Source organism: Knoellia sp. 3-2P3, assembly GCF_029223115.1.
Taxonomy (GTDB): domain Bacteria; phylum Actinomycetota; class Actinomycetes; order Actinomycetales; family Dermatophilaceae; genus Pedococcus_A.
Genome location: NZ_JARGZE010000003.1, coordinates 279947 through 336266 on the forward strand (window position 1 = coordinate 279947; position 56320 = coordinate 336266).

Sequence of the window (56320 nt, forward strand, 5' to 3'; positions counted from 1 at the left end):
GTACTCATAGGGCCGCAACGATAACCGGATCCGGCGGGCGACATGCCGGGGCCCCGCCATCACCGGCGGGGCCCCGAAGGTGTGCTATCCCAGAAGAATTCGAGCGGCGACTGGCTGGCCGCGATCGGCCTGAAGCAGGCCCGGATTCGGTAGAGAGTCCGCCAGCGCGGGACCTACTCCTCGCCGTCCTGCGGGGCCCGCAGGCCCTCGTAGATCTCCTTGCAGACCGGGCAGACGGGGAACTTCTGCGGGTCCCGGCCCGGCACCCAGACCTTGCCGCACAGGGCCGTCACGGGCTCTCCGGACAGCGCGCTCTCGAGGATCTTCTCCTTGCGCACGTAGTGGGAGAAGCGCTCGTGGTCGCCGGGCTCCTGCAGCTGCTCCTCGACCTGCTCGCGCTCGATGACGGCCGTCGAGGTCGACGGCTGGGCCGAGGGTGCGTGCGGGTCGTCGAGAGGGATCTGCGGCTCGCTCATGCGCCCGAGTCTAGGCGCTGCCCGAGCCCTCCTAGTTCATCTCCGGGTCCGGGGGGAACGTCGAGACCAGGGCCAGGTGGTCGCGCTGGCGGCGCAGCACTCGCTTCCACAGGTCGAGCGGGTGGTCGGCGAAGGCGTCACGCGCCTCGGCGTCCACGACGTACCAGCTGCCCGTCTCCACCTCCTCCTCGAGCTGCCCGGGTGACCACCCGGCATACCCGGCGAAGATCCGCAGGCCGGCGATCTCGGGGACGACGAGCACGGGAGGGGTGTCGAGGTCGACCAGGCCCACGCTGCCGAAGAGCCGCTTGACGCCCATGGGCTCCTCACCGTCGCCGGGCACCGTGACGAGCCCGAGCGCCGTGTCGAGCCCCACCGGCCCTCCCTCGAAGAGCACGCCGGGGGGCGTCACGTGCTCCTGCCACATCGGCAGCACCGCGTCGACCGGCGCCTCCATGGGGTGGTTCAGCACCACGCCCTGGGCGCCGTCGGCGTCGTGGTGGAGCAGCAGCACCACGCTGCGGTGGAAGACGCCCTCCCCGATCTGGGGGGTGGCCACCAGCAGCCGCCCGGCCAGGTACTCGCTCTCCACGCGCCCATTCTTGCGGACAGCCGAACGGCCCTTCGTCGGGTCACCCGACAAAGGGCCGTTCGGCCTGCTGCACGCAGGGTATGCCGTGGGTCAGCTCCGCGCGCCGCGGAACCCGCCGCTGCGCTCCCCGCGGTGGGCGGGGCGACCGCCCTGCCCGCGGTAGCCGCCGCGGTGCCCGCCTCGGGCGCCGTCGCGAGGTCCACCCGGACGGCGGCCGCGCTTCTCGCCCTCGAGGACCCGGCGGACCTGGTCCTCGGGGACGGGGATGCCGCTGGGGCTCACGGCGCCGGTCGCCGCCAGGCGCTCGTCACCGGGGACGGCCTTGGTCGGCATCGCGTCGATGCCCGCCTCGCGGGCCATCCGCTCCATGCCCTTGCGCTGGTGCGGCAGGGCCAGGGTCACGACGGTGCCCTTGTCGCCGGCGCGCGCCGTGCGGCCCGAGCGGTGCAGGTAGTCCTTGTGGTCGGCCGGCGGGTCGACCTGGAGGACGACCGAGACGTCGTCGACGTGGATGCCGCGGGCCGCGACGTCGGTGGCCACGAGCACCGGCAGGGTGCCGTCGCGGAACGCGCCGAGCACCCGGTTGCGAGCGCCCTGGTTCAGGCCACCGTGCAGCGCGGCTGCGAAGACGCCCTGCTCGCGCAGCTGGAGGGCGACGCGGTCGGCACCGAGCTTGGTGCGCACGAAGACCACGGTGCGGCCCTCGCGGTTGGCGACCTCGGCCGTGATCGTCTTCTTGTGCATCGGGTCGATGAGCAGCACGTGGTGCTCCATCGTCGTGACCGAGGCCTTGGCGTCGTCGGTGGAGTGCGTGACCGGGTCGGTGAGGTAGCGGTCGACGAGCTGGTCGATCCCGTTGTCCAGGGTGGCCGAGAAGAGCAGCCGCTGGCCGCCTGCAGGCATCTGGTCGAGGATCGCGGTGACCTCGGGCATGAAGCCCATGTCAGCCATGTGGTCGGCCTCGTCGAGGATGCAGACCTCGATGTCGCCGAGCTCGACCGCGCCGCGCTCGAGGAGGTCCTTGAGGCGGCCCGGGGTGGCGATGAGCAGGTCGAGCCCGCGGTTCAGCGCGTTGATCTGCGTCGTGTAGGACAGGCCACCGGCGACGAGCTTGTGGCGCAGGCCGAGCACGTGCACGAGCGGCTCGAGCGCGTCGGAGACCTGCATGGCCAGCTCGCGGGTCGGCACCATGACGAGGGCGCGGGGACGGCGCGGGGCCGCCTTGTTGCCGTCGGCGAGGCGGGCCAGCGTCGGCAGGCCGAACGCGAGCGTCTTTCCGGAGCCGGTCTGGCCGCGACCGAGCACGTCCTTGCCGGCCAGGGCGTCCGGGATCGTCGCGGTCTGGATCGGGAACGGCGTGGTGATGCCGTCACGGGCCAGGCGCGTGACGAGGGCCTCGGGCAGGCCCATCGCGGCGAACCCGTTGTCCTCGGTCACCGACACGGGGCCGTCGACCTCCTTGCGGGTGGCCTTGACCCAGGTGTCGGCCTCCATGCGCTCGGACTCGGGGTCGACGAACTCCTCGCGGGGTGCGCGCTCGAAGCGGTCGGTGCGCTCGAAGCGACGGGGGCCGCGGTTGTCGAAGTCGCGACGCGGGCCGCGGTCGCCGAAGTCGCGACGGGGGCCGCGGTTGTCGAAGTCGCGACGCTGCGGACGCTCGTCACGCGAGAACTCACGACGCGGGGCGCGGTCGTCGCGCTCGAAGCGCTGCGGGCGCTCGTCACGCGAGAACTCGCGACGCGGGGCGCGGTCGTCACGGTCGAACCGACGCGGACGGTCGTCGCGCTCGAAGCGCTGCGGGCGCTCGTCACGCGAGAACTCACGACGCGGGGCGCGGTCGTCACGGTCGAACCGACGCGGGCGGTCGTCGCGCTCGAAGCGCTGCGGGCGCTCGTCACGCGAGAACTCACGACGCGGGCCACGGTCGTCCCGGTTCCACGACCGGGCCGGACGGCTCTCGCGGCCGTCACGGTCGACCCGGCGGGGCCGGTCGTCGCGCTCGAAGCGCTGCGGACGCTCGTCACGGGAGAACTCGCGACGGGGGGCGCGGTCGCCACGGTCGTCGCGGTCGGACCAGCGAGGCGAGCGCTCGGCGCGCGGCGCCTTGCCGGCATACCCCGTCCTGGCGGAGGTGGCGGACTGGCCGCGGTGCGGCTTCTTGGGGCCGCGCTTGGCCTCGGCCTTCTGGGACGGGGTCCAGCGGGCCTTCTTGGGCGCGCCGGAGGAGGTGTTCTTGGGCACAGGTGTTCAACTCACTTCAGGTGACTCGAGGTAGACACGTCTCGAGCCACCTGGCGAGGGCGACCGGTGTAGACGAGCCTCAGGCGCTTCGCGCCCGGCGGACCGGATCGACAGTTGTCATCCGGCGGGCCCATTCGGCATCGGGGGCAGTCATGTCCGACGACTGCGGTGGCGACCTTGCCACATGGCGCTGCCAGCGCCGCCGATCTGGGCCCGACCAGTCTACCAGCGCAGCCGGGTGCCCCCGACCATGGCGAGCGTGACCCCGACCACGACGCCGGTGAGGTCGGCGACGGCGTCGCCGAGGTCTCCGGAGCGGTTCGGCAGCACGAAGTGCTGCAACGCCTCCGAGAGCGGGGCGTGCAGGGCGAGGGGCACGAGCAGGTATGCCGGTCGGAGGCCGGCCAGCAGCCCGGCCGCCGCCGGGAGGGCGAAGAGCAGGACGTGGACGACCTTGTCGCTCCAGACGACCGGCCCCTCCACGCTCACCCGCGGCCAGTAGAGGGCCGCGAGGTGGGCGACCGCCACCAGGACGAACAGCAGGAGCCAGAGCTGCCGCGGGCCGTCCCGCCGCCGCGTCCGGCTCTCCCCCAGGTCCTGCACGCTCATGGCCCCCGACCCTACGTGGTGGCTGCGCCCGGTCGGAACGGCCGACGGAATCCCGACACGGTGCGCGCTGTTGTCACCGGGCGTGAGCGCTCCCGCCCTGCCCCTGTCCCTGCTGGACTTCGTCGACATCCCTGCCGGTGTGCCGGCGCCCTCGGCGGTCGAGCGCACGGTGCGCACCGCGCAGGCCGCCGACCGGCTCGGCTACTCGCGTTTCTGGATCTCCGAGCACCACAGCTTCACCGGCCTCGGCAGCAGCTCGCCCGAGATCCTCATCGCGCACATCGCCGGCGCCACGAACGGCATCCGCGTCGGCGCCGCGGGCATCATGCTGCCCAACCACTCCCCCCTGAAGGTCGCCGAGTGGTTCAAGACCCTGGAGATGCTGCACCCCGGACGGATCGACCTCGGCCTCGGGCGCGCGCCCGGCACCGACCAGCTCACCGCCTTCGCGCTGCGTCGCTCGCGCGAGGCCCTCACCGCCGACGACTTCCCACAGCAGGCCGCCGAGCTCATCGCCTTCCTGACCGACCGGTGGCCCGACGGGCACCCCTTTGCCGCGGTGCGCGCCACGCCCGTGGTCGACACCCAGCCCGAGCTGCTCATGCTCGGCTCGAGCGGCTGGGGCTCGAGCTTCGCCGCCGCCAACGGCATGACGACGGTGTTCGCCCACCACATGAGCCCCGAGCTGGCCGTGGCGGCGCTGCGCTCCTACCGCGAGAGCTTCGTGCCGTCCGAGCTGGGCAGCGAGCCGCGCGTGATCGTCTCGGCGCTGGCCCTCGCGACCGACGACCCGGAGGTGGCCGTGGAGTTCAAGGCGGGCTGGGCCCTGGGCATGCGCCGCATCCGCAGCGGCGACACCACCCGGCCGACCGTCGAGGAGGTGCGCGAGTTCCGCCGCAGCGACGACTGGGCCCGCGTGGCACCCTCCCTCGCGGGACGCGTCTTCGCCGGCAGCCCCGCCGAGGTCAGGGAGGGCCTCACCGCACTGGCGAAGCAGGCCGGAGCGGACGAGCTCACCGTCGTCTGCCCCACGCCCGACCACGCCGCCAAGCTGCGCAGCCTGGAGCTGCTCGCCGGCGAGTTCGGGCTCACCCCGCGATGACCGGGGCGGCCCCCTCCCTGACGGCAGCCTCCACCGCGGCGGCGACGACCTTCGTCACGTCGGGGTGGAAGACGCTGGGGATGATGTAGGCCGGGTTGAGCTCGTCGGGGTGCACCACCGCGGCGAGCGCGTCGGCGGCCGCCAGCAGGACGTCGTCGGTGATGGACGTCGAGTGGGCGTCCAGCAGGCCGCGGAAGACGCCGGGAAAGACCAGGACGTTGTTGATCTGGTTGGCGAAGTCCGAGCGGCCGGTGGCGACGACGGTGGCGTGCTGCGCCGCCGCGATGGGGTCGACCTCGGGCTCCGGGTTGGCCATCGCGAAGACGATCGCGTCGTCGTTCATCGTGGCGATGTCGTCGCCGGTGAGGATGTGCGGTGCCGAGACACCCACGAAGACGTCGGCGCCGACGAGGGCGTCCTTGAGGCTGCCCTGCATGCCCTCGGCGTTGGTGTGCGTCGCCGACCACATCAGCGCGGGGTGCTCTCCGGAGGCGATGTCCTCGCGCTCGGGGTGCAGGATGCCGTGGTAGTCGGCGACGATCACGTTGGACGCCCCGGCCTTGAGGAAGAGCTTGAGGATCGCCGTTCCCGCGGCACCGGCGCCGCTCATGACGATGCGCACCGTCTTGAGGTCCTTCTTGACCACCCGCAGCGCGTTCTCGAGGGCGGCCAGCGCCACGATGGCGGTGCCGTGCTGGTCGTCGTGGAACACCGGGATGTCGAGCTCCTCCCGGAGCCTGGCCTCGATCTCGAAGCAGCGCGGCGCCGAGATGTCCTCGAGGTTGATGCCGGCGAAGACCGGGGAGATCGCCTTGACCGTGCGGATGATCTCCTCGGTGTCCTGGGTGTCGAGGCAGATCGGGAACGCGTCGATGTCGCCGAACCGCTTGAACAGCGCGGCCTTGCCCTCCATCACCGGAAGGGCCGCCAGCGGTCCGATGTTGCCGAGCCCGAGGACCGCCGAGCCGTCGGTGACGACGGCGACGGTGTTGCGCTTGATGGTGAGCCGCCGCGCGTCGGCGGGGTTCTCCGCGATGGCCGTGCAGATCCGGGCCACGCCCGGGGTGTAGATCAGCGAGAGGTCGTCGCGGTTGCGGATCGGCACCTTCGACTCGATCTTGAGCTTGCCGCCGAGGTGGGCCAGGAACGTGCGGTCCGAGACCTTCCCGATCTCCACGCCGTGCACGGTGCGCATCGCATCGACGATCTCGTCGGCGTGGGCCGTGTCACGGGCCGCGGCCGTGACGTCGACGCGCAGCCGGTCCGGCCCGGACGCGGTCACGTCGAGACCGGTGACCAGGCCGCCGCTCTTCTCGATGACACCCGTCAGCTCGCTGACGGCGGTGGCACGGGCGGGCAGGACGAGGCGGACGGTGATGGAGTTCGAGACGGAAGGGAGGGCGGCCATGGCGACCATTGTGGCGACTACCCCGCGGTAGCCCGAATCCCGCCCCGCCACGGGCCACGTCGGCGGCGTTCCCGGGCCGACCGTCGAGCGGTGGCCACCACCAGTGCGAGCGCACCGAGGACGAGCGCCCAGTGCGGGGCGCCGACCAGCATGACGCGGTCGGCTCGCGGCGCGGCCCCGCTCGGCCTGTCCCCCCGCGACGCGACGACGTCCTCCCACCAGAAGCCCCACCGGTTCGCCTCGGTGCGGGGCGTGGGGGGCCGGGCGGGCTGCAGCACGAGGGCCCCGAGGTCAACTCCCCCAGTCGCGTTCGCGTCGCCGCTGCGGTGCTCGTCAATCCAGCCGACCCGGACCGTGCCGTCACCCGGCCAGCGCACCCTCCACATCCGGGTGTCCACGCGGCCCTCGCCGACGGTGTCGACGTCGAGCCCGACGGAGGAGTAGAGGTAGGTGAGCGGCCACAGCGCAAGCAGCAGCAGGAGCACGACGACGGGCAGGCGCCGCCTCAGGGCGCCGCCCGCCCGACCGTGCTTCCAGCCCGTCCCCCGACCGCCCGCCTGCCCCATGCCGACCAGTGTGGACCCGGGGCGCTCGCTCAGGGGCGAGGTTGGCCACTCCCGCGTGCGCCTCGGTGGCGGGTCACGCCCACCGCGACGATGACGGCGGCGAGGCCCAGGCTCAGGGCCAGCTCGAGGCGGTGGCCCTCCTGCACGAGCATCAGCAGGAGCACGCCGCCGATGAAGCCGATGGTGAGGTAGGTCAGCCACGGGTAGAGCCACATGCGCACCTGCGGCGCGTGGCCCTCGCGGTCGAGCTGGCGCCGCATGCGGAGCTGAGACATGGCGATGACGAGGTACACGAACAGCGCGATGGCGCCGGAGCTGGCCAGCAGGTAGCCGAAGATCGTCTCCGGCAGCAGGTAGTTGCCGAGCACGCCGAGGAAGCCCACCACGGAGCTGGCGATGATCGCGCTCGCGGGGACGCCGCGGGGGGTCGTGCGCGACCACGACGCCGGGGCGTCACCGCGGGTGGACAGCGAGAAGGCCATGCGCGAGGCCGTGTAGAGCGCCGAGTTCAGGCAGGACGCGACGGCCGTGAGGATGACGAACTCCAGCACGGTCGTGAGCCGGCCGAGGCCCATCTGCTCGAGCGTGAACTGGTAGGAGCCGGAGTCGCCGGCGGCGAGGCCCTTGGCGTTCCAGGCCACGAGGGAGACGACCACGAAGATCGAGCCGAGGTAGAAGAGGCTGATGCGCCAGATCACCGAGTTCACGGCCTTGCGGATGCCGCTCTCGGGGTGGGGTGACTCGGCAGCCGCGATGGTCACGATCTCGGTGCCCATGAAGGTGAACATCGTGATGAGCATGGCGGCGAACACCGAGCCCAGCCCGTTGGGCATGAACCCGCCGTCCTGCCAGAGGTGGCCGACGCCGCTCGTGTGCGATCCGGGCAGCAGGCCGAGGATGGCGGCCACGCCCAGCGCGATGAAGGCCACGATGGCCACGACCTTCACCAGGGCGAACCAGAACTCGAACTCGCCGTAGTTGCCGACGCTGAGCAGGTTCGTCCCCACGAGCACCGCGGTGACCACCAGGGCGAAGGCCCACTGCGGCACCGCGGGGAACCAGTCACCCAGGATCAGCGCCCCCGCGGTGGCCTCGACCGGGATGACGATGACCCAGAACCACCAGTAGAGCCAGCCGATCGAGAACCCGGCCCAGCGGCCCAGCGACCGGTCGGCGTAGGTCGAGAAGGAACCGGTGTCCGGCTGGGCGGTCGCCATCTCCCCGAGCATGCGCATCACGAGGACGACCAGGGCGCCGGCCAGCGCGTAGGACACCAGCACCGCCGGCCCGGCCGTGGCGATGGCCTTGGCCGACCCGACGAACAACCCCGCTCCGATGACCCCGGCGATCGAGATCATCGTGATGTGACGAGGCTTCAGGCCGGCGTCGAGGCCACCAGCCTGGGGCTGGGAGGAGGCACCGGTGGCGGTTCCTGCCGTCGACCCGTGGACGGCTTTCCCGGTCGCGGACGCGTGGACGTCGGTGTGCTGGTCTGTATGGCTCACGCCAGCAGGGTCCCGAAACCACCCCAACGGCGCAAACCGGGCAGGTCAGCCCTCGGACGGCACCCGGGCTGCCAGCAGGTAGCGCTCGTCGTCGATGTCGCGGCCCCACAGCACCGGGTCGGTGAGCTGGACGACGTGCACGTCCTGCGCCACCTGCTCGACCGCGGCCCGCAGGTCGGCGGACCGCACGCCCCCGGCCCACGGCATCCGGTCGGGGTCGTCGAAGCTGTCGTCGCCCACCGAGCTCCAGCGTCCCTCGACCAGGACGAGCCGCCCCCCGGGCCGGAGAGCCGCCGCCCAGGCGGCAAGGGCCGCGTGCGGGTCGGGCAGGGTCCACAGGATGTGCCGGGCGAGCACCGCGTCCGCGCTGCGCGGCTCGAGCGGCGGGGCGCTGACGTCGGACTGGTGGACCTCGACGGCGGACCCGAAGTGGGCCGTCTTCGCCCGGGCCCGGCGCACCATCTCGCCGGACAGGTCGTAGGCCCGCACGCGGTGCCCCAGCTCGGCGGCGAGGGCGGTCAGCGTCCCCGTGCCGCAGGCGAGGTCGACGACGTCGCTCGGGTGCGGCGGCAGCCACATCCGCAGCAGGTCCTTCCAGGCGGCCCGCGTGTCCGAGTCCAGCAGACCGTGGTCGGGCTCCTGGTCGTACTCGGCCGCGTACTCGTCCCAGTACCGCGCGATCTGCTCGGGGTTCATGCAACTCCTCGTCGGGGCCTTCGACGCAGCGGTGCCGCGCCGTTGCAGCGCCCCATCCCATCACGCGCCCGGCCGGCGTGGCGAGGCGCGCCCCTCGGCCCCGCCCTAGTCTGTGCCGTGTGGCCACTGTGAGCGGCAGCAACGACACCGGCGCCGGCGCCCCGCCTGACGTCTGCGTCGAGGTGACCGGCTCCGGCGTCGCGAGCGCCGTGCCCGACGTCGTGCGCCTCGACGTCGGCGTCCGCTGTGACGCCCCCGACGTGGGGACCGCCCTTTCCGACGCGGGGGCCCGCGCCGCCGCGGTCGCGCAGGCGGCGCGCGACCACGGCGTGGAGGCGCACGACGTGCAGACCACCGGGGCCGGCGTCCGGCCCCGGCACGACCGCGACGGGGTCGAGGTGATCGGCTACACGGCCCACCAGAGCCTGCGGCTCGCCGTCCGCGACCCCGAGCGCCTGGGCGCGCTCGTGGACGCCTTCGCAGGCGTGGCGGGCAACGCGCTCACCATCGACCGGATCTCCCTCGAGGTGTCGGACCCCGAGCCCCTGCGGCGGGGCGCGCGCCGTGCCGCCTTCGAGGACGCCCAGGCCAAGGCCGGGGAGTATGCCGCCCTCGCCGGGCGCACGCTCGGGAAGGTGACAGCCCTGACCGATGTTGTGCAGGGTGGTGCCCAGCCCCGCTATGAGCTCATGGCGGCCCGGGCGGGCTCATCCGGCGCCCTGCCGGTGGAGCTGGGAGAGAACACGGTGACCGCGACCGTCGTGGTCCGATGGGATTGGACGTAGCACATGGCCAGCACGACCCTGACCGCAGAGAACTTCGAGAAGACCGTCCTGGACGAGGAGATCGTCCTCGTGGACTTCTGGGCGGAGTGGTGCGGCCCGTGCCGCCAGTTCGCGCCCGTCTTCGAGGCCGCGTCGGAGCAGCACGACGACATCGTGTTCGGCAAGGTGGACACCGAGGCCGAGCAGGCCCTCGCGCAGGCCGCCAACATCACGTCGATCCCCACCCTGATGGCCTTCCGCGACGGCATCCTCGTCTTCGCGCAGCCGGGCGCCCTGCCCGCCTCCGCCCTGCAGCAGGTCATCGAGGGTGTGCGCGGGCTCGACATGGAGGCCATCCGGGCCGAGATCGCCGCCGAGCAGAACGGCGACAGCATCTCCCCGCAGCAGTGACGGCGCGATGAGCTGGGAGCAGGCCCTCGGCTGGGCCGGCTCGGCGCTGCTGGTCTTCTCGATCCTGCAGGCGCGCGTCCTGCGCTTCCGGGTGCTGAACCTGCTGGCGTGCCTGATCCTCGTCGTCTTCAACGCCATCCTGCAGATCTGGCCCATGGTCGCGATGAACGTCGTGCTCTCGGCCATCAACGTCTGGTTCATCCGCCGGCTGCTGTCCGACCGCACCGACGAACGGGCCTACGAGGTGCTCGAGGTGGCGGCCGATGACACCTACCTCCGGCACTTCCTGCGGGTGCACGCCACCGACATCGCCCGCTTCTTCCCCTGCTTCGGCGAGGCGGCACCGGGCGGTGACCGCACGGCATACCTCGTGCAGAAGGGGAACGAGACCGTGGGCGTGGTCGTGGTGCGCGACGCCGGCGACGGCGTGGCGCAGGTCGACCTCGACTACGTCACCCCGCGGTTCCGCGACTTCTCCCCCGGCGAGTTCGTCTACCGCAGCAGCGGGCTGTTCACCCGCCGCGGCTTCCGCCGGATCGTCACCCCTCCCGGGATGGTCAACCCCTACTACGAGCGGTTGGGGTTCACACGGGCGGGCGACTCCTGGACGGCCGAGCTGGCCTGAGCCCCGGCCGCCTCCTCACCGCGGGCCCGCCGCACCGTGAGGAAGAGCCGGTGGGCGGTCACCACCACGATCAGCCAGGCCAGCCCCAGGGTCCAGCCGACCATCACGTCGGTGAGCCAGTGGTGGCCCAGGAAGACCCGGCTCAGCCCCATGGCTCCGACGAAGGCGCCACCGGCGACGAGCACCGCCGCACGGACGCGCGCGCTGTCGAGCCGTCGCAGCAGCAGGTAGACGAGCAGGCCGATGAGGACGGTGGAGTTCAGGGTGTGGCCGCTGGGGAACGACGGCGACTCCTCGTAGGGCGGCACGGCGAGGTGCAGCGGCGGGCGGGCCCGGCCGATCAGCTCCTTGCCCGAGACGGTCATGGCCAGCGACCCGGCCGCCGCCACCAGGGTGAGGACCAGCGGCGTCCAGGAGCGCCACAGCAGCACCATGGCGACCACGGCCACGGTCACGAGGACCGGCATTCCCACCGCGCCCCCGATGTCGGTGAAGGCCGTGACCGCCTCGTTGAGGCCGGGACTGCGCCAGCGCACCGCCTGCTCGAGCACGGGCTGGTCGAGCCCGGCCACGCCGTCGTTCTCGGTCACCGCCTCGTAGACCTCGGCCGAGACGGACGTGAGCAGCACGACGAGCACGCCGCCGATCGCCGCCGTGACGACGAGGACCCAGCGCGCGGCCGTCCAGCGGGCGAGCGAGAACGCCACGCGCACCAGCCAGCGCCCGGGCTCCGAGCGCCACTGGGCGAGGTCGCGCTGGCCGATCCGCTCCTCGGAAGGGGTGTCGCCGCGAAGTCGCATGTCCCATTGTCACCGACCTCCGCAGACACGGCGCGGCACGCCCGTCCCGAACGACCGGCCCATCGGACGGAAACGTCTTGGGCCCCACCGGAAACCGGTGGGGCCCAAGACGCGAGCTCAGCGTGATGTGGTCACTGTGGTGGAGGTGGCGGGAATCGAACCCGCGTCCATTGACGGGAAACCAGGGCTTCTCCGGGTGCAGTGCGCTGAGGACTTTCTCGGCCCCAGAGCTCGCGCGCACACGTCCTCTGACAGGCCCAGTCGAGTGGGAGTCCCGCGCAGTCCCCCGACATGACTGCGCAGCAAGCTACCTAGCTGACGCCAGGATCTCGGTCAGTAGCGAACCGAGGCTGACGGACTTCGAGGCTCGCTCAGGCGGCGAGGGCGAAGTCGGTGCGCTTGGAATTGGCACCTATTGGTTTGCAGGGGGCGTTGACGAGATGACCCTGCATCCTCGACCCGCTTCCCCTGGAATGCCGACCAATGTCGAAACCGATCACCCCCATGCTCCCGCACGGGGTGTGTCCACATCACGCTGTTCACTTGTCAAGCTGCTCACACAGTATCCCTCTCAACACCTCACGGGCTCAAATCCATTCCCACTGAGGCCCATCCGTGTCCGGGACCGGTCCGAACCACGTGCGACACACACCGGGGTGCGGGACTGGCGGGACCGCAGCAGGGACCCGGCAGCACCGCTACACCCATAGGAGCAACACCATGACGCGTCACCGCATCCTTGCCGTGGTCGCCAGCGCGGCCCTCGCCTCCGTCGCCGGCCTTGCCACGGCCACGTCGGCCTCAGCGAACTCTGGCGAAGACCACGACAAGTCCCTGGGGACCAAGAGCCTGGCGAAGGTCCTCGCCGCCGACGGGTCCGGGTTCGACCGCAACCCGTGGGACTACGACATCGTCGACAACGCCGTCCACGCGGTGCTGAAGGCCAAGCCGAAGTCCCCGGTGAAGCTTCTCGCCGACGGCCGAGTGCCGTTGACGGCCTTCATTCCCAACGACCGGGCGTTCGAGCGGCTCGCCACCGACATCACCGGCAAGCACTACGACAGCGAGAAGGACGTGTTCGGCGCCGTGGCGTCGCTGGGCATCAGCAAGGTCGAGACGGTCCTGCTCTACCACGTGGTCCCGGGCGCGACGGTCGACTACCGCGCGGCGCTGCGCAGCGACGGCGAGAAGCTCAAGACGGCCCAGGGCGGCAAGCTCACCGTCGACGTGCGGGGCGACCACCGGGTGTTCCTGGTCGACGCCGACCGCGACGACCGCAACGCCAAGGTCGTGCAGCCGAACATCAACAAGGGCAACCGGCAGATCGCCCATGGCATCTCGCAGGTCCTTCGCCCTGTCGACCTTCCCTGACAGGCACCGCAACGGCTGCGGGCCGCTCCCCCTGTCTGGGGAGCGGCCCGCAGTGGCGCCGATGGCCGGTCAGCCGCCGAAGTCCTGCGTCCAGTAGTGGCCGTACGAGCCACCCTTGGCGTAGCCGACCCCGAGGTGGCGGTAAGAGCAGTTGAGGATGTTGGCACGGTGGCCGGGGCTGTTCATCCAGCTCTTCATGACCGCGCCGGCGGTCGACTGGCCGGCCGCGATGTTCTCCGCGATGGCTCCGCCGCCGTATCCCGTGGCCCGGATGCGGTCCGAGAAGGACCGGCCGTCCTGGCTCGTGTGGGAGAAGTAGTCGTTCGCGGCCATGTCGGCGCTGTGGCCCTGGGCGGCCCGCTGCAGGGCCGAGCTGCTGGAGACCGCGCCGCAGCCGGCCCTGGCGCGTTCGTCGTTGACGAGGGCGAGCACCTGCGCGGCGACCCCGCTGGAGGTTGCGACCGGTTTCGGTGACGGCTTCGGCGCGCTCGTGGTGCGCGGGGTGGTGGTCCGCGGTGACGGCTTGGGGGCTGCCTGGACCGGCTTGGGCGCAGTGGTCCGCGAGGCAGCCCGGGCCGGCGCGGTGGTGGTGCGCGCAGGCGTGGCCTTGGGCTCGGGGCTCGCCTTGGGCTTGGCCTTCGTGGTGGTCGGCGTCGCGGTGGTGGGGGTCGTCGTGGGTGCCGCTGTCGCCTCGGTGGGCGACGTCGCCGGGCTGGGGTGGGCGCTCGGAGCGGTGTCGTCGCGTCCGAACGCCAGGACCGCGCTCCCGCTTCCGACGAGGAGCGCGGCTACGGCCGCTGCCCCCACGAGTCGTCGCTTACCGGCACCCGGGTGGGCGCTGTGCCGTGCCATTCAAACCTCGCAAACCGTCCCTTTTGCCTCGGACGGGGCGACACCTTACGCGAGATGGGCAATGACGACGACATTCCGCGTGGTCTGCTCCTCGCGCCCCGTCGCGCGGTAGCAGGCGAGGAGCAGCAAGCGGCCGGGGATCGCGGCCGCCACGGTGGGGGTCTTCGTGAGGTCGGTCTTGAGCACGGTGAAGGAGCTGTCCACGAGGTAGCGCAGGCGGCCGGTGCGCGTGGTCACGTAGACCGCGTCCCCGCGCTCGAGCTCCTTGACGCGGTTGAAGACGGCCGGCTCCTTCCAGGTGTGGCCGTAGAGGTAGACGGTGTTCTGGGTGTGGCTGCCGGGCGTGCCCCCACCGGTCCACCACGCGACGTCCCACAGCGTCGAGGGTTTGATCGCGCCCCCGTGCGCGGCGACCTCGGCCGGTGTGTACGGCGTGACGTCCGCCCTCAGCCGGATGGAAGGCGCCTCGAGCAGACGTGGCGCACTCGGCGGCACGAACGGGCGCGACTCGTCCGCGGGGCGCGAGAAGGACTGCGGCGGCGCGGGTGCCGAACCGGCCGCCAGGCCGTCGGTCACCTCGTCTGCCGCCCGCTCCGGACCGGGCGCCGAGGTGCTCGGCTCCAGCCCGAAGGCCAGGCGCACCTGAGGCGCGCTGATGCCGAGCAGCGCGACGGCCGCCGCCACCAGGACGGTGACGGCGGCCGTGCGGCCGTAGCGCCGCTTCACGCGTGCTCTCACGGCAAGGGCTGGACTACTCGGTGGCCCGGCGCCGGAGGGACAGCAGGCCGGCGGCCAGCATCAGCAGGGCACCGGCGCCGACGAGCCCAGGCTGCGGCTGGTAGGAACCCTGCAGGTCAGCGCCATCCGTCTGGGCAGCGGGGACCACGTTGGGCGGCAGTGCACCCACCTCGGGCTCGACCGGAGCCTCCTCGGGCACGGTCGGGCTGCTCGTGGCCGGCGGGGTGGCGCCGGTGTCGGGGCTCTCCGGAGTCGTCGGCGGCGTGCTCGGCGTCGGCGTGCTCGTCTCGGTGGGCTTCGGCGTCTCCTTGTCGTCGTCATCGTCGTCGTCGCGGTCACGGTCCTTGCAGACCCACTTGCCGTCCACCTTCTTGGCGTACTTGTCGGTGCGCCCGTCCTTGCGGGTGTGCATCCCCTTGCCGGTCTCCTCGTCGATGTGGCGGGAGGCGTCGTCCGGGTAGATCAGGTTCCACCCGTTGCCGAGCTCGCCCTTGCCCTCGACCGGGTGGCAGACCCACCGCTTGTCGTCGTCGTCCTTGCCGCCGTCGTCGTCATCGTCGTCGTCACGGTCCTTGCAGACCCACTTGCCGTCCACCTTCTTGGCATACCGGTCGGTGCTCCCGTCCTTGCGGGTGTGCATCCCCTTGCCGGTCTTCTCGTCGATGTGACGGGAGGCCTTGTCCGGGTCGATCAGGTTCCACCCGTTGCCGAGCTCGCCGTTGCCCTCGACGGGGTGGCAGATCCACGGCTTGTCGTCGTTGCCGCCCTGTCCGGAGTTCCCGCTTGCCTGGGCAGGCGAGACGAACCCCAGCACGAGCGCGATGAGTCCCACCAGCCCGATGAGCAAGGCCGGGCGTGTGGGACGGAACGCGTAGACCACGGCTGTGGCCCTTGAGTCCTGCATGGCACCCCTCTTTTCGTAGACAACTGCTGGCGCGGCGCCACCGCGACGCCCCGCGCGCCCCTGGCCACGACGTGGCCATTGACCGTGCCCAGCGTCTGCCCACGGAGGGATGAGACACAGACACATCGGCGGTAGGGCGTCCTGCAGCTATCTGCGTAGGACAGAAGGGTGAAAGGGGTCGGCCTGCGCTCCTGCAGGAGGACTAGGAACCGGTTCCCAGGTGGGCGACGACCACGACGTTGCGTGTGGTGTGCTCCTCACGGCCGGTCTCCCGGTAGCAGCCGAGGAGCAGGAGGCGGCCGGGTCTGCGCTCCACGACGGTGGGGTGGTCGGTGAGGGCGATCTTGTCGACGGTGAACACGTCGTCGACGACGTAGCGCAGGCGGCCCGTGCGGGTCGTCACGAACACCGGCTCCCCCGGTTCGAGCTCCTTGATGCGGTTGAAGACGGCCGGCTCCTTCCAGGTGTGCCCGTAGAGGTACACGGTGTTGTCGGCGTGGCTGCCGGGCGTGCCGCCTCCGGTCCACCAGGCGACCGCCCACAAGCTTGAGGGATCCACGGCTCCGCCCTGCTCGGCGACCTGCTCAGGGGTGTACGGGGTGACTTTGGCGGCGAGCCCGATAGAGGGCGCCTCGAGCACGCGAGGGGCGCTCGGCGGGACGAACGGGCGGGACGTGGCCGCTGGCCGAGGGGAGGACGGCGGCGCGGCGGGCGGAGCAGACGCCACACCGGCCGTCCTCACCGCCCCGGCCGCGCGTGTGTCGGCGGACTCGGCCTGCTCCCGCAGGCGCAGCGGAATGACGGCGAGCAGGGCGACTGCCGCCGCCACCAGGAGGGTGGCGGCGGCAGTCCGGCCGCGTGGCCGGTGCCTGCTCGTCCTCATGGGCTGGTCGTTGTCCACGGGCTGGCTGCCCGGAGACGCCTCAGCTGTTCGTGCGGCGCCGGAGCGAGAGCAGCCCAGCGGCTATGAGCAGGAAGGCACCGACAGCGACCAGCGCGGACTGCGCGCTGCTCCAGCCGTCGTCCTCTCCCACGAGGCCGGCCCCGTCGGTCGCAGCCTGGGGCACCACGTTCCCGGCGAGCGCGCCGACCTCCGCCTGACCTGCCGGGGGCTGGCTCGGGAGGCTGGCGGCCTCCTGCGGGGGTCCCGGCGCTGCCGCTGGCTCGCTCGCGGGCGGCGTGAAGGCCCCGGTGTCCGGGCTCTCGGTCACTGTGGCGGTCTCGGTGACCGTCTCGGTGGCCGTCTGAGTCCTGGTCTCCTCCTCGTCCTCCTTGTCGTCCTTGTCGTCCTTGTCGTCCTTGGCCTTGTCGCGGTCGTCCTCGTGCCTGGCCTCGTCCTCGTCCTTCTTGTCGTCCTTGGCCTTGTCGCGGTCGTCCTCGTGCCTGGCCTCGTCCTCGTCCTTCTTGTCGTCCTTGGCCTTGTCGTGGTCCTCCTCATGGGTCGCCTTGTCGTCCTTGGCCTTGTCGCGGTCCTCCTCGTCGTGGGTCGCCTTCTCGTCCTTGGTCTTGTCGTCCTCGGACTTCTCGTCCTTGGCCTTGTCGTGGTCCTCCTTGTCGGAGGTCGCCTTGTCGTGCTCGTCGTACGTCGCCTTGTCGTGCTCGTCGTACGTCGCCTTGTCCTTGTCGTCCTTGGCCCCGTTCTTGTCATCCGTGGCCTCGTCCGACGCCTTGGTCTCCGTCGTCGGGTGCGACTTCGGCTTGTCCTTGTCCTCCGCGTTGTCGGAGTAGGTCGTGCTGTGGCTCGGCTTTCCCTTGTCCGCCTTGTCCTCGCAGCTCCCGGGGTCGCCGGCCTGCGTGGAGGCGTTGTAGCCCGCCTTGTCGTTGTTGCGGTCGCCTGCGTAGCAGGCCCCCTGCGTGCCGCTGTCACCTCCGCCTGGCCCGCCGGCCTGCGCCGACAGCGGCGCGATGAGACCGAAGGCGACGGCGATGAGTCCCGCGAGCCCAGCTGTCAGCGCTGCGCGTGTGGGACGGAATCTGTAGACCACCGGGGTGGCCTGATGGTTGTGCATGACGTCCCCCTTTCCGAGACGACCGGTGCACGGCACCGGGACCGGGGCCCTGGGCGGCCTGGACGCCGCTCCGGCGGCACTCGGCCCACCACTCAGGCTCCGCGGGGGTCGCGAAACAGGCACAGAGGCATTCGTTCTACGACCGGCTCAGCCCCGATAGGTCACAGGGGTGACCCTCCGGGCCGGCACCGGGACGGCCCTCAGGCACCGGCGAGCTGGGCGGTGACCACGACATTGTGCGTCGTGTCGTCCTCGAGCCCGGTCTCCCGGTAGCAGCCGATCAGCACGAGGCGCCCCGGCCGCGCCGCACGGACCGCCGGGTGGTCGTCGAGCGCCTGCTTGGCCACGGTGAAGGTTCCCTCCACGACGTACTCCAGGCGTCCGGTGCGCGTGGCCAGGAAGACCGACGCGCCCTTCTCGAGCTCCTTGATGCGGTTGAAGACCGCCGGCTCCCGCCAGGTGTGGCCGTACAGGTAGACCGTGTTGTCGGCGTGGCTCCCCGGCGTCCCGCCGCCGGTCCACCACGACACCGTCCACAGCGTGGTGGGTTCGACCGCTCCGCCGTTCGCCGCGACCTCGGCCGCCGTGTACGGGCTCACCGTGGCGCGGAGGGCGATCGACGGCGCCTCGACCACGGTCGGCGGGCTCTGGGGCACGAAGGTCCTCGACTCCTCCGCCGGCCGGGAGAAGGACGGTGGCGGCGCCGGAGCCACCGTGGCGGCCCCGGCGGTCGGCGCGGCAACCGGTATGCCGGTGGGCTCGGTGCGGGCGCGCAGCTGCAGCGGGGAGGTGGCCAGCAGGGCCGCTGCCGCCGCCACCAGGGCCGTGGCGGCGGCAGTCCTGCCACCGGACGAGCGGTGCCGGCCGACCCTCACCGCCGGCTACTCCTGCGCCCGCTGCCGTCGCGCCGACAGCAGACCGCTGGCGACCAGCAGCAGCACCCCGGCACCAACGAGCGTCGCCTGCAGGCCGGTCCGGCCAGCCTGCCCCCCACCGGCGCCGACCAGGTCGGCACCGTCGGTCTGGGCCCTGGGCACGACGTTCTCCTCAACCGTGCCCATCTCCGGCGCAGCGCGGCCGGGAGTCGTCGGCGCCTCACTGGCGGCCTCCTGCGGGGTCCCCGAAGGTGCCGGGCTGGTGGAGGTGGTCGGCGGCTCGGTGGCACCCGTCTCCGGTGCCTCGGTGCTCGTCGTCCCGGTCGGCTCCGTGGCGGTCTCCGTCGGCTCTGACGTCGTCTCGCTCGGCTCGGACGTCGTCCCCGTCGTCGGGCTGGTCGGCCCACCCCGGCACGTCCACGAGGTGCCGTTCCACACGGCATACCTGTCGGTGCTGCCGTCCTTGCGGGCGTGCTGGCCGACCCCGGTCGCCTCGTCGATGTGCGAGGAGTCCTTGTCCGGGTCGACCAGATTCCAGCCGTCGCCGGTCTCACCGGCACCCTCCACCGGGTGGCAGATCCAGGGCTTGGCGCTGGGGTCGACCCCGCCTCCCTGGTTGTCCCCGGCCCGCGCCGACAGCGGGGCCAGCAGCCCCACCACGATCGCGACGACCCCGAGCAGCGCCACCAGCACGACCTGGCGTGTCAGGTGGAACGTGAAGACCGCCGGGGCGGTCTGTCCTTCTCTCATGACGCCCCCTTCCCAACGACCGGTGCCGGACGGCACCGTGGGCCGGGAGCCCTGGGTGGCCAGTGCCGCACGGCGGCTCTCGGTCCACTACCAGCCTCTACTGGCCGGTAACGTGCCCCCAGAGTCGATGGGCCTGCGTTCTACGCCATTTCGCGCAGAGAGCGCCGTCCTTTCCGACGAGGCGACCCGGTCCGCATCGCGGTCTCGACATCTCACGTGGCGAAATACCTCACTAGGATTCCGAAGGCACGCTCGCCGAGCCCCCGGAGGTCCCCCGTGTTCAGCAAGGTCCTCGTCGCCAACCGTGGCGAGATCGCCGTCCGCGCATTCCGAGCCGCCACCGAGCTCGGGGCCAAGACCGTCGCCGTCTTCCCCTACGAGGACCGCAAGTCCGAGCACGTCCTCAAGGCCGACGAGGCCTACCAGATCGGCGAGCAGGGACACCCCGTGCGCGCCTACCTCGACCCCCGGGCGGTCGTCCGCACGGCCGTCGACGCCGGCGCGGACGCCGTCTACCCCGGCTACGGGTTCCTCAGCGAGAACCCCGACCTCGCCGAGGAGTGCGCCGCCCACGGCATCACGTTCGTGGGCCCCCCGGCGAGTGTGCTCCACCTGACGGGCAACAAGGCGCGAGCCATCGCTGCGGCGAAGAAGGCCGGGCTGCCCACGCTGCGCAGCGCGGAGCCGGGCACCGATGTCAACGCCCTCGAGGCCGCCGCCCGCGAGATCGGCTTCCCGGTCTTCGTCAAGGCCGTCGCCGGTGGGGGCGGCCGCGGCATGCGCCGGGTGGAGCGCGCCGACGACCTCCGCGAGGCCATCGAGGCGTGCATGCGCGAGGCCGAGTCGGCCTTCGGCGACCCGACCGTGTTCCTCGAGGAGGCCGTGGTCAGCCCCCGCCACATCGAGGTGCAGATCCTCGCCGACGCCGCCGGCAACGTCATCCACCTCTTCGAGCGCGACTGCTCCGTGCAGCGACGGCACCAGAAGGTCGTCGAGATCGCACCCGCCCCCAACCTCGACCCCGAGCTGCGGGAGCGCATCTGCGCCGACGCCGTCGCCTTCGCCCGCGAGATCGGCTACGTCAACGCCGGCACGGTCGAGTTCCTCCTCGCCCCGGACGGCCGCTACGTCTTCATCGAGATGAACCCCCGCATCCAGGTGGAGCACACGGTCACCGAGGAGATCACCGACGTCGACCTCGTGGGCGCCCAGCTGCGCATCGCCAGCGGCGAGACCCTGGCCGACCTCGGGTTGTCGCAGGACCGGCTCCGGATCCGCGGCGCCGCGCTCCAGTGCCGGATCACCACCGAGGACCCGGCCAACGAGTTCCGGCCCGACACCGGCCGGGTCACGACCTACCGCTCCGCTGGTGGTGCCGGCGTCCGCCTCGACGGCGGAACCGTCTTCGTCGGCGCCGAGATCGGCGCGCACTTCGACTCCATGCTGGTCAAGCTCACCTGCCGCGGGGCGGACTTCCCCACCGCGGTGCGACGGGCCCGGAGGGCCTTGGCCGAGTTCCGCATCCGCGGCGTGACCACCAACATCCCGTTCCTGCAGGCCCTGCTCGAGGAGCCGGACTTCCAGGCCGGGCGCCTGAGCACCTCCTTCATCGACGAGCGGCCCGAGCTGCGCACGGCCCGCGTGCCGGCCGACCGCGGCACGAAGCTGCTCACCTACCTCGCCGAGGTGACCGTCAACCAGCCGCACGGCCCCGCCCGCACCCGGGTCTCGCCGCGCGGCAAGCTGCCCCCGCTCGACCGCGAGGTCCCCCCGCCGCCCGGGGCGCGCGACCGCCTGCTGCGCCAGGGCCCGGAGGCCTTCGCCCGCTCGCTGCGCGAGCAGGCCGCCGTCGCCGTCACGGACACCACCTTCCGCGACGCCCACCAGTCGCTGCTCGCGACCCGGATCCGCACCCGCGACCTGCTGCACGTCGCCCCGCACGTCGCCCGGATGACGCCGCAGCTGCTCAGCGTGGAGGCCTGGGGCGGCGCCACCTACGACGTCGCGCTGCGGTTCCTCTCCGAGGACCCCTGGGACCGCCTCGCCGCCCTCCGCGAGGCCATGCCCAACCTGCCGCTGCAGATGCTCCTGCGCGGACGCAACACCGTCGGCTACACCCCGTACCCGACGAAGGTGACCGACGTCTTCGTCCACGAGGCCGCCCGCACGGGCATCGACATCTTCCGCATCTTCGACGCCCTCAACGACGTGGGCCAGATGCGCCCGGCGATCGAGGCGGTCCGCGACACCGGCACGGCGGTGGCCGAGGTGGCCCTGTGCTACACCGGCGACCTCACCAGCCCCGGCGAGAAGCTCTACACGCTCGACTACTACCTGCGCCTCGCCGAGCAGATCGTCGAGTCGGGCGCCCACGTCCTCGCCATCAAGGACATGGCCGGCCTGCTGAGGGCACCGGCCGCCAGGACACTGGTGACCGCACTGCGCGAGCGGTTCGACCTGCCCGTGCACCTGCACACGCACGACACCGCGGGTGGCCAGCTCGGCACGCTGCTGGCTGCCATCGACGCCGGCGTCGACGCGGTCGACGTGGCGAGCGCCTCCATGTCGGGCACCACGAGCCAGCCGCCGATGTCGGCGCTGGTCGCGGCCACCGACGGCACCGACCGGGCGACCGGGCTCGACCTGCAGGCCGTCTGCGATCTCGAGCCCTACTGGGAGGCCGTGCGCCACCTCTACGCGCCGTTCGAGTCCGGGCTGCCCTCCCCCACCGGACGCGTCTACACCCACGAGATCCCCGGCGGCCAGCTGTCGAACCTGCGTCAGCAGGCCATCGCCCTCGGCCTCGGCGAGCGCTTCGAGTCCATCGAGGACACGTATGCCGCGGCCAACCGGATCCTCGGCAACATCGTCAAGGTGACCCCCAGCTCGAAGGTCGTGGGCGACCTCGCCCTGGCGCTGGTGGGCGCCGGTGCCGACCCGGACGACTTCGAGGCCGACCCCACGGCATACGACATCCCCGACTCGGTCATCGGCTTCCTCAACGGCGAGCTCGGCGACCCGCCCGGCGGGTGGCCGGAGCCGTTCCGCACCAAGGCCCTCCAGGGCCGCACGGCCAAGCCGCGCGTGACCGAGCTGTCCCCCGAGGACGAGGAGGCGCTGCGGCTCCAGCCACGCCAGACCCTCAACCGGCTCCTCTTCCCCGGCCCGACGAAGGACTTCGCGCGCTCGCGCGAGGCGTACTCCGACCTCGCCGTCCTCGGCACCCGCGAGTTCCTGCACGGGCTCGAGATCGGCGTCGAGCACGAGGTCGACCTCGAGCCGGGCAAGCGCCTGCTGCTCAGCCTGCAGGCGGTCTCGGACGCCGACGAGCGCGGCATGCGCACGGTGATGTGCACCCTCAACGGGCAGCTGCGCCCGGTGCAGGTGCGCGACGAGTCCGTGGCGGTGCAGGTGCGGGCCGCCGAGAAGGCCGACCCGTCCGACAAGGGGCAGGTCGCGGCGCCGTTCGCCGGGGTGGTCAGCCTCGCCGTCGAGGAGGGTGCCACGGTCGAGGCCGGGGCCGTCGTGGCCACCATCGAGGCGATGAAGATGGAGGCCAGCATCACGACCCCGGTGGGAGGCACGGTCAAGCGGCTCGCCATCGGGTCGCAGCAGCAGGTCGAGGGCGGTGACCTCCTGCTCGTCGTGGGCTGACCGCCGCGGTCTCGACGAGCCGTTCGTCCGGTTCGCGGTTAACGTGGCGGTGGCGCCGGCTCCACGAGGGCCCGGCGCCGACCAGAAACCGGACGAGCTCGAAGGAGAGTGCCATGGGACTCGGCGACAAGATCGAGAACACCTCTGAGGACATGCAGGGCAAGGCCAAGGAGGCCGCCGGCAAGGCCACCGACGACGAGCGTCTCGAGGCCGAGGGCCAGATGGACCAGTCCAAGGCCGACCTGAAGCAGGCCGGCGAGAAGGTCAAGGACGCCTTCAAGAACTGACCAGCCGTATGCCGAGGGGCCGGGTCCGCGTGGACCCGGCCCCTTCGCGCGCAACAGGACCTACCAGGAGCCGCCGGAGCTGCCGCCTCCGCCACCGCCGGAGAACCCGCCACCGCCGGAGAACCCGCTAGTGCCCGACGAGCCCGGGGTGCTGGTGAAGGTGCCACCGGCGCTCGTGGCGAAGGAGTCCATCCCGGACGCCAGGTTGCTGAAGCTGCCGAAGCCGTGCGGCCCGCTGTACCACCACGGCGACGCCACGGTGTGCCCGGCTGCCGCCGCGGCGGCAGCCACCTGCTCGAAGGTCTCGGCCCACTTCTCGGCCACCCCGAAGACGATGGCGTAGGGCAGGTAGCGGCTGAAGATGTCCTGGGCCTCCTCCCAGCGGATCTGGGAGGCCTCCGCCCTCACGAGGTACTCCCGGAAGCCGAGCGACTGCGCCAGCACGGCGCTGCCCTCGGCGGTGCGGGCCGCCATCCGCCGGCCGAGCAGCCAGAAGATGCCGCCCGCCACGACCACGCCGCCCGCGAGCACTGCTGCCGGCGACACCGGGAACCCGCTCCCGGCCAGCAGGGCCGACAGCCCGGAGCCGAACCAGAAGGTGGCGAGGACGCCGCCGAAGACCATGAACGTACCCAGGCCGGTCCAGACCCTGCGCTGGGCCTCGGGCGACCGGCGGAACCAGCCGCGGCGCACCGCCTCGTCGTACATGCCGGCCTGCACGCTCTCGAGCGTGGGCTTGAAGCGGTTCTTGAGCCCGGACAGGAGCACGTCGTCACTGCTCGAGAAGATGCCCTCGAGCAGCCTGATCTCGTACGGGTGGAGGGCCGCCTCCCCCTCGCGGGTGCTCGCCGTGCGGGTCAGGCGCCAGTCGGTGCGGCCGAACAGGCCGCTCTCGGTCTCCTCGAGCCTCAGGTGGCCGCGCACGGCGAGGTCGACGACCGTCGCGGCGACGTCCACGGTGTTCGCGTGCTCGTCGACGATCGTGCCGAGCATGCCGGGCTGCACACCCTTGGGTGGCGTGAACTGCACGGCGACGGGCGCGGTCCGGCCCCGCACCACCTGGTGCTGCTGGCCGACGCCCGGGCTCAGCCCCGGGGTGATCCCGGCGTATTGCTCGTCGCGGCCGCGGCTCCAGACGAGGTAGCCCATGAGCGCGGTGGCGAGCACGGGCAGGGCCACGCCGGCCCCGATGCTGAGCGCACCGAGCGCCCGGGCGGTGCTGGAGGTGACCACCGTCCCGTCCTCGGTCACCGCACCCTCCCGCAGGGCGGGTTCGAGCGCGCCGAACGCGGTGCGGGGCAGGGACGCCAGGATCGAGACGCCCTGCTGCGGCGGCACCGTGCCCGCCGAGAACTGGGCCGTCTCCCCCGGCGTCGAGCTGCAGCGCTGCGTCGACCCCAGCTCGCCGAAGAAGCAGTCCGTGCGGTCGACCGGTGCGGGTCCGTGGACCGTCGCCGACACGTTCTCGTAGGTGTCCTCGTTCGAGGGGTCCACCAGGTTGAAGTAGAACTCGGCGTGGTCGTCGAAACCGTTCAGGTAGTCGGCGAGGGTGTAGCGCACGACATACGTCTGGGTGCCGGAGACGGTGCGGTCGGGGTCGCCCACGCGGATGCGGTCGAAGGCACCGAACGTGGTGACGGAGACGTCGTCGGGTGCCCCGCTCGGTGACTGCGCCGAGACGTTGCTCATCTCGTAGACCCGGTAGGTGTCCCCGCGGTCCTGGTAGCCGGCCCGCACCTTGATGAGTCGCTCGATGCCGTGGCGTTCCTCCCCGCTGGGGAACTGCCACGTGATGTTCTCGGTGACGTCGACCGAGCCGTCGGCGTTGAGTTCGAAGTCGACGTGGAAGCGGGTCGCCCTGTCGTCGGCCGGGAGCGCTGACGCGGGGCCCGCCACGAGCGCGGCCACCGCGAGCACGAGGGCCAGCACGGCACCGAACCGCACCCCGCCACGGCGCACCCGCGGCACACCGGCCGGGCTGTGGCCCGGCGATCCCCCCGCTGCGCGCACCCTCAGTGGTCCCGCCCTCGGGAGTGCAGCGCGCGCTGGGCCTCCCGCTGGTCCTGCTTCTCGCGCAGGGCGTGCCGCTTGTCGTAGGCCTTCTTGCCCTTGGCGAGGGCGATCTCCACCTTCGCGCGGCCGTCCTTGAAGTACAGCGAGAGCGGCACGATCGTGTGCCCGCTCTCACGGGTCTTGGCCGCCAGCTTGTCCAGCTCCACCCGGTTGAGCAGCAGCTTGCGCCGCCGCCTTGGGGTGTGGTTGGTCCACGTCCCGTTCAGGTACTCGGGGATGTGCACGCCCTCGAGCCACAGCTCGTCGCCGTAGAAGGTGGCGTAGCCGTCGACGAGGGAGACCCGGCCCATGCGCAGCGACTTCACCTCGGTGCCGGTGAGCACGACGCCCGCCTCGTAGGTGTCCTCGATGAGGTAGTCGTGGCGCGCCTTGCGATTGCTCGCAACGAGCTTGCGCCCCTGCTCCTTGGCCACTGCCCTGTCCTGCCTCTGCTCTCGCGTCCTGCGTGCACAGCGGTGTGCCGTGCGGGGCCACGCTACCTGTTCGTGGCCTGCTGCCGCTGCGCCGTTCTCAGGCCGGGGTCAGAGCCACTTGCGCGGGTCGACGGGGTTTCCGTCCTCGCGGGTCTCGAAGTGCAGGTGGCAGCCGGTGGAGGTGCCCGTGGTGCCGGCGTAGCCGATGACCTGGCCACGGCCGACGTGGCCGCCCGTGCGGGCGAAGTCCGACAGGTGGTTGTAGGTCGTCACCAGGGAGACGCCGCTGTGCACGCCGTGGTCGACCACCAGCTGGTTGCCGTAGCCGCCGGCGACACCCGCGGAGATGATCGTGCCCGAGGCCGCTGCGAAGATCGGGGTGCCGCAGTTGTTGGCGTAGTCACGGCCGGCGTGCAGGCGCCAGTAGTTCAGCACCGGGTGGTAGCGCATGCCGTACTCGGAGGACACCGGGGCGTTGCTGGGGGCGGAGAGGAAACCGCCCGAGGGCTTCGCCGCCGGGGGCGGGGGCGGCACGTAGCGGCGCTTGGCCTTGCGGGCGGCGGCCCGGGCGGCCGCCTCGCGGGCGGCCCGGGCGCGCGCTGCGGCGATCTTGGCGGCGCGGGCCCTGGCGGCGAGCACCTTCTTGAGGCGGTTGGACTCCGCCTGCATGCCGGTGAGCCTGCGCTGCTCGGCGGCCTTGCGGGCGGCCACCCTGGCGGCCTGGGCCTTCTGCTGCGCGGCGAGGCGATCGAGCTGCACCTTGGCGGCCGACGCCTGTGCGCGGGCACCCGCCGCCGCCTTGAGCGCCTTCTCGGCGGCCACCTTGGCGCGGGCGCTGTCGCGGCGCAGGGCCTCGACGTGGGCCTTCTGCGCCGTGGCGGCGGCCTGCACCGTCGAGAGTCGGTCCAGCGACTTGTTCTGCACGCTCATGACCGTGTCGGCCATCGCGATCTTCGTGGCGAAGTCGTCGGGGCTGGTCGCGCTGAGCGCCACCGACAGCTGGCCCATCCCCTGGTCCTGGTACATCTGGGCGGCGAAGTGGGCCACCCGCGCGCGAGTGTCGGCGATCTCGGCGTCGGTCCTGGCCAGGGCGTCGACGGCGCGTGCCTCGTTGGCCCGGGCCACCTGCAGGGCGAGGGCCATCGCGTCGTTGTGCTGGTCCGCCTTGGCCAGGGCGGCGTTGGCCCTGTCGAGCTTCGCCTGGGCGGCCGGGAGCGCCGCCTGCGTGCGGCGCAGCGCGATGTAGGCCGCCGAGAGGTCCGCCGACGTCTCGTGCAGGTCCTCCTTGAGCTGGGCGATCTCGCGGTCGACCTTGCGCTTCTGGTCCTTGGGGTCGGCCGCCGTGGCCCCCAGCGGCGGCGACATGAGCGTGAAGGCGCAGGCGAGCGCGGTGCCCGCCGTCAGCAGGCGCACGCGTCCGGGCATGGCGCGGCGGGGCTGGTTCGCACTCATAGGCCACATTGGTAACACAGACACCATCGGTTTGGGTGCATTGGGGTCGGATCCGGCCCCTTCGTCCGAGCGCTCCCCCGCGTGGACGGCCACTCGGGCCGGGCGGGTCAGACGCGCAGGTAGCGCCACAGCGTGACCCAGGAGGTGCCGATGGAGAGCACGGCGACACCGGCAGCCATCCACGGCGTGATCGCCCAGACGTCGGAGACGCCGATGAACGCCTGGTCGAGGATGAGCTGGTTGAGGTACCGGTTGAAGCCGTAGTTGGCCGTCGCCCACAGCAGGCCGGTCGCCGCGGCGGCGCCGAGCAGGGCGCTGATGAGCGTCTCCATCATGAACGGGAACCGGATCGTGAAGTTCGACGCGCCGACCAGCTTCATGATCCCCGTCTCCCGCCGCCGGCTGAACGCCGCCTGCCGGATCGTCGTCGCCATCAGCAGCACCGCGCAGAGCACCATCAGCGCCGCGAGGACGAAGGAGAAGATGGTGATGTAGTTGATGCCCTTGAAGAACTTGTCGAGCACCTTCTTCTGGTCCTGGACCGTCCCGACGCCCGGCGCGCCCTCGAAGGAGCTGACGATGACCTCGTACTTGGTCGGGTCGCTCAGCTGGACCCGGAAGTTCTGCGGGATGTCGCCGACCCGGACGTTGCCGGCGAGCGGGCTGTTGCGGAACTGCTTCTGGAACCGGTCGAACGCCTGCTGCTCGGACTCGTAGTAGACGTTCTTCACGAGCGGCCGCATCTGGTCGAGCTGGGCCTTGATCGCGTTCTTCTGCTCCTCGGTGACCGCCTTCTTGTCACAGGCGGGCTCACCGGAGTCCTCGGTGCACATGAAGATCGTCACCTGCACGCGGTCGTACCAGTAGCCCTTGAAGGTGTCGGCCTGGCGCTGGGCGAGCAGTCCGAGGCCGAGCAGGTACATCGAGACCATGGTCACCAGCACCACCGAGATGGCCATGGACAGGTTCCGCCGGAAACCGATCCAGATCTCGCTGAGGATGAACTGCAGTCGCATCAGTGGGGTCTCTCGTGTGCTCGGGTGTCTTTGGTGTGCCGGTGCGCGGGTCCTGTGCGGGGCGGCGGTCAGCGCGCCGCGCCGTACACGCCCTTGTTCTCGTCGCGGATGACCTCGCCGCCCGCGAGCTCGACGACCCGCTTGCGCAGCTGGTCGACGATGTCGTCATCGTGGGTGGCCATGACGATCGTGGTGCCGGTCCGGTTGATCCTGTCGAGCAGCCGCACGATCTCGAGGCTGTTGGTGGGGTCGAGGTTGCCGGTGGGCTCGTCGGCGAGCAGGATCGCCGGTTTGTTCACGAAGGCCCGGGCGATGGCGACGCGCTGCTGCTCGCCGCCGGACAGCTCGTGGGGGAAGCGCTTCTCCTTGCCGGCGAGTCCCACCATCTCGAGGGTCTCGGGCACGACCTGTCGGATGGCGTGGCTGGACTTGCCGAGCACCTGGAGCGCGAACGCGACGTTCTGGTAGACGGTCTTGTTCGGCAGCAGGCGGAAGTCCTGGAACACCGTGCCGATCTCCCGGCGCAGGCGGGGCACCTTGCGGTGCGGCAGGCGCCCGAGCTCATGGCCGGCGACCAGCACCGAGCCCCTGGTCGCCTGCTCCTCCCGCAGCGCCAGGCGCAACAGGGTGGACTTGCCCGAGCCGGACTGCCCGACGACGAAGACGAACTCGCCGCGGTTCACCTCGAGGTTGATGTCGTGCAGCGCAGGGCGCGAGGAGCGCGGGTAGACCTTGGTGACGTGCTCGAAACGGATCATGCGGGCTGACGGCCTTCACGGCTCGGGGACTTCGGCGGCACCCCTGCCTGTCCCTGAGGTCATTGGGGGACCGTGGGCCACGCGGGGGGCATCGTCGAGGATAGGTCGCGGATCACCGCAAACCCGGCAGCCCGGCCCCCTCGGCGTTGCGTTGTGACCGAGTGGACGAGACCGGGGTCAGGCGTTCGCCTTCTGCTGCTCCTTGCGCCAGCGGATGCCCGCCTCGATGAAGTCGTCGATGTCGCCGTCGAAGACCGCGCTGGGATTGCCGACCTCGTGCTCCGTGCGCAGGTCCTTGACCATCTGGTAGGGCTGCAGGACGTAGGAGCGCATCTGGTCGCCCCAGCTGGCCTTCACGTCGCCGGCCATCTCCTTGCGCTCGGCGGCCTCCTCGGCCTGGCGCTGCAGCAGCAACCGGGACTGGAGGACGCGCAGCGCCGCCGCGCGGTTCTGGATCTGCGACTTCTCGTTCTGCATCGAGACGACGATGCCGGTGGGAATGTGCGTCATGCGGACCGCCGAGTCGGTGGTGTTGACGCTCTGGCCGCCGGGACCCGAGGAGCGGAAGACGTCGACCTTGATCTCGTTCTCGGGGATCTCGATGTGGTCGGTCTGCTCGATGAGCGGGATGACCTCGACCGCCGCGAAGCTGGTCTGGCGCCGGCCCTGGTTGTCGAACGGGCTGATCCGCACGAGGCGGTGGGTGCCGGCCTCGACGGAGAGGTTGCCGTAGGCGTAGGGGATGTTGACCTCGAAGGTGGCCGACTTCAGGCCGGCCTCCTCGGCGTAGGAGGTGTCCATGACCTTCGTCGGGTAGCCGTGCCGCTCGGCCCAGCGCAGGTACATGCGCATCAGCATCTCGGCGAAGTCTGCCGCGTCGACGCCGCCGGCACCGGCGCGGATGGTGACGACCGCCTCGCGCTCGTCGTACTCGCCGGAGAGCAGCGTGCGCACCTCGAGCTCGCCGAGGGCCTTCTTGATGGCCACGAGCTCGCGCTCGGCCTCGGCGATCGTCTCGGCGTCGCCGCCGTCCTCGGTGCCCATCTCGACCAGGGTCTCGAGGTCGTCGATGCGGGAGTCCATGCCCACCACGCGGTCGCGCTCGGCGTTGGCGCGCGAGAGCGCCGACGTCACCTGCTGGGCCGCGTCGGGGTCGTCCCAGAGGTCCGGCGCCGACGCCTTGGCCTCCAGGTCCCTGATCTGGGCCTGCAGGGCGTCGAGGTCGGTGACGCCGCGGACCGAGTCCATGGTCGCGCGGAGCTCTTTGATCTCTTGGGTGAAGTCGACTGCCACGAACAGCAAGCCTACGGCAGCGGGAGCCCTCCCCCGAACCGGCGACCTCCTCCGCTACCCGGCGGTCGAGAGGAGCAGGTCGCGGGTGACCTCCAGCTGCCCGCGGTGCTGGGCGAGCTCCTCGTAGACGTGGAGCAGCACCTCGCCCTGGGTGGTCGGCGCGTCGTCCTCCGGTGGCGGGTTCACCGGCGGCATACCCGGCCGCGCAGCGGCGACCCACCCGGCGAAGGCCTCGCGCAGCCGGTCGGTGTCGGCGGCGAGGTCGGCGACCCGGCCGGTCGCGGTGAACTCGGCGTCGCGGTCGCGCGGGATGACCTCGCCGAGGTTCACCGTCGAGGCCCAGCGCCCGCAGACGCCGAGGCAGTGGGTGAGGATCGCGAACGGGCTGTTGGCGCCGGGCAGGTCGGGGCGCCGGTTGGCGAGGTCGTCGCCGAGGTCGACCACGATGTCGCGCATGGCCACCAGCGCCTCGTCGCAGTAGCGCAGGTAGGTCTCGGGCGTGATCACGGCAGGTGGCCCTCGGTGGTGGTCACGGCCGGCCGGTCTCGAGCAGCCGCACGAAGCCGGCCTCGTCGAGGATCGGGCGCCCGAGCTCGCGCGCCTTGTCCTCCTTGGAGCCGGCGTTCTCCCCCACCACGACGTAGTCGGTCTTCTTCGAGACCGAGCCGGCCGCCTTGCCTCCGCGGGCCAGGATCGCCTCCTTGGCCTCGTCGCGGGAGAAGCCCTCGAGCGAGCCGGTGACGACCACGGTGAGACCTGACAGGGTCTGCTCGACCGACTCGTCGCGCTCGTCCTCCATGCGGACGCCGTCCTTGGCCCACTGCTCGACGATGCGCAGGTGCCAGTCGTTCTCGGGCAGGTCGAACCACTCGCGCACGGAGTCGGCGATCACTCCCCCGACCCCCTCGACCCCGGCCAGCTCCTCGCGGCTGGCGCCGCGGATGGCGTCCATCGACCCGAAGTGCTGCGCCAGCGCCCGGGCCGCGGTGGGCCCGACGTGCCGGATGGACAGGCCGACGAGCACCCGCCACAGCGGCTGTTCCTTGGCGGTCTCGAGGTTGGCGACGAGCCGTTTGCCGTTGGCGGACAGGACCCGGCCGTCGACGACGGTCTCCGGCGGGTCGGTCTTCTTGGCAGCGCGGGTGTAGAGCGGCACCCGGGCGATGTCCTGCTCGGTCAGCCCGAACAGCGTGCTCTCGTCGTCGATGACCCCGGACTCGAGGAGGGCGATGGAGCCCTCCCACCCGAGGGCCTCGATGTCGAACGCGCCACGGCTGGCCAGGCCGAAGACCCGCTCGCGCAGCTGTGAGGGGCAAGACCGCGCGTTGGGGCAGCGGATGTCCTTGTCGCCCTCCTTCTGGGGGGCGAGCTTCGTGCCGCAGGAGGGGCAGTGGGTCGGCATGACGAACTCGCGCTCGCTGCCGTCGCGCAGCGCGACGACCGGACCGAGGATCTCGGGGATGACGTCGCCGGCCTTGCGCAGCACCACGGTGTCGCCGATGAGCACGCCCTTGCGCTTGACCTCGTGGGCGTTGTGCAGCGTGGCCATCTCGACGGTGGACCCGGCCACGACCACGGGCTCCATGACCCCGAACGGGGTGACCCGGCCGGTGCGCCCGACGTTGACCTGGATGTCGAGGAGCCTGGTGTTGACCTCCTCGGGCGGGTACTTGTAGGCGATCGCCCACCGGGGCGCCCGGGACGTGGAGCCGAGCGCGCGCTGCACCCCCAGCTCGTCGACCTTGACGACGATGCCGTCGATCTCGTGCTCGACGCTGTGCCGGTTCTCGCCGTAGTAGGTGACGAACTCCTGCACCTGCTCGACGGTGTCGAGCACGCGGTAGTGCGAGGAGACCGGCAGGCCCCACTGCGCCAGCAGCTCGTACCCCTGCGACTGCCGGGTCAGCTCGAAGCCCTCGCGGTAGCCGATGCCGTGGACCAGCATGTGCAGCGGACGGCTCGCCGTGACGCGGGGGTCCTTCTGCCGCAGCGATCCCGCGGCCGAGTTGCGCGGGTTGGCGAACGGCGCCTTGCCCGCCTCGACGAGCGAGGCGTTGAGGTCGGCGAAGGCCTCGAGCGGGAAGTAGACCTCGCCGCGGATCTCCACGCGGGCGGGGTGGTCGGTGCCGGCGAGCCTGTGCGGGATGTGCTCGATGGTCCGGACGTTGTTGGTGACGTCCTCGCCGGTGCGGCCGTCGCCGCGGGTGAGCGCCCGCACCAGCCGCCCGTTCTCGTAGAGGAGGTTGACGGCGAGCCCGTCGATCTTCAGCTCACTGAGGTAGTGGAAGTCGGCGCCCCCGGCGTCACGGGTGACGCGGGCCGCCCACGCCGCCAGCTCCTCGGGGCTGAAGCAGTTGTCGAGGCTGAGCATGCGCTCGAGGTGGTCGACCGCCGCGAAGTCGGTGGAGAAGGTGCCACCCACCTGTTGGGTCGGGCTGTCGGGGGTGCGCAGCGAGGGGTAGGCCTCCTCCAGCTCCGTCAGGCGCCGGATGACCCCGTCGTACTCGGCGTCGCTGATCGTCGGCGCGTCCTTGACGTAGTAGTTGAACTGCGCCTCCGCCGCCTTCTGGGCCAGGTCGACCCACTCGTGGTGGAGCTCCTGCGGCACCTCGCTCACGATCTCGCTCACGCGCCCATCCTGCCGCAGACCTCCGACAGCTGCTTCTACCGATGGGTAGCCAACCCGCGTGCCCAGCAACCAAGATGGGCGCGGTCAGCGTCGACGCGAAGGAGCCCCGATGACCAACCTCGCCAGCAACCTCGTCCGCACCGCCGAGCGCCACCCCGACGTGGTGGCGATCAAGCTCGACGCGGCCGAGCTGACCTGGAGCCAGCTCCACCAGCTGGCGGGCAGGGCGGCGGGGGCGCTGCGGGAGGCCGGGCTGAAACCCGGCGACCGGGTCTCGCTGATCCTGCCCAACGTGCCCGCCTACCCGATCCTCTTCTTCGGCACCCTCCTCGCCGGCGGCATCGTCGTGCCGATGAACCCGCTGCTCAAGGCCCAGGAGGTCGAGTACTTCTTCACCGACTCCGGGGCGTCCTTCTCCTTCGTCTGGCCCGACTTCATGCAGGAGGCCGTCAAGGGCGCTGCCAACCCCGGCACCCAGGTCATCGCGAGCGGGCCGATGGGGCCCAGCGAGGAGGACCTCCCGCCCGGGGAGCCGCTGCTGGCACCGGTCGACCGCGACGACGACGACACCGCCGTCATCCTCTACACGTCGGGCACGACGGGGAAGCCCAAGGGCGCCGAGCTGACGCACAGCAACCTGCACCTGAACGCGATGCGCTCGGCGTCCGACATCATGCAGATGGGCCCGGACGACGTGGTCATGGGCTGCCTGCCGCTCTTCCACGTCTTCGGACTCACCTGCGGCCTCAACGCGGCGACGGTCTGCGGGGCCACCCTGACCCTCATCCCCCGGTTCGACCCCGCCAAGGCCCTCGAGGTCGTCGCGCGCGACAAGGTGACCATCTTCCAGGGCGTGCCCACGATGTATGCCGCGATGCTGCACCACCCGAGCGCGGACAGCGCCGACGCCTCCAGCCTGCGCACCTGCGTCTCGGGCGGCTCGGCCATGCCGGCCGAGGTCATGCGGGCCTTCGAGGAGAAGTTCGGCTGCCAGATCCTCGAGGGCTACGGCCTGTCGGAGACCTCCCCGGTCGCCTCGTTCAACATGCCCGACCGTCCCACCAAGGCGGGCACCATCGGCCGGGCCATCCCCGGCTGCGAGATGAAGCTGGTCGACCTCGACGGCAGGGACGTGGGGGTCGGCGAGGTCGGGGAGATCGCGATCCGCGGCGACAACGTCATGAAGGGCTACTGGAACAAGCCCGAGGCGACCGCCGAGGCGATCCCCGACGGGTGGTTCCGCACCGGCGACCTCGCCACCGTCGACGAGGACGGCTACTACACGATCGTCGACCGCAAGAAGGACATGATCATCCGCGGCGGCCTCAACGTGTACCCGCGCGAGGTGGAGGAGGTGCTCTACCAGCACCCTGATGTGCTCGAGGCCGCGGTCGTCGCGATCCCGGACGAGCTGATGGGCGAGGAGATCGGCGCCGCGGTGGCCCTCAAGCCCGGCTCCGGCACGACCGTCGACGACGTCCGAGACTTCGTCAAGGAGCGGATCGCCGCCTACAAGTACCCGCGGGTGGTCTGGACCATGGACGAACTGCCGAAGGGACCGACGGGCAAGATCCTCCGGCGGGAGGTCAAGGCGCCCGCGGCTGCTCGGCTGGAGGCCACCGAGGAGGCCGCTGCCGAGCAGAGGTCGTCGACCGAGGGCTGAGCCGCCCGCTGAGAGCTGCGCCGGCTGCGCCACTGATCCGCTGGCTGGGTCAGTGGCGCAGTCGTGCGCGCAGGTGCCGTCAGCCGGCTGGGGACGTGCGGCGTCGGGCCGGCAGGCCGATGACGACGGCGGAGCCGAGGACGATCGCCGCGCCGAGCACCTGCGGCCAGGCCAGCCGCTCGTCCAGCAGCGCCACACCGAGCACCACGGACACCACCGGGATCAGGTAGGTCACGGTGGCGCCGACCGTCGCGCCGGCCGCCCGCACCACGTCGAACTGCAGCACGTAGGCGAGGCCGGTGCCGACCACGCCGAGGGCGAGCACCGCCAGGAGCGGCCACAGCGCGGAGTCGGCGGTGGCGTCGGGCCGCACCGACCAGGGCGCGGCGTACCCGTCGCGGTTCAGCGCCCACCACAGCAGGAGCACGGCGACGATCTGCACCGACGACGCGAGGAGCTGCGCGGTGGGCATGGCCAGTCCGCCGAGGTCGGCCTTGGCGAGGTTGCGGCGCACGTAGGTCCAGCCCACGCCGTAGGAGGCGCCGGCCACCAGGGTCATGCCGAACCCGACCGGGTCGGGGCGGCCGAGGGCCTGCCAGGGCTGGAGGATGACGAGCACCCCGACGAACCCCGCGAGCACGGCCGCGAGCTTCCGCCCGGGCAGGCGCTCCGCCGGCAGCAGGAGCAGCCCGAAGAGCACGGTGGCGAGCGGCGTCGTCGCGTTGCCGATGCCGGCGAGCGCCGAGGAGACCCGCTCCTCGCTCGCCGCGAAGAGCGAGAACGGCAGGGTGCCGAGGAAGAAGCCGGTCACCATCAGGTGGCCCCAGACGCGGCGGCCCCGCGGGAGGGTGCCGCGGGTGACGGAGAGCAGGACGAGCAGCGCGGACACCCCGGCGAGGATGCGCAGGCTCGCGATCTGCAGGGGCGCCAGCGAGCGCAGCCCGATCTTCATGAGCAGGAAGCTCGAGCCCCAGATGCCCGCCAGGAGCAGGAACTTCACCTGCCAGGGCACCCGCGCGACCTTGACTGTCGGGACCGGCAGGACAGGGGGTGCGGCGGTCGTCATGGGCTCCTCGGCTCTCGGCTCTAACTCGCTGCTCGCTCGGACAGTTCTCTGGCCACCTCGACGGCCGACCGTTGAACGTCGCGGGCCCCCGCCGGTGTGAGCCCGGCCAGTCCGCAGGCCGGGCTCACCACGATGTCAGCGAGCCCTGACAGCGGTAACCCCGTTCTCTGCCAGGCCTGCACGATCTGCCGCCACGCCCCCGCGGTGGTGCCGCTGCCATCGGTCGGCAGGCACCCGGCATACAGCGTGGTGCCGCCCTCGACGGTCGCCGCGACCGACTCCCACCGGGCGGGGTTCAGGGAGGTCGTGTCGAGGGCGATGGCGCCGACACCCGTCGAGCGCAGGAGGGGCAGCGGTATGCCGGGGTCGCAGCAGTGCAGCACCGTGCCGCGCTCCCCCGCGGCGGCGAGCACCTGCTCCAGGCCCTGCCGCGCGACCTGCGGGTCGACCGGCCGCAGGTGGCCGTAGCCCGAGGCGGTCGGCAGCCGCCCGGCCAGCACGGCCGGCAGCGACGGCTCGTCGACCTGGAGCACCACCGCGGCCCCGGGCACCAGCCGCTCGACGTCGGCGAGGTGCCTGCGGATCCCCTCGGCGAGCGACTCCACCAGGTCGCGCACCGCCCCCTCGTCGGCGAGCGCCCGCTCGCCGCGGTGGAGGCGCACACCGGCGGCGAGGGTCCACGGGCCGGCGACGGCCACCTTCAGCTCGCCCGCGTAGCCGTCGAACACCTCGGCGAGGTCGTCGAGGTCGCGGCGCCAGAAGGAGGCGGTGCGCTGCGCATCCCTGCCGGGACGGTCGACGAAGCGCCATCCCGACGGCTGCAGGTCGACGGCGAGGTCGGCCAGCAGACCGGCCGCCCGCCCGATCATGTCGGCGCCGGGGCCGCGTGCGGGCACCTCAGGGAGGTAGGGCAGGCCCTCCTCGGCGAGCAGGCCGTGAACCGTGCGAAGCGCCTCGCGCAGGTCGGTGCCGGGCCAGGATCCGATGCCGGTCGCGCGTGTCACGCTCAGACCCTAGTGCGAGCCCTGGCGCCCCTCCGCGGGCGCCCCGGCCGCCTCGTCGAGCTCGGCCATCAGGCGCTTCGGGGCCACCGAGCGCCAGGCGTCGTCGACGATCTCCTCGACGCGCTCCCAGTCGACGTCCGCGACGTCGAGGTAGACGCCCACCCAGCCGCGGGTGCCCACGTAGGGCGGGCGGAAGTAGCGCGTCGGGTCCTCGGCGACGAGCGCCTCCTGCGCACCGTCGGGCGCGGCCGCCCAGAAGGCCTCGCGGTCGTCGTGGTGGTGGTCGGCATACATGACGAAGGACTTCCGGCCGCCGGCGAACCAGGTGGGCTCGCCGTGGCTCGTCCGCTCCTCGGTGGCAGGGAAGGCCGTGCAGAGCCCTCGCACCCGCTCCAGCGGCGTCATCGGCGTGCCCCACCGACGCGCTGCCCGGCCGGGACCATCACCAGCCTCACGGTGTCGAGCGTATCGGCTCGGACGTCGAGAACCGGCCCCGCGGGACGCCCTTCGTCGACGACTCCAGCCGAAGGCGTAGGCACGATGCCCATCGACGTACAGCCACCGTTCTAGACCCGTCCCGTCTGCGTAGCCCCTTCGGGTCAACTTGGCCCCAATGCCTTCCCCTGCCCCCCGACCGCACGGTCAGGATGGGAAGGGCGCCGGACGTTCGGAGGGGAGCAGCATGCGACAGACGGCGATTGCAGTGGCCGCGGCCGCCGGGTTCGCGCTGCTGGTCATCACCCAGATCCCCCAGGGAGAGCCAGTCAGCAGTGCCGAGGGGTCTGCCCCTCAGGCCCGGCCCTGGGTGTGGCAGGACGAGGGCGCCACTTCGATCCCGCGCCCCCCGGACGGCACGCCCGCCGCATCCGCCGACCCCTACGCGGCCGAGCGCGGCCGCGTGCTCAAGGACGCCTACAGCCTCGCCGCCTCAGCCGTTCCCACCGGGTGTGGCCTGACGCCGGTCGTGCTGGCTGCCGTCGGTCAGGTCGAGTCCGGCTCGGCCGGGGGCCGGGCGGTCGGGCCGGACCACCGCCTCGACCCGCCGATCTACGGACCACTGCTCGACGGCGGCTCCCGGGCCGCGGTCCCGGACACCGACGGAGGGTCCTTCGACGGCAGCAAGGAGTGGGACCGCTCCATGGGCTTGATGCAGATGCTGCCCGACACGTGGTGGGCCGTGGGGGTCGACGGTGACGGCGACAGCCTGGCCGACCCCCAGAACGTCTACGACGCGGCCCTCGCGGTCGGGCGCCACCTCTGCGACGGCGGCCGAAGCCTCGCCAGCACCACCGGCCTCAAGGAGGCCGTCTACGCCTACCGCGGCTCCGCCGGGTACGTCGAGGCGGTGCTGGACTGGGTGCAGTACTTCACCACCCACGGCCTGGAGTCACTCGGTGACGTCGGCACCTCCGCACCGCCCGAGGTCAGGGCCGCGGAGCTCGACGCCCCCACGGTCGTGGCCGCCATGCCCGGACAGCCCACCGTCAGCGTCGAACGCGCGGGTGCTGTGGACGTCGCGGCGATCCTGCCGCCGAGCCTGACCACCACGCGTGGCTCCGGCTCGTTCACCGTGGCACGGCCGAGGAGCTCCTCCTCGGCCACCACCGGCAGCGTGGCTCGCCCGGCCACGACGACGACCACCCCACCCCGCCCGTCCAACATGCCGACGCCCACCACCCCGACCACCACCACGCCGCTGCCCACCACGACGACCCCACCGCCCACCACCACCACGCCGTTGCCCACCACGACGACGCCGTTGCCCACCACGACCACGACTGTCCCGCCGCCGCCGGTGACGACGACCGACCCGCCACCGCCCACCACGACGGACCCGCCACCGCCCACCACGACGAGCGAGCCACCGCCGCCGCCGACGACCACCAGCGAACCACCACCACCCACCACGACGAGCGACCCGCCACCACCCACCACGACGAGCGAGCCACCGCCGCCGCCGACGACCACCAGCGACCCGCCACCACCCACCACGACGAGCGAGCCACCGCCGCCGCCGACGACCACCAGCGAACCACCACCGCCCACGACGACGGACCCGAGCACCACGACGACTCCCTGAGGTCGCGCCCGGCTCCAGCCCCCACGGCACGGGTGGCCCCGACGTCCCGGTCGGTCAGCGCTGCAGCGAGGCCGACCTGATCGTCGCGGAGCCCACCACTCGCGTGCCCTCGTAGAGGACCACGGACTGCCCGGGGGCCACGCCGCGGATCCGCTCGGCGAGCCGCACCTCGACGCGGTCACCGTCGGCCCAGGCCGTGGCCGGGACCTCCTCGCCGTGGGCGCGCACCTGCGCCCCCACCTCGATGACGCCCTCGGGCGCCGGGCCGCACCAGCGGGCGTGGTCGCCGGTGACGGCGTTGACGCCGAGCAGGTCGGCGGTGCCCACGACGACCGTGTTCGACCCGGCGTCGACATCGACGACATAGCGCGGACGGCCGTCCTGGGCGTGCCGGGGCAGGCCGAGCCCGCGGCGCTGCCCGACCGTGTAGGCGTAGGCCCCGGCGTGGGCGCCGACGACCTGGCCCGACTCCGCGTCGACGATGTCCCCCGGCTGCTCGCCGAGCCGCTCGGTGAGCCACCTGCGGGTGTCGCCGTCGGCGATGAAGCAGATGTCGTGGGAGTCGGGCTTCGACGCGACGTAGAAGCCTCGCTCCTTCGCCTCGGCCCGGATCTGCGGCTTGGTCGTGTCACCGAGGGGGAAGAACGAGCGGGACAGCTGCTCGGCGCTCAGCACCCCGAGCACGTAGGACTGGTCCTTGGCGCGGTCGACGGCCCGGTGCAGCTCGCGCCCCCCGCCGGGCCGCTCGACCACCTGGGCGTAGTGGCCCGTGGCCACGGCGTCGAACCCCAGGGCGAGCGCCTTGTCGAGGAGGGCGGCGAACTTGATCTTCTCGTTGCAGCGCAGGCAGGGGTTCGGCGTGCGGCCGGCGGAGTACTCCGCGACGAAGTCCTCGACGACGTCGCGCCTGAACCGGGCTGCCATGTCCCAGACGTAAAACGGGATGCCGAGCACGTCGGCCACGCGCCGGGCGTCGCCGGCGTCCTCGATCGTGCAGCACCCCCGAGCGCTCTCCCGCAGCGTGGCTGCGCTCTGCGACAGCGCCAGGTGCACGCCGACGACCTCGTGGCCGGCCTCGAGCATCCTGGCCGCGGCGACGGCCGAGTCGACTCCGCCGCTCATCGCGGCGACGACGCGCATCAGCTCGCCACCCCTGCAGCCCGCCGGGCCCGCTCCACCGCACCCGGCAGTGCCGCGAGGACCGCGTCGACGTCGGCGTCGCTCGAGGTGTGGCCGAGCGTCAGCCGCAGGGCCCCGCGCGCCTCCTGCTCGGGGACCCCCATGGCGAGCAGCACGTGGCTGGGCTGCGGGACCCCGGCCTGGCAGGCCGAGCCGGTGGAGCACTCCACGCCGGCGGCGTCGAGGAGGTAGAGGAGCGAGTCGCCCTCGCAGCCGGGCACCAGCAGGTGCGCGTTGCCGGGCAGGCGCCGTATGCCGTCGCCGGCCTCCCAGACGCCGCTCACCGTGATGCCGTAGCCGAGGTCGAGGGCGGAGGTGATGAGGCGGTCGCGCAGCTCGATGACCCGGGCTGCCTCCTCCTCGAGGCGCGCGACGGACTCCTCGACGGCGACCGCGAACCCGCGGATGGCAGGTGCGTCGAGCGTGCCGCTGCGGACGTGCCGCTCCTGGCCTCCGCCGTGGCTCTGGGCCACCAACCGCATGCTGCGCTTGACGACGAGGGCACCCACTCCGAGCGGTCCGCCGACCTTGTGCCCCGTGATGGTCATGAGGTCGAGGTCGCTGTCGGCGAAGTCGACCGGGAGGTGTCCGAGCGCCTGGACGGCGTCGCTGTGCACCGGTATGCCGTGCGCGTGGGCGACCCGGGCGATCTCGCGCACCGGCTGCACCGTGCCGACCTCGTTGTTGGCCCACATGACGCTGACGAGCGCGACCGTGTCGGGGTCCTCCGCGATGGCGGCACGGACGGCGTCGGCGCTGACGACTCCGAGCGGGTCGGGCTCGACCCAAGTGACCGTGGCGCCCTCGCGCGCGACGAGGTGCTCCACGCAGTCGAGCACGGCGTGGTGCTCGATGCCGCTCACGACGAGCCTGGTGCGGGCAGGGTCCTGGTCGCGACGGGCGAGGTAGGCGCCCTTGACGGCGAGGTTGTCGGACTCCGTGCCCCCCGAGGTGAAGACGACCTCCGACGGCCGGGCGCCGATGGCCCTCGCGAGCCGCTCCCTGGACTCCTCCACCACCCTGCGCGCCGCCCGGCCGGCGGTGTGCAGGGACGAGGCGTTGCCCGTGACGGCGAGCTGCTCGGCCATGGCCGCGACTGCCGACGGCAGCATCGGCGTCGTGGCGGCGTGGTCGAGGTAGGCGGTCACCGGACGAGTCTACGTGCGGGCCGGGGACGACCCCGGCCCGAGCGGGCCTTGACCATTCCCAGACCCACGGGCGCGTAACCCTTCGTCCCGGGTCCTCGTTGGCCGTGTGAGCGACCGGCACCGGTCGCCGGCCCGCCCCCGAGAGGAACCCATGCGCACCCTCAAGAGACCAGCCGCCGTCGCGGCCGCCGGCCTGACCCTCCTCGCCCTGGCTGCCCCCGCCTCCGGCTCCGTGCTGCCCGGCAGCAGCACGCCGGCCCCCGTCCAGCCCTGGCTCGCCCAGCAGCTCGACGTGCTCGACGCTGTCACCCCCACCACCGTCCTGGTCCACGGCACGGACCTCGCGGCGGCCAGGAGCGCGGTCCGGGCGGCCGGACTCACGACCAACACGACCTTCGACCGCATCGGCGTGGTCGTGGCGACCGGGCTCCCCGCCCAGGTCGAGCTGGTCCGCAGCCAGCCCGGGGTGACCTACGTCGAGGGCAACCAGCCCATCGAGCTGTCGATGGCCACCTCGAACAAGGCCACCCGTGGCGCCGAGGCCCGCTCCACGCTCACCGGCGCCGACGGCACCGCACTCGACGGCAAGGGGGTCTCGGTGGCGGTCATCGACTCCGGCGTCGACCCCACCCACCCGTTCCTGGCCAACGAGGACGGCTCGTCGGCCGTGGTGAAGAACATGAAGGTGGTCTGCGAACCCCTGACCGAGACGGCCTGCACCGTGCAGGACGCCGGGTCGCTCGACACCGACACCACCGCCGCCGGAGGGCACGGCATGCACGTCAACGGCACGGTCGCCGGCCGCGACGTCACGCTCTCGGACGGCACGAAGATGCACGGCGCCGCCCCGGGCGCCAACCTGGTCAGCCTCAGCACGGGCGCGGTGCTCTTCATCGTCGGCGCCGACGCGGCCCTCAACTGGGTGCTCGAGAACCACGACGCGCCCTGTGGCGAGGGCGTCCCGGCAGCACAGTGCCCGCCGATCAAGGTGACCTCTAACTCCTACGGCCCGAGCGGTGGCGGTGAGTTCGACCCGAACTCGGCCACGGTCAAGCTGCAGCGTGAGCTGGTGAAGGAGGGCGTGGTCACGGTCTGGGCCAACGGCAACGACGGCGGCGACGGCTCCGAGAGCATGTCCAACCCGCCCGGCATGGACCCGACCCCCGGCATCATCAGCGTGGCGTCCTACTTCGACCAGAACACCGGGACCCGCGACGGCGTGGTGTCGGACTTCTCCTCCCGCGGCAAGCAGGGCGACCTCGCGACCTACCCCGACATCTCGGCCCCTGGTGAGGACATCACCTCCTCGTGCCGGATCACCATGCCGATCTGCTCCACGGGCCTCGACCCGCAGGAGGGCGGCGACTACAACACCATCAGCGGCACCTCGATGGCGACGCCCCACATCTCCGGCATCGTCGCGCAGCTGTTCCAGGCCAACCCCGGGGCGACTCCGGCCCAGATCGAGGCGGCCATCGAGTCCACGGCCTACAAGTTCGCCGACGGCGCCTCCTACGAGGGTGGCGACCCCAACGGGACGACCTCCTTCGACAAGGGCCACGGGCTCGTCGACGTCGTCGCCGCGGCCACCGCGGTGAAGGGCACGGACTCGGCCTCCTCGGCCAAGCGGAAGCGCCGCTGAGCCGGCCTTCGAGCCGCTCCTGGCCCTGTCCACAGCAAGGCGGCCCCGGACGAGATCGTCCGGGGCCGCTCTGCGTGTCCCGGTCGCATGACGCGCGACTGCGGCACACCCGTCCTAGCCTGAGTAGGACCCGGCCACCCGAGGGGGAACCATGGCAGCAGATCCGGCCGTCGCAGCACCCGTCACCGCACCCGTCACCGCACCCGGCTCCGTGAACCCGCTGGCCTGGCGCAACGCCCTCGTCAGCGCCGCGGCGCTCTGGGTGGGGGTGGTGCTCGTCCTGCTGGTCCTGAACCGCCCGTACACCGCACTCACCTACATCGGCCCGCTCCTGCTGTGCGGCGGGGTGATGGCGCTGGTCGCCCGACGGTTGCCGGTGCGGGTGCCCCTCGCCGTCTACCCCGTGGTCGTGCTCGGCCTCGCGACGGTGCTGAACGCGCCGGTGCTCGACCTCGTCTTCTGAGCGACCCCGAAAACCCAGGAGCCCCCGTATGCCGCGCGTGCGGCATACGGGGGCTCCTGCGGTGTGCGGGCCGGTCAGCGCTGCGTCATCAACCCCGTGCGGCCTTGACCGCCTCGGTGGCCTGCGGCAGAACCGAGAACAGGTCGCCGACGACGCCGAAGTCGACGAGCTCGAAGATCGGCGCCTCCTCGTCCTTGTTGATGGCGACGATCGTCTTGGACGTCTGCATACCGGCCCGGTGCTGGATGGCACCGGAGATGCCGCAGGCGACGTACAGCTGCGGGGAGACCTGCTTGCCGGTCTGGCCGACCTGGCTGGTGTGCGGGTACCAGCCGGCGTCGACCGCGGCACGCGAGGCGCCCACGGCAGCGCCGAGGGAGTCGGCGAAGTCCTCGACCTTGGAGAAGTCACCGCCGGTGCCACGGCCACCGGAGACCACGATCGCGGCCTCGGTGAGCTCGGGACGGCCGGTGGCCTCCTTCGGCTTGGACTCGGTGATCCTCGCGGCCTTCGCGGCGTCGGAGATGCTCACCTCGACGACCTCGTCGGCGGCCGCACCGGCGGCCTCCTCGGGGGCCGCCGAGTTCGGCTTCACCGTGACGATCGGGGTGCCCTTGGTGACGGTTGCCTTGACCGTGTAGGAGCCGGCGAAGACGGACTGGGTGGTGGTGACGCCACCGCCCTCCCCCGCCTGCACGTCGACGGCGTCGGTGATCAGGCCCGACTCGGTCTTGATGGCCAGGCGGGCGGCCACCTCCTTGCCCGCGCTGTTGCTCGGGATGAGCACGGCGGCGGGCGAGGTCTTCTCGACGAGCTGGGCGAGCACCTCGGCCTGCGGGGCGACGAGGTGGTCGGTGACGTCGGCGGACTCGATGCGGTAGACCTTCTCGGCGCCGTAGCGGGCCAGCGTCTCCTTGGCGGCCTCGAAGCCGTCGCCGATGAAGACGGCGGAGGGCTCACCGAGGCGGCGGGCGATGGTCAGCAGCTCGGAGGTCGTCTTGCGGACGGTCCCGTTGGCGTGGTCGACCAGGACGAGAACTTCAGCCATGTCTGTGTACCTCTCTTCTCTCTGGCCGGCTCAGATGAACTTCTGCGCGGACAGGAACTCGGCGAGCTTCGTGCCGCCGTCACCCTCGTCGGTGACGATCTGGCCCTGCTCGCGCGGGGGACGCTTGGTGAACGACTCGACCTTGGTCCAGGCCGCGTCGAGGCCGACCTGCGAGGCGTCGATGCCGAGGTCGGCCAGGCTCCAGGTCTCGACCGGCTTCTTCTTGGCGGCCATGATCCCCTTGAACGAGGGGTAGCGCGGCTCGTTGATCTGGTCGGTCACCGACACCAGGGCCGGCAGCGACGCGACGATGGTCTCGGAGGCGGCGTCGCCGTCACGACGGATGGTCACCTGGCCCGCGTCGACGCTCAGCTCGGAGGCGAACGTCACCTGTGGCAGGCCCAGTCGCTCGGCGAGCATCGCCGGGACCACGCTCATGGTGCCGTCGGTGGAGGCCATGCCGGTCAGGACGAGGTCGGCGTCGCCGATCTTCTTGACGGCCTCGGCCAGCACGAGCGAGGTGGCGACGGAGTCGGAGCCGTGGATGGCCTCGTCGTTGACGTGCACGCCCTTGTGGGCGCCCATCTGGAGGGCCTTCTTCACGGCGTCGGCGGCCTGGTCCGGTCCGACGGTCAGCACGGTGACCTCGCCCTCGCCGGCCTCGACGATCTTGAGGGCCTCCTCGACGGCGTACTCGTCGAGCTCGGAGAGCAGGCCGTCGACACCCACGCGGTCAGTGGTGTTGTCCGACTCGTTGAACGTGCGCTCGGACTGTGCGTCCGGCACGTACTTGACGCAGACGACGATGTTCATGCGTGATCGTCCTCTTCCATGTGAGGGATGAACGGGTGGTGCTTGGTCGCCGACCATCCTTACAGGGGACCTGTGGTTTCGGCATGCCGCCGTCGCGTGACGCTCAACACGCGTGACCACGAGCGTGCCGTGCGTCACGCTCGTGGTCAGGGCTTGGCCGCGCTACTCCATCCAGAAGACCTCGACGAGCACCACGAGGGTGAGCAGCACCGGGAAGAGCGCGAGCGGCAGCCACAGGAACCTGCGGGCCTCGTGCCTCAGCTTGGCGACGACGCCCATGAGGAACGCCACGAGCGAGGCCGCCAGGCCACCGAGCAGTGCGACTCCGGCCTGGTAACCGACGAAGGTGTCGGAGATGGCCGCGTCACCGCCGACGGCCAGCGCGACGAACAAGATGGTGTAGGACACGACCAGCACGGCCGCGGCCGCGGCGGCCACGACGATAGCTGCGCGCCCCACCCCGGCCGATGCGTGGCGCGGGCCGGCCGTCGGGTTCGTCGGCCCGGGAAGAGGACTCGCTGTCATCGAACTCACCTCACCTGCGTGACTCTTCTCCCTGCAGCACCAGCGTCCGCCCCGGGTTGCAGGTGCCCCAGAGCCGAAGGGCCTCTGAGCGGGCCGTATCCGGGTGCGCGGCTGTCGTCGGCCCACGAGGCGGTGTCGCAGTGTGTGGCGTGCGGCAGACTTGCCCCTTGTGACTTCAGCCGTGCCCGGGGCCTTCTGCCTGGTCCTGCACTCGCACCTGCCGTGGCTGCCCGGCCACGGGGTGTGGCCCCTGGGCGAGGAGTGGCTGCACCAGGCGTGGGGCGAGTCCTACGTGCCGCTCGTCGCCGAGCTCGACGCCCTGGCGGCCGAGGGGCACCGTGACGTGCTGACCCTGGGTGTCACCCCGGTGCTCGCCGCGCAGCTGGACCACCCGCGGATGATGAGTGACGTCGCGACGTGGGCGGGCCTGTGGGAGATGCGTACCCGCGAGATGGGCCTCGACGCCGACCCGCACCGGCGGGCCATGGCCACGTACGAGTACCACGCCGCCGCGAGGACGCGCGAGCTGCTCGCGTCGCGGTGGGCTGGGGGCGGGTCGCCCGTCCTGAGGTCCCTGCGGGACGCCGAGGTCGTGGAGCTGCTGGGCGGGCCCGCAGCCCATCCCTTCCTGCCCCTGCTCCTGCCCGAGGTGGCCCAGCAGGCGCTCGAGTCGGGGCTCTCGGACTCGCTGTGGCGACTGGGGCAGCGGCCGAGCGGGATCTGGTCGCCGGAGTGCGGCTTCTCCCCCGAGCTCGCGCCCGTGCTGCACCGGGCCGGCGTCCGGCACTTCGTCGTCGACGAGCAGACCGTGCGCGACGCCGGCGGCCACCCCGGGGCGGCCTGGCGGGTGAAGGGCACCGACCTCGTCGCCGTCCCGCGCGACCTCTCGGTCACCGACCTCATCTGGTCCTCGCGCAGCGGCTACCCGGCGTCGGGGCCCTACCGCGACTTCCACGCCCGCGAGGAGTACACCGGGATCCGGCTGTGGTCGGTGACCGGGCACGGGGTGGACCGAGCCCACAAGCGGTCCTACGACCCGGCCGGGGCCGACGCGCAGGTCGACCGCGACGTGGCCCACTTCGTCGACGCCGTGCGGGCGCGCCTGCTGGGCCACGTGGAGCACGGGGGCCGCCCGGGCCTGGTCGTGGCGGCATACGACACGGAGCTGTTCGGGCACTGGTGGCACGAGGGGCCGGTGTTCCTGGGCCGTGTGGTCCGGGCCCTGCGCCGGGCCGGCGTGACGGTGACCACGGTCGAGAAGGCCGTCGCCGAGGGCCCCGTCGCCGGCGAGCTCGAGCTGGGGCCGGGGTCATGGGGCGCGGGCAAGGACTTCTCGGTCTGGGACAACCCTGCCGTGGCGGACATCGCCGCGGAGAACGAGCACCTGCAGCGGCGTTGGCTGCAGGTGCTGGAGGCCGAGGCGGTCGCAGGGCGCCTGCGCCAGCGCCGTCCCGACCTCGACCAGCTCGCCTGCACCCTGTTCAACGCCCTCTCCAGCGACTGGGCCTTCCTCGTGACGCGAGGCCAGTCGGTCGACTACGCGCGACGTCGCGCGGCGCAGCACGCCCGTGACGTGCACACCCTGGCCGACCTCGTCCTGGCCGGTCGGCACGAGGAGGCACTGGCGGAGGCCGCGCGGCAGGCCCGTGCCGACTGCACCTTCCCGGCGCTCGACGTCCGCACCCTCACCCGCTGAGGTCGACGGCCCGCACGGCCGCCCCCGACGCCCCTGCCGTCCCTGCCGCCCCTGCCGCCCCTGCCGCCCCTGCCGCAAGGTTCGGGGCTCAGGTCCGGGTCCTGACGACCTTCCCGGGCGCCCCCGCCACGATGGACCGCGGCGGGTAGACCCCGCGCGCCACGGCTGAGGCGGCCACCACCGACTGGGCGCCGAGGTCGGTCCCCCGGGTCACGACGACCTTGGTGCCCAGCCACACGTCGTCGCCGATGCGCACGGGCGACTTCACGATGCCCTGGTCCTTGATGGGCTGCTCGAGCGACTCCGTCTTGTGGTCGAAGTCGCAGATGTACACGTCGTCGCCGAACAGGCAGGCGCGGCCGACATCGATGTCGAGCCAGCAGTTGATGGTGTTGCGGATGCCGATCACGGACTTGGACCCGATGCGCAGGGTGCCCTCGTGCGCCCGGACGCGGGCATGGGCGCCGAAGTGGGTGTAGGCGCCGACGATGATGCGGGCGTAGCCCTCCCGCACCTCGAAACGGACGTCGGGGCCGATGAAGACCGGCCCCTCGAACCGCAGCGACGGGTAGCGCAGGCTGGCTCGCGCCATGCGCAGGTAGCTGGCGAGGTGGTGCCTCGTGTAGGCGCGGTTGGACAGCGCCCAGCCCACCCAGCGCAGCCAGGCCGCCGGGCGCGGCAGCCGGGCAGAGGGCCGGCGCGGCTCGTCGTGGTCGCGCGGCGAGACGTCGGCAGCCCTGGCCATGGTCACAGCCACGGACCCGTGTCAGCCGGGCTTCACGCCGGTGATGCCGACGTTGTAGTAGAGCTGCTCGGGGACCACCGTGGACAGCAGCCGGTCGAGCGCCGAGAGGCGCTTCCACGAGCCGTAGGCGAACATCGCCCAGCTCCACCCGAGCGCTCCCGGCCGCACGGCGGCCTCGAAGGTGCGCACCGGCCACCCGAACAGCGCGGCCGTCAGCTCCTCGGTCTGCGTGCGCACGTCGACGGCACCGGCGCGAAGCGCGGTGCGGCTGAGGGCTGCCGGGTCGAACGTGTGCAGGTCGACGACGGCCTCGAGCGCGGCCGCGCGGGACGACTCGTCGAGCTGCTCCCGCTCCCTGGCCCACCTCCCGCGCAGCGGCGGGAGGTGCGTGACGGCGGTGGTGGCCTTCCACGTCAGGCGACCGAGGCGCCTGGCGTACCAGTCCCCCACGCGCGTCGGTTCCCCGGCGATGACGAAGCGGCCGCCGGGCTTGAGCACGCGGAGGACCTCGCGCAGCGCCTGCTCCACGTCGGGGATGTGGTGGATGACGGCGTGCCCCACGACAATGTCAAAGGTGTTGTCGTCGTAGGGAATCCGCTCGGCGTCGGCGACGCGGCCCTCGACGCTGAAGCCCAGCTTCCCGGCGTTCGCCTTCGCGGCCTCCACCATGCCGGGCGACAGGTCGGTGACGTGCACCTCGTCGAGGATGCCGGCCTGGCGCAGGTTCAGCGAGAAGAAGCCGGTGCCTGCGCCGAGCTCGAGGGCCGTGCCGTACGGCGCCGACGGGAGCTCGCCCACGACCGCCTCAAAGCGGTCACGGGCGTAGTCGATACAGCGCTCGTCGAAGGAGATCGACCACTTCTCGTCGTAGGTCCGCGCCTCCCAGTCATGGTAGAGCACCTGCGCGAGCTTGTTGTCCTCGTAGGCCCTGCTGACCTCAGCCGCCGACGCACCCATCGCTAGGCGCCCTCGAACTTCGCCTTGCCCGGCCCGTTCTCGACGAAGGACCGCATGCCGATCTCCCGGTCCTTCGTGGCGAACAGGGAGGCGAACTGCATGCTCTCGATCTCGAGGCCGGTGTCGAGGTCGACCTCGAGCCCCCGGTCGACGGCCTCCTTGGCCGCCCGCAGGGCGAGGGCGGGCCCCCCGACGTACTGCTCGACGCGGGCCCGCGCCGCGGCATACACGTCGTCGGCCTCGACCACCTCGTCGACCAGGCCCATCGCGAGCGCCTCGTCGGCGGAGACGAACCGGCCGGAGAACACGAGGTCCTTGGCCTTCGCCGGTCCGACGAGGCGCGACAGGCGCTGGGTGCCGCCTGCACCCGGGATGACGCCGAGCAGGATCTCGGGCTGACCCAGCTTGGCGTTGCGGGCGGCCACGCGGAAGTCGCACGTGAGGGCCAGCTCGCAGCCACCGCCGAGGGCGTAGCCGGTGATGGCCGCCACCGTGGGCTTGGGGATGCGGGCGACCGCGGCGAACGCGGACTGCAGCCGGCGGGAGTGGAAGACCATGTCGGAGTACGACATGGTCTCCATCTCCTTGATGTCGGCGCCGGCGGCGAAGACCTTCTCGCCGCCGTAGACGATGGCGGCGCTGATGTCGCGACGCTCGGTGACCTCCCGGGCCGCCTCGCGGAGGGCCTCCTGGATCTCCACGTTGAGCGCGTTCATCGGCGGTCGCTTGAGGAGGATGGTGGCGATGCCGCCGTCGACCTCCACCGACAGCAGCTCGCTCATGCGGGGTCGCCCTCCGGCGCCGGCTGGCCGGAGCCGGGGCCACCACCCTCGCCGCCGCCGAGGATGCGCTCGTGCCACATCTGCACGCCCGCCAGGACCAGCTGGATCGTCACGCCGACCAGGGCGGTGAGGTCGGACTCGGGGCTGACGACGTGCTCGCCCGTGACGACGAGCGTGCCGTTGGCGATGCCGGTCTTGACGATGTTGAGCTGCAGGGTGATGTCGTTGCAGGTCTGCAGGCGCAGCAGCGGGTCGGACGGCACGGCGTCACCGATCGCCCACTGGCCGAAGACGCGCATGATCTGGAAGTCGCCCTCGGTGCAGCGGACGAACAGCTGCTGGTCCTGGACCGTGAAGGCCACGTCGCCGTCGGAGTCGATGTCCGGGTTCAGCCCCTGGTCGATGAGCACGTCGAGGACGCGGCCCCGGAGCGGGTGCTCGTCCGGCGGCGGGGGGAAGTTCGGCAGCGAGGTGGGATCGGTCATAGGTGCAACCGTAACCACTGCCTAGGCTGAGGGCCATGTCGCACCCCCCACGCCCCGTGCGCCATCTCCCGCCGCCTCTGGGCATGACGCTGGTCGACGGCGGCGCCGAGTTCGCGGTCTATGCGGGGCACGCCACCTCCGTGCAGGTCTGCCTCTTCGAGGAGGGCGACTTCGACGGCGTCACCGAGCGCCGGATCCCCCTCACCGAGCACGTCCACGGCATCTGGCACGGCTTCCTCGAGGGGGTCCGCCCGGGCCAGCGGTACGCCCTGCGCGCGGACGGGCCGTGGAACCCCTCCGAGGGCCTGCGCTACAACAGCGCCAAGCTGCTCCTCGACCCCTACGCCCGCGCCATCGAGGGCGACGTCGTGTGGCTGCCGCCGGTCTTCGGCCACCGCGTCGACGGCTCGCTCACCGGTGACGACGAGGTGCCGGGCACCGACGACAGCGCCGCCTTCGTGCCCCGCTGCGTGGTCGTCGAGGACCACTTCGACTGGGGCGGCGACGTCCGCCCCAACCACTCGCCGGCGGACTCGGTCATCTACGAGACGCACGTCCGCAGCCTCACCCGGCTGCACCCCGAGGTGCCCGAGCCCCTGCGGGGCACGTATGCCGGGATGTGCCACCCCGCGGTGCTGCGTCACCTCGCGGACCTCGGCGTCACCGCGGTGGAGCTGCTGCCCGTGCACGCCTTCACCACCGAGCCGGAGCTCGCCCGGCGCGGTGCGACGAACTACTGGGGGTACAACACCCTCGGGTTCTTCGCCCCGCACGCCGCCTACGCCGCGGCCAGCGAGCCGCAGCGGGTGCTCGACGAGTTCAAGGGCATGGTCAAGGCGTTCCACGCCGCCGGGATCGAGGTCATCCTCGACGTGGTCTACAACCACACGGCGGAGCAGTCCCGGCGCGGCGCGACCCTGTCGTGGCGGGGCCTGGACAACCGCGCCTACTACCGGCTCGACGAGCGCGGCCACGACGTCGACGTCACGGGCTGCGGCAACACCCTGGACCTGCGGCACGCCATGGTGTGCCGGATGGTGCTCGACTCGCTGCGCTACTGGGTGCAGGAGTGCCACGTCGACGGCTTCCGCTTCGACCTCGCCGTCGCCCTTGGCCGCGGTCGGAACGACGACTACGACCCCGACCACCCCTTCCTCGTCGCCCTGCGCACCGACCCGGTGCTGTCCCAGGTGAAGCTCATCGCCGAGCCGTGGGACGTCGGCCTGCACGGCTGGCGCACCGGCCAGTTCCCGCCGCCGTTCTCCGAGTGGAACGACCGGTTCCGCGACACCGCCCGCACGTTCTGGCTCCAGGACGTGGCGGCGGTCAAGGCCGGCCACCAGGGCCACGGGGTCCAGGAGCTGGCGACGCGCATGGCGGGGTCACAGGACCTCTTCGGCGCCAGGGACCGGGCACCGACCGCCTCGGTCAACTTCGTCACGGCCCACGACGGGTTCACCCTCGCCGACCTGACCCGCTACGACGTCAAGCACAACGAGGCCAACGGGGAGCACAACCACGACGGCCACGGCGACAACCGGTCGTGGAACCACGGCACTGAGGGCCCCTGCGAGGCCCTGGAGGCGGTGCGGCGCCGCTCGATGCGCAACCTGATGGCCACGACGCTGCTGGCCACCGGGGTCCCCATGCTGGGCGGCGGCGACGAGCTGGGCCGCACGCAGGGCGGCAACAACAACGCCTACTGCCAGGACAACGCCATCTCGTGGGTCGACTGGGACCTCGCCCCGTGGCAGGAGGACCTGCTCGCGACCACCGCGTTCCTGTCACGGCTGCGGCGTGAGTACCCGGCCCTGCGCCAGCGCACGTTCTTCACCGGTCGCGAGGTGCACGAGGACGGGTCGACCGACCTGGCGTGGTTCGACGCCGAGGGCGACCCGATGCGCGGTCCTGCGTGGGAGGACCGCGCCACCCGCACCCTGCAGATGCTGCTCAACGGCGCCTGGATCGGCCACCGCTCCGTGCTCGTCGTCATGCACGGTGGGGCCGAGGACACCAAGGTGCGCCTGCCCGACGTGCCCGGTCTCACGGCCTACGAGCTCTTGTGGGACAGCGCGCTCGAGCGCCCGGGGCCACCCGGCACGCCGACTCCGCCGGGAGCGGTCCCCGTGACCGCGGCGAGCCTGCAGGTCTACCGCGCCGCGGACCCCACCTGACCCACGCCCGGGCAGGACCGGGCCGCGGACGACGAGGGCCCCGCACCGGCGACCGGTGCGGGGCCCTCGTGCTGAGGCGGGCTGGCTCTGCTCAGGCGTTGGCGACCAGGCCGAGCTCGCTCGTGCTCGCCAGTCCCTTGTGCTTCGGCAGGATGCGCACGGTGTAGCCGAACGACCCCGTCCGGGAGAGGGCGAAGTCCCCGGCGAACTGGTGGCGCCCGCCCTCGTAGGACTCGACGAAGTCCAGCGACTCCATCTCGACGTCGGTGAGGTCGTCCGAGTCCTGCGCGTGGCCGTGGACGACCTGCACGTCGACCTCGTCGGGCGAGAGGCCGTCGAGGGAGACGTAGGCACGCACGTGCAGGGTCTCCCCCACCTGCGGGGAGTCCGAGACGCCCGAGGACTCCACGTGGTCGACGCGCACGCCCTCCCACGCGCCCCGCACGCGGCCCTTGTAGGCCGCGAGCTCGCGGGCACCGTCGAACGACGGGCCGTTCAGGGCCCAGCCGGCGCGGGCCGCGGGGCCGTAGAGCGTCGTGGTGTAGTCGCGCACCATCCGGCTCGCGAGGACCTTCGGGCCCAGCGTCGAGAGGGTGTGCGTGATCATCGAGACCCAGTTCTGCGGCAGGCCGTCGGCGTCGCGGTCGTAGAAGCGCGGCGCCACCGAGTTCTCGATGAGGTCGTAGAGCGCGGCCGCCTCGAGGTCGTCACGCCGGTTGGCGTCCTCGACGCCGTCCGCGGTCGGGATGGCCCAGCCGTTCTCGCCGTCGAACCACTCGTCCCACCAGCCGTCGAGGATGGAGAGGTTCAGGCCACCGTTGAGGGCCGCCTTCATGCCGGACGTGCCGCACGCCTCGAACGGGCGCAGCGGGTTGTTGAGCCAGACGTCGCAGCCCGGGTAGAGGTACTGCGCCATCGCGATGTCGTAGTTCGGCAGGAACACGATGCGGTGGCGGATCTCCGGGTCGTCGGCGAAGCGCACCATCTGCTGGATGAGCTGCTTGCCGGTCTCGTCGGCCGGGTGCGACTTGCCGGCGATGACGAGCTGGATCGGGCGTTCCGGGTCGAGCAGGAGCCGCTTGAGCCGCTGCGGGTCGCGCAGCATGAGGGTGAGCCGCTTGTAGGTCGGCACGCGCCGGGCGAAGCCGATGGTCAGCACGTCGGGGTCGAGCACGTCCTCGACCCAGCCGAGCTCGGCCGGGCTCGCGCCGCGCTTCTTCCACGACGAGCGCACCCGGCGGCGCGCCTCGAGCACCAGCTGCTCCCGCAGCTCGCGCTTGGTGGCCCAGATCGCGTCGCGCGGCACCTCGTGCACGCGCTCCCAGGCGTTCTCGCGCTCGAGGTCGGAGGTGCCGATGTACTTGTCGGCGAGCTCGTAGACCTTGCGGTCGACCCAGGTGCCGGCGTGCACGCCGTTGGTGATGCTCGTGATCGGCACCTCGCTGTCGTCGAACCCCGGCCAGAGGCCGTCGAACATCTCGCGGCTGACCACGCCGTGCAGCTGGGAGACGCCGTTGGCGCGCTGGGCCAGGCGCAGGCCCATGACCGCCATGTTGAAGATGCCCGCCTCTCCACCGGGGTAGTCCTCGGCGCCGAGGGTGAGCAGCCGGTCGACCGGCACGCCCTCGACTGCCTGCTCGCCGCCGAAGTGCAGCTCGATGAGCTCGGTGGTGAACCGGTCGATGCCGGCCGGGACCGGGGTGTGGGTGGTGAACACCGTGGCGGCACGCACCGCCTCGAGCGCCTCGTCGAAGGAGAGGCCGTGCGCGGCCGTGAGCTCGTGGATGCGCTCGACGCCGAGGAACCCGGCGTGGCCCTCGTTGGTGTGGTAGACGTCCGGGGCCGGGTCGCCGGTCAGGCGCGCCCACAGGCGCAGCGCGCGGACACCGCCCATGCCGAGCAGCATCTCCTGCTGGAGGCGCTGCTCGCCGCCGCCGCCGTAGAGCCGGTTGGTGACGTTGCGGGCGGCCTCGTCGTTCTCGGGGACGTCGGAGTCGAGCAGGAGCAGGGGCACGCGGCCGACCTGGGCCCGCCACACGTGGGCGTGCAGGTCACGCCCGCCGGGCAGGCGCAGCGTGATGACGGCGGGGGTGCCGTCCTCCTCGCGCAGGAGCGAGATCGGCAGGCCGTCGGGGTCGAGGACGGGGTAGGTCTCCTGCTGCCAGCCGTCACGGTTGAGGCTCTGCTTGAAGTACCCGGTCTTGTAGAACAGGCCGACGCCGACGATCGGGACGCCGAGGTCGGAGGCGGTCTTGAGGTGGTCGCCGGCCAGGATGCCGAGGCCACCGGAGTACTGCGGCAGCACCTCGGTGATGCCGAACTCGGGGCTGAAGTAGGCGATCGCCTTCGGTGCCCCGCCCTCGACCTGCTCGGCCCAGGCCTGGTACCAGCGCGGCTCGGAGAGGTAGGTGTCGAGGTCGGCCTTGGCGGAGTTGACCGCACCGACGAACTCGGAGTCGGCCGCGAGGTCGGCCAGCTCCTGGGGGGACAGGGCGGACAGGAGACGGACGGGGTCCTTGCGCACCTTCTGCCAGCGCTGGGGGTCGATCCGCTCGAAGAGATCCCGCGTCGGGGGGTGCCAGGACCACCGGAGGTTGCTGGCGAGATCCCCGAGCGCGGCGATGGGCTCGGGCAGGACGGTGCGGACACTGAAGCGACGGATGGCCTTCACGACGCGGGATCATACGCCCTGCCATGACGGTTTCTTGCAGATCTTTCAAAGAACTTTCACAGCCGCCCCACCCGCCTCGCGCGCCCGCCGGGGTCACGTGCCCAGCAGGTGGTCCACCCACCTGCGGGAACGTGCAATCACCTGCAAAACCGGTAGCGTCGGGCGCGTGACTGCGACCCCTCCAGCAACCACACCCGCCTCGCCGGACGTGACCAGCTCCGGCACCCGCCCGTCCGGCCAGCAGCCTCCCCGCTCAGTCCCCCCGCAGACCCCGATCGGCCGCATCCCCGTGCAGGACGTGCGGCCGGTCGTCGACCACGGGGCCAGGCCCGCGAAGTCCGTGGTGGACGAGGTCTTCACCGTGACCGCCACCGTCTTCCGCGAGGGCCACGACGCCGTCAACGCCTCCGTGGTGATCGTCGACCCCGCAGGACGCGAGTGCGTGCTGCCGATGCGCTGCACCAACGAGGGCCTGAACCACTGGGAGGCCGACGTCGCGGCCGACGCCCCGGGCCTGTGGTCCTACCGGGTCGAGGGCTGGTCCGACCCGTACGGCACCTGGGAGCACGACGCGACCATCAAGGTCAACGCCGACGTCGACACCGAGCTCATGCTCGAGGAGGGTGCCCGCGTGCTCGAGCGGGCGCTCGAGGAGGTGCAGCGCACGCCCGAGCAGGCCCAGCCGCTGCGTGACGCCGTCACCGGCCTGCGCGACGCCCGGCGCCCGGCGCAGGCCCGGCTGCACGCGGGCATCGACCCCCTGGTCCACGCCGAGCTCGCCGCCCGCCCGCTGCGCGACTACGTGAGCCCCTCCCCGACCTACCCGCTGCTCGTCGAGCGCGAGCGCGCGCTCTACGGCGCGTGGTACGAGATCTTCCCGCGGTCCGAGGGGGCGAGGTTCGACCCGAAGACCGGCCGGTGGACGAGCGGCACCCTGCGCACGGCTGCGCAGCGCCTGCCGGCCATCGCCGGCATGGGCTTCGACGTCGTCTACCTGACCCCGATCCACCCGATCGGCACGACAGCGCGCAAGGGGCCCAACAACACCCTCGACGCCGGCCCCGACGACCCCGGCAGCCCCTACGCCATCGGCTCCCCCGACGGCGGCCACGACGCCATCCACCCGGACCTCGGCACCTTCGAGGACTTCGACCTCTTCGTGGCCGAGGCGCAGCGCCAGGGCCTGGAGGTCGCGCTCGACATCGCGCTGCAGTGCTCCCCCGACCACCCCTACGTCACCTCGCACCCCGAGTGGTTCACCACCCGCGCCGACGGCACCATCGCGTATGCCGAGAACCCGCCGAAGAAGT

At 72.0% G+C, this 56320-nt stretch carries 52 protein-coding genes and 1 other RNA gene (2 of these 53 cut by a window edge); 14 read left to right on the forward strand and 39 right to left on the reverse strand.

The window, feature by feature from the left end; translation table 11 throughout:
• From P0Y31_RS11485 to P0Y31_RS11505, 5 genes are all read right to left on the reverse strand, one after another.
• Window positions 1-8, reverse strand: the start of a protein-coding gene (locus tag P0Y31_RS11485; RefSeq protein WP_275869459.1) for a DEAD/DEAH box helicase. 1744 nt of this gene lie to the left of the window's left edge; the window shows 8 of its 1752 coding nt (coding positions 1-8); it begins with the start codon at window positions 6-8; its stop codon lies off the left edge, out of view.
• A 165-nt stretch (window positions 9-173) separates the two neighbouring features.
• Window positions 174-476 carry a DUF3039 domain-containing protein gene (locus tag P0Y31_RS11490; RefSeq protein ID WP_275869461.1) on the reverse strand — a complete coding sequence of 101 codons (303 nt, stop codon included), beginning with the start codon at window positions 474-476 and terminating at the stop codon, window positions 174-176.
• A gap of 31 nt (window positions 477-507) precedes the next feature.
• Entirely contained in the window at window positions 508-1068 is a 561-nt protein-coding gene (locus P0Y31_RS11495; protein ID WP_275809319.1) for a YqgE/AlgH family protein, read from the reverse strand.
• A 90-nt stretch (window positions 1069-1158) separates the two neighbouring features.
• Window positions 1159-3309 (reverse strand): DEAD/DEAH box helicase, encoded by a 2151-nt coding sequence (locus P0Y31_RS11500; RefSeq protein WP_275869463.1) that lies wholly within the window; start codon window positions 3307-3309, stop codon window positions 1159-1161.
• A 222-nt stretch (window positions 3310-3531) separates the two neighbouring features.
• A complete protein-coding gene (locus P0Y31_RS11505) occupies window positions 3532-3918 on the reverse strand; it encodes a VanZ family protein (protein WP_275869465.1) in 387 nt (128 codons plus the stop codon).
• Window positions 3919-4000: 82 nt separating this feature from the next.
• Between P0Y31_RS11505 and P0Y31_RS11510 the strand changes: the two genes are divergently transcribed.
• Window positions 4001-5020, forward strand: coding sequence for an LLM class flavin-dependent oxidoreductase (locus P0Y31_RS11510; RefSeq protein ID WP_275869467.1), 1020 nt, complete (start codon window positions 4001-4003; stop codon window positions 5018-5020).
• Here the strand turns inward: P0Y31_RS11510 and P0Y31_RS11515 are convergent.
• The 4 genes from P0Y31_RS11515 to P0Y31_RS11530 are packed head-to-tail and all read right to left on the reverse strand — an operon-like array spanning window position 5007 to window position 9195.
• Entirely contained in the window at window positions 5007-6428 is a 1422-nt protein-coding gene (locus P0Y31_RS11515; RefSeq protein WP_275869469.1) for an NAD-dependent malic enzyme, read from the reverse strand. The two genes, P0Y31_RS11510 and P0Y31_RS11515, sit on opposite strands and share 14 nt — an antisense overlap.
• Window positions 6429-6445: 17 nt before the next feature.
• A complete protein-coding gene (locus P0Y31_RS11520; RefSeq protein WP_275869470.1) occupies window positions 6446-6994 on the reverse strand; it encodes a hypothetical protein in 549 nt (182 codons plus the stop codon).
• 29 nt (window positions 6995-7023) lie between these two features.
• The gene (locus P0Y31_RS11525; RefSeq protein ID WP_345803634.1) at window positions 7024-8499 is read right to left on the reverse strand and encodes an amino acid permease; all 1476 of its coding nucleotides are present in this window, start codon (window positions 8497-8499) and stop codon (window positions 7024-7026) included.
• A 45-nt stretch (window positions 8500-8544) separates the two neighbouring features.
• Window positions 8545-9195: a class I SAM-dependent methyltransferase gene (locus P0Y31_RS11530; RefSeq protein WP_275869472.1), complete on the reverse strand. Its 651-nt coding sequence runs from the start codon at window positions 9193-9195 to the stop codon at window positions 8545-8547.
• A 119-nt stretch (window positions 9196-9314) separates the two neighbouring features.
• Between P0Y31_RS11530 and P0Y31_RS11535 the strand changes: the two genes are divergently transcribed.
• From P0Y31_RS11535 to P0Y31_RS11545, 3 genes are read left to right on the forward strand one after another with little or no spacing between them, the layout of a single operon-like run.
• Complete coding sequence (locus P0Y31_RS11535; RefSeq protein WP_275869474.1) at window positions 9315-9980, forward strand: SIMPL domain-containing protein; 666 nt, start codon at window positions 9315-9317, stop codon at window positions 9978-9980.
• A gap of 3 nt (window positions 9981-9983) precedes the next feature.
• Entirely contained in the window at window positions 9984-10370 is a 387-nt protein-coding gene (trxA, locus tag P0Y31_RS11540) for a thioredoxin (RefSeq protein ID WP_275869476.1), read from the forward strand.
• A gap of 7 nt (window positions 10371-10377) precedes the next feature.
• Window positions 10378-10995 (forward strand): hypothetical protein, encoded by a 618-nt coding sequence (locus P0Y31_RS11545; protein WP_275869478.1) that lies wholly within the window; start codon window positions 10378-10380, stop codon window positions 10993-10995.
• Here the strand turns inward: P0Y31_RS11545 and P0Y31_RS11550 are convergent.
• Window positions 10938-11795, reverse strand: a complete 858-nt coding sequence (locus tag P0Y31_RS11550) for a phosphatase PAP2 family protein (RefSeq protein WP_275869480.1) — start codon at window positions 11793-11795, stop codon at window positions 10938-10940. The two genes, P0Y31_RS11545 and P0Y31_RS11550, sit on opposite strands and share 58 nt — an antisense overlap.
• 137 nt (window positions 11796-11932) lie before the next feature.
• Window positions 11933-12299: a transfer-messenger RNA gene (ssrA, locus tag P0Y31_RS11555) on the reverse strand.
• A 216-nt stretch (window positions 12300-12515) separates the two neighbouring features.
• Between ssrA and P0Y31_RS11560 the strand changes: the two genes are divergently transcribed.
• On the forward strand, window positions 12516-13166 hold the full coding sequence (locus tag P0Y31_RS11560) for a fasciclin domain-containing protein (RefSeq protein ID WP_275869482.1): 651 nt from the start codon (window positions 12516-12518) through the stop codon (window positions 13164-13166).
• 69 nt (window positions 13167-13235) lie between these two features.
• Here the strand turns inward: P0Y31_RS11560 and P0Y31_RS11565 are convergent, their stop codons facing one another.
• The 7 genes from P0Y31_RS11565 to P0Y31_RS11595 all read right to left on the reverse strand — a co-directional run bounded on the left by P0Y31_RS11565 (window position 13236) and on the right by P0Y31_RS11595 (window position 19294).
• Window positions 13236-14018 (reverse strand): CAP domain-containing protein, encoded by a 783-nt coding sequence (locus P0Y31_RS11565; RefSeq protein WP_275869484.1) that lies wholly within the window; start codon window positions 14016-14018, stop codon window positions 13236-13238.
• A 45-nt stretch (window positions 14019-14063) separates the two neighbouring features.
• The gene (locus tag P0Y31_RS11570) at window positions 14064-14756 is read right to left on the reverse strand and encodes a class F sortase (protein WP_275869487.1); all 693 of its coding nucleotides are present in this window, start codon (window positions 14754-14756) and stop codon (window positions 14064-14066) included.
• Window positions 14757-14769: 13 nt separating this feature from the next.
• On the reverse strand, window positions 14770-15660 hold the full coding sequence (locus P0Y31_RS11575) for a hypothetical protein (RefSeq protein WP_275869489.1): 891 nt from the start codon (window positions 15658-15660) through the stop codon (window positions 14770-14772).
• A gap of 202 nt (window positions 15661-15862) precedes the next feature.
• Window positions 15863-16543 carry a class F sortase gene (locus P0Y31_RS11580; RefSeq protein WP_275869491.1) on the reverse strand — a complete coding sequence of 227 codons (681 nt, stop codon included), beginning with the start codon at window positions 16541-16543 and terminating at the stop codon, window positions 15863-15865.
• 40 nt (window positions 16544-16583) lie between these two features.
• The gene (locus tag P0Y31_RS11585; protein WP_275869493.1) at window positions 16584-17669 is read right to left on the reverse strand and encodes a hypothetical protein; all 1086 of its coding nucleotides are present in this window, start codon (window positions 17667-17669) and stop codon (window positions 16584-16586) included.
• Window positions 17670-17869: 200 nt separating this feature from the next.
• Window positions 17870-18544 (reverse strand): class F sortase, encoded by a 675-nt coding sequence (locus tag P0Y31_RS11590; RefSeq protein ID WP_275869495.1) that lies wholly within the window; start codon window positions 18542-18544, stop codon window positions 17870-17872.
• A 6-nt stretch (window positions 18545-18550) separates the two neighbouring features.
• The gene (locus P0Y31_RS11595; RefSeq protein ID WP_275869497.1) at window positions 18551-19294 is read right to left on the reverse strand and encodes a hypothetical protein; all 744 of its coding nucleotides are present in this window, start codon (window positions 19292-19294) and stop codon (window positions 18551-18553) included.
• 276 nt (window positions 19295-19570) lie between these two features.
• Between P0Y31_RS11595 and P0Y31_RS11600 the strand changes: the two genes are divergently transcribed.
• Window positions 19571-22948 carry a pyruvate carboxylase gene (locus P0Y31_RS11600; RefSeq protein ID WP_275869499.1) on the forward strand — a complete coding sequence of 1126 codons (3378 nt, stop codon included), beginning with the start codon at window positions 19571-19573 and terminating at the stop codon, window positions 22946-22948.
• 113 nt (window positions 22949-23061) lie between these two features.
• Window positions 23062-23235 carry a CsbD family protein gene (locus P0Y31_RS11605; protein WP_275809380.1) on the forward strand — a complete coding sequence of 58 codons (174 nt, stop codon included), beginning with the start codon at window positions 23062-23064 and terminating at the stop codon, window positions 23233-23235.
• A 60-nt stretch (window positions 23236-23295) separates the two neighbouring features.
• Here the strand turns inward: P0Y31_RS11605 and P0Y31_RS11610 are convergent, their stop codons facing one another.
• The 8 genes from P0Y31_RS11610 to ligA all read right to left on the reverse strand — a co-directional run bounded on the left by P0Y31_RS11610 (window position 23296) and on the right by ligA (window position 32869).
• The gene (locus P0Y31_RS11610; protein ID WP_275869502.1) at window positions 23296-25203 is read right to left on the reverse strand and encodes a DUF2207 domain-containing protein; all 1908 of its coding nucleotides are present in this window, start codon (window positions 25201-25203) and stop codon (window positions 23296-23298) included.
• A 44-nt stretch (window positions 25204-25247) separates the two neighbouring features.
• The gene (gene smpB, locus P0Y31_RS11615; protein WP_275869504.1) at window positions 25248-25721 is read right to left on the reverse strand and encodes an SsrA-binding protein SmpB; all 474 of its coding nucleotides are present in this window, start codon (window positions 25719-25721) and stop codon (window positions 25248-25250) included.
• Between the two features lie 108 nt (window positions 25722-25829).
• Entirely contained in the window at window positions 25830-27173 is a 1344-nt protein-coding gene (locus P0Y31_RS11620) for a M23 family metallopeptidase (RefSeq protein WP_275869506.1), read from the reverse strand.
• Between the two features lie 107 nt (window positions 27174-27280).
• The gene (ftsX, locus tag P0Y31_RS11625; protein ID WP_275869508.1) at window positions 27281-28189 is read right to left on the reverse strand and encodes a permease-like cell division protein FtsX; all 909 of its coding nucleotides are present in this window, start codon (window positions 28187-28189) and stop codon (window positions 27281-27283) included.
• A 68-nt stretch (window positions 28190-28257) separates the two neighbouring features.
• Complete coding sequence (ftsE, locus tag P0Y31_RS11630) at window positions 28258-28947, reverse strand: cell division ATP-binding protein FtsE (protein WP_275809396.1); 690 nt, start codon at window positions 28945-28947, stop codon at window positions 28258-28260.
• A gap of 177 nt (window positions 28948-29124) precedes the next feature.
• Window positions 29125-30240, reverse strand: coding sequence for a peptide chain release factor 2 (gene prfB / locus P0Y31_RS11635; RefSeq protein WP_275869510.1), 1116 nt, complete (start codon window positions 30238-30240; stop codon window positions 29125-29127).
• A 54-nt stretch (window positions 30241-30294) separates the two neighbouring features.
• Window positions 30295-30747 carry a DinB family protein gene (locus tag P0Y31_RS11640; RefSeq protein ID WP_275869512.1) on the reverse strand — a complete coding sequence of 151 codons (453 nt, stop codon included), beginning with the start codon at window positions 30745-30747 and terminating at the stop codon, window positions 30295-30297.
• Window positions 30748-30769: 22 nt separating this feature from the next.
• Window positions 30770-32869 (reverse strand): NAD-dependent DNA ligase LigA, encoded by a 2100-nt coding sequence (ligA, locus tag P0Y31_RS11645; protein WP_275869514.1) that lies wholly within the window; start codon window positions 32867-32869, stop codon window positions 30770-30772.
• 109 nt (window positions 32870-32978) lie between these two features.
• On the opposite strand from ligA, the gene P0Y31_RS11650 reads away from it, so the two are divergent.
• Window positions 32979-34532 (forward strand): long-chain fatty acid--CoA ligase, encoded by a 1554-nt coding sequence (locus P0Y31_RS11650; protein ID WP_275869516.1) that lies wholly within the window; start codon window positions 32979-32981, stop codon window positions 34530-34532.
• A 79-nt stretch (window positions 34533-34611) separates the two neighbouring features.
• On the opposite strand, the gene P0Y31_RS11655 is transcribed toward P0Y31_RS11650, so the two are convergent.
• Genes P0Y31_RS11655 through P0Y31_RS11665 form a run of 3 tightly spaced genes read right to left on the reverse strand, consistent with a single transcriptional unit; the run spans window position 34612 to window position 37007 of the window.
• Complete coding sequence (locus tag P0Y31_RS11655) at window positions 34612-35598, reverse strand: DMT family transporter (protein ID WP_275809411.1); 987 nt, start codon at window positions 35596-35598, stop codon at window positions 34612-34614.
• Window positions 35599-35618: 20 nt separating this feature from the next.
• Window positions 35619-36602 carry a methionine synthase gene (locus P0Y31_RS11660; RefSeq protein ID WP_275869518.1) on the reverse strand — a complete coding sequence of 328 codons (984 nt, stop codon included), beginning with the start codon at window positions 36600-36602 and terminating at the stop codon, window positions 35619-35621.
• Window positions 36603-36611: 9 nt separating this feature from the next.
• A complete protein-coding gene (locus P0Y31_RS11665; protein ID WP_275869520.1) occupies window positions 36612-37007 on the reverse strand; it encodes an MmcQ/YjbR family DNA-binding protein in 396 nt (131 codons plus the stop codon).
• A gap of 277 nt (window positions 37008-37284) precedes the next feature.
• Between P0Y31_RS11665 and P0Y31_RS11670 the strand changes: the two genes are divergently transcribed.
• Window positions 37285-38682 carry a lytic transglycosylase domain-containing protein gene (locus P0Y31_RS11670; protein WP_275869522.1) on the forward strand — a complete coding sequence of 466 codons (1398 nt, stop codon included), beginning with the start codon at window positions 37285-37287 and terminating at the stop codon, window positions 38680-38682.
• A gap of 54 nt (window positions 38683-38736) precedes the next feature.
• Here the strand turns inward: P0Y31_RS11670 and mnmA are convergent, their stop codons facing one another.
• Both mnmA and P0Y31_RS11680 read right to left on the reverse strand, forming a co-directional pair.
• Window positions 38737-39822 carry a tRNA 2-thiouridine(34) synthase MnmA gene (mnmA, locus tag P0Y31_RS11675; protein ID WP_275869524.1) on the reverse strand — a complete coding sequence of 362 codons (1086 nt, stop codon included), beginning with the start codon at window positions 39820-39822 and terminating at the stop codon, window positions 38737-38739.
• Window positions 39822-41009, reverse strand: a complete 1188-nt coding sequence (locus tag P0Y31_RS11680; RefSeq protein WP_275869526.1) for a cysteine desulfurase family protein — start codon at window positions 41007-41009, stop codon at window positions 39822-39824. The genes mnmA and P0Y31_RS11680 overlap by 1 nt, the downstream gene beginning before the upstream one ends.
• Before the next feature lie 151 nt (window positions 41010-41160).
• Here P0Y31_RS11680 and P0Y31_RS11685 point away from each other — a divergent pair, with 151 nt between their 5' ends.
• Both P0Y31_RS11685 and P0Y31_RS11690 read left to right on the forward strand, forming a co-directional pair.
• On the forward strand, window positions 41161-42651 hold the full coding sequence (locus tag P0Y31_RS11685; RefSeq protein WP_275869528.1) for a S8 family serine peptidase: 1491 nt from the start codon (window positions 41161-41163) through the stop codon (window positions 42649-42651).
• A 151-nt stretch (window positions 42652-42802) separates the two neighbouring features.
• Window positions 42803-43114, forward strand: a complete 312-nt coding sequence (locus P0Y31_RS11690; RefSeq protein WP_275809432.1) for a hypothetical protein — start codon at window positions 42803-42805, stop codon at window positions 43112-43114.
• A gap of 88 nt (window positions 43115-43202) precedes the next feature.
• Here P0Y31_RS11690 and P0Y31_RS11695 read toward each other — a convergent pair whose 3' ends face one another.
• The 3 genes from P0Y31_RS11695 to P0Y31_RS11705 all read right to left on the reverse strand — a co-directional run bounded on the left by P0Y31_RS11695 (window position 43203) and on the right by P0Y31_RS11705 (window position 45434).
• Window positions 43203-44162, reverse strand: coding sequence for an electron transfer flavoprotein subunit alpha/FixB family protein (locus tag P0Y31_RS11695; protein WP_275869530.1), 960 nt, complete (start codon window positions 44160-44162; stop codon window positions 43203-43205).
• Between the two features lie 30 nt (window positions 44163-44192).
• Window positions 44193-44975, reverse strand: coding sequence for an electron transfer flavoprotein subunit beta/FixA family protein (locus P0Y31_RS11700; protein WP_275869532.1), 783 nt, complete (start codon window positions 44973-44975; stop codon window positions 44193-44195).
• 162 nt (window positions 44976-45137) lie between these two features.
• Window positions 45138-45434, reverse strand: coding sequence for a hypothetical protein (locus P0Y31_RS11705; RefSeq protein WP_275869534.1), 297 nt, complete (start codon window positions 45432-45434; stop codon window positions 45138-45140).
• A gap of 235 nt (window positions 45435-45669) precedes the next feature.
• On the opposite strand from P0Y31_RS11705, the gene P0Y31_RS11710 reads away from it, so the two are divergent.
• Window positions 45670-47196, forward strand: a complete 1527-nt coding sequence (locus P0Y31_RS11710; protein WP_275869536.1) for a 1,4-alpha-glucan branching protein domain-containing protein — start codon at window positions 45670-45672, stop codon at window positions 47194-47196.
• An 88-nt stretch (window positions 47197-47284) separates the two neighbouring features.
• On the opposite strand, the gene P0Y31_RS11715 is transcribed toward P0Y31_RS11710, so the two are convergent.
• From P0Y31_RS11715 to P0Y31_RS11730, 4 genes are read right to left on the reverse strand one after another with little or no spacing between them, the layout of a single operon-like run.
• The gene (locus P0Y31_RS11715) at window positions 47285-47941 is read right to left on the reverse strand and encodes an acyltransferase (RefSeq protein WP_275869538.1); all 657 of its coding nucleotides are present in this window, start codon (window positions 47939-47941) and stop codon (window positions 47285-47287) included.
• A 21-nt stretch (window positions 47942-47962) separates the two neighbouring features.
• Window positions 47963-48898, reverse strand: coding sequence for a class I SAM-dependent methyltransferase (locus P0Y31_RS11720; RefSeq protein ID WP_275869540.1), 936 nt, complete (start codon window positions 48896-48898; stop codon window positions 47963-47965).
• A gap of 2 nt (window positions 48899-48900) precedes the next feature.
• Complete coding sequence (locus P0Y31_RS11725; RefSeq protein WP_275869542.1) at window positions 48901-49680, reverse strand: enoyl-CoA hydratase-related protein; 780 nt, start codon at window positions 49678-49680, stop codon at window positions 48901-48903.
• Window positions 49677-50165, reverse strand: a complete 489-nt coding sequence (locus tag P0Y31_RS11730) for a hypothetical protein (RefSeq protein WP_275809456.1) — start codon at window positions 50163-50165, stop codon at window positions 49677-49679. Before P0Y31_RS11730 ends, P0Y31_RS11725 begins: the two co-directional genes overlap by 4 nt.
• 35 nt (window positions 50166-50200) lie before the next feature.
• On the opposite strand from P0Y31_RS11730, the gene glgX reads away from it, so the two are divergent.
• The gene (gene glgX, locus P0Y31_RS11735; protein WP_275869544.1) at window positions 50201-52339 is read left to right on the forward strand and encodes a glycogen debranching protein GlgX; all 2139 of its coding nucleotides are present in this window, start codon (window positions 50201-50203) and stop codon (window positions 52337-52339) included.
• 91 nt (window positions 52340-52430) lie between these two features.
• Here the strand turns inward: glgX and glgP are convergent, their stop codons facing one another.
• Complete coding sequence (gene glgP / locus P0Y31_RS11740) at window positions 52431-55010, reverse strand: alpha-glucan family phosphorylase (RefSeq protein WP_275869546.1); 2580 nt, start codon at window positions 55008-55010, stop codon at window positions 52431-52433.
• 208 nt (window positions 55011-55218) lie between these two features.
• Between glgP and P0Y31_RS11745 the strand changes: the two genes are divergently transcribed.
• Window positions 55219-56320: the 5' portion of an alpha-1,4-glucan--maltose-1-phosphate maltosyltransferase gene (locus tag P0Y31_RS11745; RefSeq protein WP_275869852.1), read on the forward strand. It continues 950 nt past the right edge of the window; the window shows 1102 of its 2052 coding nt (coding positions 1-1102); the start codon lies at window positions 55219-55221; its stop codon lies beyond the right edge, outside the window.

What these genes read in the sequence shown, in the direction of transcription:
- P0Y31_RS11505 (WP_275869465.1), bottom strand. Translation starts at nt 3,918, where the DNA reads ATGAGCGTGCAGGACCTGGGGGAGAGCCGGACGCGGCGGCGGGACGGC.
- P0Y31_RS11595 (WP_275869497.1), bottom strand. Translation starts at nt 19,294, where the DNA reads ATGAGAGAAGGACAGACCGCCCCGGCGGTCTTCACGTTCCACCTGACA.
- P0Y31_RS11700 (WP_275869532.1), bottom strand. Translation starts at nt 44,975, where the DNA reads ATGAACATCGTCGTCTGCGTCAAGTACGTGCCGGACGCACAGTCCGAG.
- P0Y31_RS11725 (WP_275869542.1), bottom strand. Translation starts at nt 49,680, where the DNA reads ATGAGCGAGCTGCTGTCGGTGGAGGTCGACGGCGGCATCGCCACCATC.
- P0Y31_RS11685 (WP_275869528.1), top strand. Translation starts at nt 41,161, where the DNA reads ATGCGCACCCTCAAGAGACCAGCCGCCGTCGCGGCCGCCGGCCTGACC.
- P0Y31_RS11515 (WP_275869469.1), bottom strand. Translation starts at nt 6,428, where the DNA reads ATGGCCGCCCTCCCTTCCGTCTCGAACTCCATCACCGTCCGCCTCGTC.
- P0Y31_RS11550 (WP_275869480.1), bottom strand. Translation starts at nt 11,795, where the DNA reads ATGCGACTTCGCGGCGACACCCCTTCCGAGGAGCGGATCGGCCAGCGC.
- P0Y31_RS11490 (WP_275869461.1), bottom strand. Translation starts at nt 476, where the DNA reads ATGAGCGAGCCGCAGATCCCTCTCGACGACCCGCACGCACCCTCGGCC.
- P0Y31_RS11665 (WP_275869520.1), bottom strand. Translation starts at nt 37,007, where the DNA reads ATGACGCCGCTGGAGCGGGTGCGAGGGCTCTGCACGGCCTTCCCTGCC.
- trxA (WP_275869476.1), top strand. Translation starts at nt 9,984, where the DNA reads ATGGCCAGCACGACCCTGACCGCAGAGAACTTCGAGAAGACCGTCCTG.
- P0Y31_RS11580 (WP_275869491.1), bottom strand. Translation starts at nt 16,543, where the DNA reads ATGAGGACGAGCAGGCACCGGCCACGCGGCCGGACTGCCGCCGCCACC.
- P0Y31_RS11620 (WP_275869506.1), bottom strand. Translation starts at nt 27,173, where the DNA reads ATGAGTGCGAACCAGCCCCGCCGCGCCATGCCCGGACGCGTGCGCCTG.
- P0Y31_RS11655 (WP_275809411.1), bottom strand. Translation starts at nt 35,598, where the DNA reads ATGACGACCGCCGCACCCCCTGTCCTGCCGGTCCCGACAGTCAAGGTC.
- P0Y31_RS11605 (WP_275809380.1), top strand. Translation starts at nt 23,062, where the DNA reads ATGGGACTCGGCGACAAGATCGAGAACACCTCTGAGGACATGCAGGGC.
- P0Y31_RS11730 (WP_275809456.1), bottom strand. Translation starts at nt 50,165, where the DNA reads ATGACCGATCCCACCTCGCTGCCGAACTTCCCCCCGCCGCCGGACGAG.
- P0Y31_RS11715 (WP_275869538.1), bottom strand. Translation starts at nt 47,941, where the DNA reads ATGGCCAGGGCTGCCGACGTCTCGCCGCGCGACCACGACGAGCCGCGC.
- P0Y31_RS11560 (WP_275869482.1), top strand. Translation starts at nt 12,516, where the DNA reads ATGACGCGTCACCGCATCCTTGCCGTGGTCGCCAGCGCGGCCCTCGCC.
- P0Y31_RS11545 (WP_275869478.1), top strand. Translation starts at nt 10,378, where the DNA reads ATGAGCTGGGAGCAGGCCCTCGGCTGGGCCGGCTCGGCGCTGCTGGTC.
- P0Y31_RS11530 (WP_275869472.1), bottom strand. Translation starts at nt 9,195, where the DNA reads ATGAACCCCGAGCAGATCGCGCGGTACTGGGACGAGTACGCGGCCGAG.
- glgX (WP_275869544.1), top strand. Translation starts at nt 50,201, where the DNA reads ATGTCGCACCCCCCACGCCCCGTGCGCCATCTCCCGCCGCCTCTGGGC.
- P0Y31_RS11690 (WP_275809432.1), top strand. Translation starts at nt 42,803, where the DNA reads ATGGCAGCAGATCCGGCCGTCGCAGCACCCGTCACCGCACCCGTCACC.
- P0Y31_RS11520 (WP_275869470.1), bottom strand. Translation starts at nt 6,994, where the DNA reads ATGGGGCAGGCGGGCGGTCGGGGGACGGGCTGGAAGCACGGTCGGGCG.
- P0Y31_RS11650 (WP_275869516.1), top strand. Translation starts at nt 32,979, where the DNA reads ATGACCAACCTCGCCAGCAACCTCGTCCGCACCGCCGAGCGCCACCCC.
- P0Y31_RS11575 (WP_275869489.1), bottom strand. Translation starts at nt 15,660, where the DNA reads ATGCAGGACTCAAGGGCCACAGCCGTGGTCTACGCGTTCCGTCCCACA.
- ftsE (WP_275809396.1), bottom strand. Translation starts at nt 28,947, where the DNA reads ATGATCCGTTTCGAGCACGTCACCAAGGTCTACCCGCGCTCCTCGCGC.
- P0Y31_RS11585 (WP_275869493.1), bottom strand. Translation starts at nt 17,669, where the DNA reads ATGCACAACCATCAGGCCACCCCGGTGGTCTACAGATTCCGTCCCACA.
- mnmA (WP_275869524.1), bottom strand. Translation starts at nt 39,822, where the DNA reads ATGCGCGTCGTCGCCGCGATGAGCGGCGGAGTCGACTCGGCCGTCGCC.
- P0Y31_RS11670 (WP_275869522.1), top strand. Translation starts at nt 37,285, where the DNA reads ATGCGACAGACGGCGATTGCAGTGGCCGCGGCCGCCGGGTTCGCGCTG.
- P0Y31_RS11695 (WP_275869530.1), bottom strand. Translation starts at nt 44,162, where the DNA reads ATGGCTGAAGTTCTCGTCCTGGTCGACCACGCCAACGGGACCGTCCGC.
- ftsX (WP_275869508.1), bottom strand. Translation starts at nt 28,189, where the DNA reads ATGCGACTGCAGTTCATCCTCAGCGAGATCTGGATCGGTTTCCGGCGG.
- P0Y31_RS11720 (WP_275869540.1), bottom strand. Translation starts at nt 48,898, where the DNA reads ATGGGTGCGTCGGCGGCTGAGGTCAGCAGGGCCTACGAGGACAACAAG.
- P0Y31_RS11565 (WP_275869484.1), bottom strand. Translation starts at nt 14,018, where the DNA reads ATGGCACGGCACAGCGCCCACCCGGGTGCCGGTAAGCGACGACTCGTG.